The sequence below is a fragment of the Methanohalophilus profundi genome, from assembly GCF_004137855.1.
Taxonomy (GTDB): Archaea; Halobacteriota; Methanosarcinia; order Methanosarcinales; family Methanosarcinaceae; genus Methanohalophilus; species Methanohalophilus profundi.
This window is the reverse complement of sequence record NZ_QBKB01000002.1, coordinates 1,752,385-1,807,588: the sequence shown is the minus strand read 5'-3', so window position 1 is coordinate 1,807,588 and position 55,204 is coordinate 1,752,385. Positions and strand designations below refer to the sequence as shown.

Annotated in this window: 70 protein-coding genes, 3 tRNA genes and 2 pseudogenes (2 of these 75 running past the window's edge); 33 read left to right on the top strand and 42 right to left on the bottom strand. The window is 41.5% G+C overall.

The window, feature by feature from the left end; genetic code table 11:
• The 5 genes from C9889_RS09870 to C9889_RS09850 all read right to left on the bottom strand — a co-directional run.
• Positions 1-4 carry the 5' end (the start) of a DUF460 domain-containing protein gene (locus C9889_RS09870; protein ID WP_318531575.1) on the bottom strand. Its footprint begins 1,829 nt before the window's first position, so the window shows 4 of its 1,833 coding nt (coding positions 1-4); it begins with the start codon at positions 2-4; the stop codon falls past the left edge of the window.
• A gap of 20 nt (positions 5-24) precedes the next feature.
• Positions 25-930, bottom strand: coding sequence for a serine/threonine-protein kinase RIO2 (locus tag C9889_RS09865; RefSeq protein ID WP_129599271.1), 906 nt, complete (start codon positions 928-930; stop codon positions 25-27).
• A gap of 24 nt (positions 931-954) precedes the next feature.
• Positions 955-1,347 (bottom strand): DUF2111 domain-containing protein, encoded by a 393-nt coding sequence (locus C9889_RS09860; protein ID WP_129599268.1) that lies wholly within the window; start codon positions 1,345-1,347, stop codon positions 955-957.
• Between the two features lie 70 nt (positions 1,348-1,417).
• On the bottom strand, positions 1,418-2,320 hold the full coding sequence (trxB, locus tag C9889_RS09855; RefSeq protein ID WP_129599265.1) for a thioredoxin-disulfide reductase: 903 nt from the start codon (positions 2,318-2,320) through the stop codon (positions 1,418-1,420).
• 21 nt (positions 2,321-2,341) lie between these two features.
• The gene (locus C9889_RS09850) at positions 2,342-2,584 is read right to left on the bottom strand and encodes a thioredoxin family protein (RefSeq protein WP_072359782.1); all 243 of its coding nucleotides are present in this window, start codon (positions 2,582-2,584) and stop codon (positions 2,342-2,344) included.
• A gap of 240 nt (positions 2,585-2,824) precedes the next feature.
• Between C9889_RS09850 and C9889_RS09845 the strand changes: the two genes are divergently transcribed.
• From C9889_RS09845 to trpA, 3 genes are read left to right on the top strand one after another with little or no spacing between them, the layout of a single operon-like run.
• Positions 2,825-3,625 carry an indole-3-glycerol-phosphate synthase gene (locus C9889_RS09845; protein WP_129599262.1) on the top strand — a complete coding sequence of 267 codons (801 nt, stop codon included), beginning with the start codon at positions 2,825-2,827 and terminating at the stop codon, positions 3,623-3,625.
• On the top strand, positions 3,622-4,794 hold the full coding sequence (gene trpB / locus C9889_RS09840) for a tryptophan synthase subunit beta (RefSeq protein ID WP_129599259.1): 1,173 nt from the start codon (positions 3,622-3,624) through the stop codon (positions 4,792-4,794). The genes C9889_RS09845 and trpB overlap by 4 nt, the downstream gene beginning before the upstream one ends.
• 2 nt (positions 4,795-4,796) lie before the next feature.
• A complete protein-coding gene (trpA, locus tag C9889_RS09835) occupies positions 4,797-5,570 on the top strand; it encodes a tryptophan synthase subunit alpha (protein WP_129599256.1) in 774 nt (257 codons plus the stop codon).
• Positions 5,571-5,574: 4 nt separating this feature from the next.
• Here the strand turns inward: trpA and ftsY are convergent, their stop codons facing one another.
• The 10 genes from ftsY to C9889_RS09785 form a co-directional block, all read right to left on the bottom strand.
• On the bottom strand, positions 5,575-6,627 hold the full coding sequence (ftsY, locus tag C9889_RS09830; protein ID WP_129599253.1) for a signal recognition particle-docking protein FtsY: 1,053 nt from the start codon (positions 6,625-6,627) through the stop codon (positions 5,575-5,577).
• 18 nt (positions 6,628-6,645) lie between these two features.
• Positions 6,646-7,065: a prefoldin subunit alpha gene (pfdA, locus tag C9889_RS09825; RefSeq protein ID WP_072359798.1), complete on the bottom strand. Its 420-nt coding sequence runs from the start codon at positions 7,063-7,065 to the stop codon at positions 6,646-6,648.
• A 4-nt stretch (positions 7,066-7,069) separates the two neighbouring features.
• On the bottom strand, positions 7,070-7,246 hold the full coding sequence (rpl18a, locus tag C9889_RS09820) for a 50S ribosomal protein L18Ae (RefSeq protein ID WP_013037654.1): 177 nt from the start codon (positions 7,244-7,246) through the stop codon (positions 7,070-7,072).
• 25 nt (positions 7,247-7,271) lie between these two features.
• On the bottom strand, positions 7,272-7,922 hold the full coding sequence (locus C9889_RS09815; RefSeq protein WP_129599251.1) for a translation initiation factor IF-6: 651 nt from the start codon (positions 7,920-7,922) through the stop codon (positions 7,272-7,274).
• Between the two features lie 37 nt (positions 7,923-7,959).
• The gene (locus tag C9889_RS09810; protein WP_072360280.1) at positions 7,960-8,226 is read right to left on the bottom strand and encodes a 50S ribosomal protein L31e; all 267 of its coding nucleotides are present in this window, start codon (positions 8,224-8,226) and stop codon (positions 7,960-7,962) included.
• Positions 8,227-8,236: 10 nt separating this feature from the next.
• Positions 8,237-8,392: a 50S ribosomal protein L39e gene (locus tag C9889_RS09805; RefSeq protein ID WP_048902271.1), complete on the bottom strand. Its 156-nt coding sequence runs from the start codon at positions 8,390-8,392 to the stop codon at positions 8,237-8,239.
• A gap of 64 nt (positions 8,393-8,456) precedes the next feature.
• Entirely contained in the window at positions 8,457-9,068 is a 612-nt protein-coding gene (locus C9889_RS09800) for a DUF7411 family protein (protein WP_129599248.1), read from the bottom strand.
• Between the two features lie 6 nt (positions 9,069-9,074).
• Positions 9,075-9,425 (bottom strand): DNA-binding protein, encoded by a 351-nt coding sequence (locus C9889_RS09795; protein WP_072359804.1) that lies wholly within the window; start codon positions 9,423-9,425, stop codon positions 9,075-9,077.
• A 61-nt stretch (positions 9,426-9,486) separates the two neighbouring features.
• Positions 9,487-9,936 (bottom strand): 30S ribosomal protein S19e, encoded by a 450-nt coding sequence (locus C9889_RS09790; protein WP_129599245.1) that lies wholly within the window; start codon positions 9,934-9,936, stop codon positions 9,487-9,489.
• 147 nt (positions 9,937-10,083) lie between these two features.
• Entirely contained in the window at positions 10,084-11,355 is a 1,272-nt protein-coding gene (locus tag C9889_RS09785; RefSeq protein ID WP_129599558.1) for an adenylosuccinate synthase, read from the bottom strand.
• A 137-nt stretch (positions 11,356-11,492) separates the two neighbouring features.
• Between C9889_RS09785 and C9889_RS09780 the strand changes: the two genes are divergently transcribed.
• The 4 genes from C9889_RS09780 to dapB all read left to right on the top strand — a co-directional run bounded on the left by C9889_RS09780 (position 11,493) and on the right by dapB (position 13,765).
• The gene (locus C9889_RS09780) at positions 11,493-11,786 is read left to right on the top strand and encodes a hypothetical protein (protein WP_129599242.1); all 294 of its coding nucleotides are present in this window, start codon (positions 11,493-11,495) and stop codon (positions 11,784-11,786) included.
• Positions 11,787-11,887: 101 nt separating this feature from the next.
• Complete coding sequence (locus C9889_RS09775) at positions 11,888-12,082, top strand: 30S ribosomal protein S17e (protein ID WP_072561761.1); 195 nt, start codon at positions 11,888-11,890, stop codon at positions 12,080-12,082.
• Between the two features lie 19 nt (positions 12,083-12,101).
• Entirely contained in the window at positions 12,102-12,977 is an 876-nt protein-coding gene (gene dapA, locus C9889_RS09770; protein ID WP_129599239.1) for a 4-hydroxy-tetrahydrodipicolinate synthase, read from the top strand.
• On the top strand, positions 12,974-13,765 hold the full coding sequence (dapB, locus tag C9889_RS09765) for a 4-hydroxy-tetrahydrodipicolinate reductase (protein ID WP_129599237.1): 792 nt from the start codon (positions 12,974-12,976) through the stop codon (positions 13,763-13,765). The genes dapA and dapB overlap by 4 nt, the downstream gene beginning before the upstream one ends.
• Before the next feature lies 1 nt (position 13,766).
• On the opposite strand, the gene pyrI is transcribed toward dapB, so the two are convergent.
• Positions 13,767-14,240, bottom strand: coding sequence for an aspartate carbamoyltransferase regulatory subunit (pyrI, locus tag C9889_RS09760; protein WP_072359814.1), 474 nt, complete (start codon positions 14,238-14,240; stop codon positions 13,767-13,769).
• A pseudogene (gene pyrB, locus C9889_RS09755) lies at positions 14,237-15,164 on the bottom strand (aspartate carbamoyltransferase). Before pyrB ends, pyrI begins: the two are co-directional and overlap by 4 nt.
• A 280-nt stretch (positions 15,165-15,444) precedes the next feature.
• Between pyrB and hxlA the strand changes: the two are divergent.
• Together hxlA and C9889_RS09745 are read left to right on the top strand one after the other, a co-directional pair.
• Complete coding sequence (gene hxlA, locus C9889_RS09750) at positions 15,445-16,782, top strand: 3-hexulose-6-phosphate synthase (RefSeq protein ID WP_129599235.1); 1,338 nt, start codon at positions 15,445-15,447, stop codon at positions 16,780-16,782.
• Positions 16,724-17,491 (top strand): A24 family peptidase C-terminal domain-containing protein, encoded by a 768-nt coding sequence (locus C9889_RS09745; RefSeq protein WP_129599233.1) that lies wholly within the window; start codon positions 16,724-16,726, stop codon positions 17,489-17,491. Before hxlA ends, C9889_RS09745 begins: the two co-directional genes overlap by 59 nt.
• 11 nt (positions 17,492-17,502) lie before the next feature.
• On the opposite strand, the gene recQ is transcribed toward C9889_RS09745, so the two are convergent.
• Positions 17,503-19,302: a DNA helicase RecQ gene (gene recQ, locus C9889_RS09740; protein WP_129599230.1), complete on the bottom strand. Its 1,800-nt coding sequence runs from the start codon at positions 19,300-19,302 to the stop codon at positions 17,503-17,505.
• A gap of 176 nt (positions 19,303-19,478) precedes the next feature.
• On the opposite strand from recQ, the gene guaA reads away from it, so the two are divergent.
• Together guaA and C9889_RS09730 are read left to right on the top strand one after the other, a co-directional pair.
• On the top strand, positions 19,479-20,393 hold the full coding sequence (guaA, locus tag C9889_RS09735; protein WP_129599228.1) for a glutamine-hydrolyzing GMP synthase: 915 nt from the start codon (positions 19,479-19,481) through the stop codon (positions 20,391-20,393).
• Positions 20,390-21,430 carry an archaeosine biosynthesis radical SAM protein RaSEA gene (locus tag C9889_RS09730; RefSeq protein WP_129599225.1) on the top strand — a complete coding sequence of 347 codons (1,041 nt, stop codon included), beginning with the start codon at positions 20,390-20,392 and terminating at the stop codon, positions 21,428-21,430. Before guaA ends, C9889_RS09730 begins: the two co-directional genes overlap by 4 nt.
• Before the next feature lie 3 nt (positions 21,431-21,433).
• Here the strand turns inward: C9889_RS09730 and argB are convergent, their stop codons facing one another.
• Both argB and C9889_RS09720 read right to left on the bottom strand, forming a co-directional pair.
• A complete protein-coding gene (argB, locus tag C9889_RS09725) occupies positions 21,434-22,321 on the bottom strand; it encodes an acetylglutamate kinase (RefSeq protein ID WP_129599223.1) in 888 nt (295 codons plus the stop codon).
• 102 nt (positions 22,322-22,423) lie between these two features.
• On the bottom strand, positions 22,424-22,726 hold the full coding sequence (locus C9889_RS09720) for a non-histone chromosomal MC1 family protein (protein WP_129599221.1): 303 nt from the start codon (positions 22,724-22,726) through the stop codon (positions 22,424-22,426).
• A 245-nt stretch (positions 22,727-22,971) separates the two neighbouring features.
• Between C9889_RS09720 and mptA the strand changes: the two genes are divergently transcribed.
• A complete protein-coding gene (mptA, locus tag C9889_RS09715; RefSeq protein WP_129599218.1) occupies positions 22,972-23,925 on the top strand; it encodes a GTP cyclohydrolase MptA in 954 nt (317 codons plus the stop codon).
• 14 nt (positions 23,926-23,939) lie between these two features.
• Entirely contained in the window at positions 23,940-24,251 is a 312-nt protein-coding gene (locus C9889_RS09710; RefSeq protein ID WP_129599216.1) for a DUF2098 domain-containing protein, read from the top strand.
• Here the strand turns inward: C9889_RS09710 and C9889_RS09705 are convergent, their stop codons facing one another.
• The 6 genes from C9889_RS09705 to C9889_RS11510 form a co-directional block, all read right to left on the bottom strand.
• Entirely contained in the window at positions 24,252-25,193 is a 942-nt protein-coding gene (locus tag C9889_RS09705; RefSeq protein ID WP_129599213.1) for a nucleotidyltransferase domain-containing protein, read from the bottom strand.
• Between the two features lie 47 nt (positions 25,194-25,240).
• Complete coding sequence (locus C9889_RS09700; RefSeq protein WP_318531574.1) at positions 25,241-25,828, bottom strand: N-acetyltransferase; 588 nt, start codon at positions 25,826-25,828, stop codon at positions 25,241-25,243.
• A 36-nt stretch (positions 25,829-25,864) separates the two neighbouring features.
• Complete coding sequence (locus C9889_RS09695) at positions 25,865-26,140, bottom strand: DUF1699 family protein (RefSeq protein ID WP_072359837.1); 276 nt, start codon at positions 26,138-26,140, stop codon at positions 25,865-25,867.
• Positions 26,141-26,310: 170 nt separating this feature from the next.
• Positions 26,311-26,385 (bottom strand) — tRNA-Arg (locus tag C9889_RS09690).
• A gap of 72 nt (positions 26,386-26,457) precedes the next feature.
• Positions 26,458-26,850, bottom strand: coding sequence for a tRNA (N6-threonylcarbamoyladenosine(37)-N6)-methyltransferase TrmO (tsaA, locus tag C9889_RS09685; RefSeq protein ID WP_129599211.1), 393 nt, complete (start codon positions 26,848-26,850; stop codon positions 26,458-26,460).
• Between the two features lie 78 nt (positions 26,851-26,928).
• Positions 26,929-27,111, bottom strand: coding sequence for a 4Fe-4S binding protein (locus C9889_RS11510; protein WP_129599208.1), 183 nt, complete (start codon positions 27,109-27,111; stop codon positions 26,929-26,931).
• Between the two features lie 79 nt (positions 27,112-27,190).
• On the opposite strand from C9889_RS11510, the gene C9889_RS09675 reads away from it, so the two are divergent.
• The 4 genes from C9889_RS09675 to C9889_RS09660 all read left to right on the top strand — a co-directional run bounded on the left by C9889_RS09675 (position 27,191) and on the right by C9889_RS09660 (position 30,977).
• On the top strand, positions 27,191-28,237 hold the full coding sequence (locus C9889_RS09675; RefSeq protein WP_129599206.1) for a radical SAM protein: 1,047 nt from the start codon (positions 27,191-27,193) through the stop codon (positions 28,235-28,237).
• Positions 28,238-28,439: 202 nt separating this feature from the next.
• Positions 28,440-28,751, top strand: coding sequence for a DUF2551 domain-containing protein (locus C9889_RS09670; RefSeq protein ID WP_225420068.1), 312 nt, complete (start codon positions 28,440-28,442; stop codon positions 28,749-28,751).
• Positions 28,752-28,811: 60 nt separating this feature from the next.
• Positions 28,812-29,660 (top strand): polyprenyl diphosphate synthase, encoded by an 849-nt coding sequence (gene uppS / locus C9889_RS09665; RefSeq protein ID WP_225420067.1) that lies wholly within the window; start codon positions 28,812-28,814, stop codon positions 29,658-29,660.
• Positions 29,661-29,963: 303 nt separating this feature from the next.
• A complete protein-coding gene (locus C9889_RS09660; protein ID WP_129599203.1) occupies positions 29,964-30,977 on the top strand; it encodes a DNA-methyltransferase in 1,014 nt (337 codons plus the stop codon).
• A gap of 23 nt (positions 30,978-31,000) precedes the next feature.
• On the opposite strand, the gene C9889_RS09655 is transcribed toward C9889_RS09660, so the two are convergent.
• From C9889_RS09655 to C9889_RS09620, 8 genes are all read right to left on the bottom strand, one after another.
• Positions 31,001-31,432: a hypothetical protein gene (locus C9889_RS09655; RefSeq protein ID WP_129599201.1), complete on the bottom strand. Its 432-nt coding sequence runs from the start codon at positions 31,430-31,432 to the stop codon at positions 31,001-31,003.
• Positions 31,381-31,971: a hypothetical protein gene (locus C9889_RS09650; protein ID WP_164999330.1), complete on the bottom strand. Its 591-nt coding sequence runs from the start codon at positions 31,969-31,971 to the stop codon at positions 31,381-31,383. Before C9889_RS09650 ends, C9889_RS09655 begins: the two co-directional genes overlap by 52 nt.
• 153 nt (positions 31,972-32,124) lie before the next feature.
• Positions 32,125-32,478 carry a hypothetical protein gene (locus C9889_RS09645; protein ID WP_129599196.1) on the bottom strand — a complete coding sequence of 118 codons (354 nt, stop codon included), beginning with the start codon at positions 32,476-32,478 and terminating at the stop codon, positions 32,125-32,127.
• A 527-nt stretch (positions 32,479-33,005) separates the two neighbouring features.
• Positions 33,006-33,093: transfer RNA gene (locus C9889_RS09640), tRNA-Leu, on the bottom strand.
• A gap of 137 nt (positions 33,094-33,230) precedes the next feature.
• Positions 33,231-34,031: a DNA-directed RNA polymerase subunit D gene (locus C9889_RS09635; protein WP_129599193.1), complete on the bottom strand. Its 801-nt coding sequence runs from the start codon at positions 34,029-34,031 to the stop codon at positions 33,231-33,233.
• A gap of 50 nt (positions 34,032-34,081) precedes the next feature.
• Entirely contained in the window at positions 34,082-34,462 is a 381-nt protein-coding gene (locus C9889_RS09630) for a 30S ribosomal protein S11 (RefSeq protein ID WP_129599191.1), read from the bottom strand.
• Between the two features lie 14 nt (positions 34,463-34,476).
• Positions 34,477-35,031 carry a 30S ribosomal protein S4 gene (locus tag C9889_RS09625; protein ID WP_129599188.1) on the bottom strand — a complete coding sequence of 185 codons (555 nt, stop codon included), beginning with the start codon at positions 35,029-35,031 and terminating at the stop codon, positions 34,477-34,479.
• Positions 35,032-35,043: 12 nt separating this feature from the next.
• A complete protein-coding gene (locus tag C9889_RS09620; RefSeq protein ID WP_129599185.1) occupies positions 35,044-35,490 on the bottom strand; it encodes a 30S ribosomal protein S13 in 447 nt (148 codons plus the stop codon).
• Positions 35,491-35,855: 365 nt separating this feature from the next.
• Here C9889_RS09620 and C9889_RS09615 point away from each other — a divergent pair, with 365 nt between their 5' ends.
• A complete protein-coding gene (locus tag C9889_RS09615) occupies positions 35,856-36,134 on the top strand; it encodes a hypothetical protein (RefSeq protein ID WP_129599182.1) in 279 nt (92 codons plus the stop codon).
• A 114-nt stretch (positions 36,135-36,248) separates the two neighbouring features.
• Complete coding sequence (locus C9889_RS09610; RefSeq protein WP_129599179.1) at positions 36,249-36,776, top strand: DJ-1/PfpI family protein; 528 nt, start codon at positions 36,249-36,251, stop codon at positions 36,774-36,776.
• 38 nt (positions 36,777-36,814) lie between these two features.
• Here C9889_RS09610 and C9889_RS09605 read toward each other — a convergent pair.
• Positions 36,815-36,898, bottom strand: a tRNA-Ser gene (locus C9889_RS09605).
• A gap of 62 nt (positions 36,899-36,960) precedes the next feature.
• Positions 36,961-37,686 (bottom strand): peptidylprolyl isomerase, encoded by a 726-nt coding sequence (locus tag C9889_RS09600; RefSeq protein WP_129599176.1) that lies wholly within the window; start codon positions 37,684-37,686, stop codon positions 36,961-36,963.
• Positions 37,687-38,055: 369 nt separating this feature from the next.
• On the opposite strand from C9889_RS09600, the gene C9889_RS09595 reads away from it, so the two are divergent.
• The 4 genes from C9889_RS09595 to C9889_RS09580 are packed head-to-tail and all read left to right on the top strand — an operon-like array spanning position 38,056 to position 39,716.
• Positions 38,056-38,241 carry a hypothetical protein gene (locus C9889_RS09595; RefSeq protein WP_129599173.1) on the top strand — a complete coding sequence of 62 codons (186 nt, stop codon included), beginning with the start codon at positions 38,056-38,058 and terminating at the stop codon, positions 38,239-38,241.
• A gap of 2 nt (positions 38,242-38,243) precedes the next feature.
• Positions 38,244-39,182: a PAS domain-containing protein gene (locus tag C9889_RS09590; protein WP_129599171.1), complete on the top strand. Its 939-nt coding sequence runs from the start codon at positions 38,244-38,246 to the stop codon at positions 39,180-39,182.
• Positions 39,166-39,309, top strand: a complete 144-nt coding sequence (locus C9889_RS09585; RefSeq protein ID WP_129599168.1) for a HAMP domain-containing histidine kinase — start codon at positions 39,166-39,168, stop codon at positions 39,307-39,309. The genes C9889_RS09590 and C9889_RS09585 overlap by 17 nt, the downstream gene beginning before the upstream one ends.
• A complete protein-coding gene (locus C9889_RS09580) occupies positions 39,306-39,716 on the top strand; it encodes a sensor histidine kinase (protein ID WP_129599165.1) in 411 nt (136 codons plus the stop codon). The genes C9889_RS09585 and C9889_RS09580 overlap by 4 nt, the downstream gene beginning before the upstream one ends.
• Here the strand turns inward: C9889_RS09580 and C9889_RS09575 are convergent.
• Positions 39,702-42,533, bottom strand: a complete 2,832-nt coding sequence (locus C9889_RS09575) for a sensor histidine kinase (RefSeq protein ID WP_129599162.1) — start codon at positions 42,531-42,533, stop codon at positions 39,702-39,704. The genes C9889_RS09580 and C9889_RS09575 overlap by 15 nt on opposite strands.
• A gap of 128 nt (positions 42,534-42,661) precedes the next feature.
• Between C9889_RS09575 and C9889_RS09570 the strand changes: the two genes are divergently transcribed.
• The 10 genes from C9889_RS09570 (at position 42,662) to C9889_RS09530 (ending at position 50,994) form a co-directional block, all read left to right on the top strand.
• Positions 42,662-44,164, top strand: coding sequence for a homocysteine biosynthesis protein (locus tag C9889_RS09570; RefSeq protein WP_129599159.1), 1,503 nt, complete (start codon positions 42,662-42,664; stop codon positions 44,162-44,164).
• A gap of 2 nt (positions 44,165-44,166) precedes the next feature.
• Entirely contained in the window at positions 44,167-44,553 is a 387-nt protein-coding gene (locus C9889_RS09565) for a 4Fe-4S binding protein (RefSeq protein ID WP_129599156.1), read from the top strand.
• Between the two features lie 14 nt (positions 44,554-44,567).
• The gene (locus C9889_RS09560) at positions 44,568-45,281 is read left to right on the top strand and encodes a UPF0280 family protein (protein WP_129599153.1); all 714 of its coding nucleotides are present in this window, start codon (positions 44,568-44,570) and stop codon (positions 45,279-45,281) included.
• A 358-nt stretch (positions 45,282-45,639) separates the two neighbouring features.
• Positions 45,640-46,800, top strand: coding sequence for a cell division protein FtsZ (gene ftsZ, locus C9889_RS09555; RefSeq protein WP_129599150.1), 1,161 nt, complete (start codon positions 45,640-45,642; stop codon positions 46,798-46,800).
• 70 nt (positions 46,801-46,870) lie between these two features.
• Positions 46,871-48,349 carry a dihydropteroate synthase-like protein gene (locus C9889_RS09550; RefSeq protein WP_129599147.1) on the top strand — a complete coding sequence of 493 codons (1,479 nt, stop codon included), beginning with the start codon at positions 46,871-46,873 and terminating at the stop codon, positions 48,347-48,349.
• 11 nt (positions 48,350-48,360) lie between these two features.
• Positions 48,361-48,813: a hypothetical protein gene (locus C9889_RS09545; protein ID WP_129599144.1), complete on the top strand. Its 453-nt coding sequence runs from the start codon at positions 48,361-48,363 to the stop codon at positions 48,811-48,813.
• A 46-nt stretch (positions 48,814-48,859) separates the two neighbouring features.
• A complete protein-coding gene (locus C9889_RS11345; protein WP_318531573.1) occupies positions 48,860-49,381 on the top strand; it encodes an NAD(P)/FAD-dependent oxidoreductase in 522 nt (173 codons plus the stop codon).
• On the top strand, positions 49,281-50,048 hold the full coding sequence (locus tag C9889_RS11340; RefSeq protein ID WP_318531572.1) for a geranylgeranyl reductase family protein: 768 nt from the start codon (positions 49,281-49,283) through the stop codon (positions 50,046-50,048). Before C9889_RS11345 ends, C9889_RS11340 begins: the two co-directional genes overlap by 101 nt.
• Before the next feature lie 2 nt (positions 50,049-50,050).
• Positions 50,051-50,338 (top strand): gamma-glutamylcyclotransferase family protein, encoded by a 288-nt coding sequence (locus C9889_RS09535; RefSeq protein WP_129599140.1) that lies wholly within the window; start codon positions 50,051-50,053, stop codon positions 50,336-50,338.
• A 56-nt stretch (positions 50,339-50,394) separates the two neighbouring features.
• Entirely contained in the window at positions 50,395-50,994 is a 600-nt protein-coding gene (locus C9889_RS09530) for a TatD family nuclease-associated radical SAM protein (protein WP_129599137.1), read from the top strand.
• Between the two features lie 13 nt (positions 50,995-51,007).
• On the opposite strand, the pseudogene engB reads toward C9889_RS09530, so the two are convergent.
• The 5 genes and pseudogenes from engB to C9889_RS09505 form a co-directional block, all read right to left on the bottom strand.
• Positions 51,008-51,630 (bottom strand): annotated as a pseudogene (gene engB / locus C9889_RS09525) (GTP-binding protein EngB).
• Positions 51,627-52,604 (bottom strand): DHHA1 domain-containing protein, encoded by a 978-nt coding sequence (locus tag C9889_RS09520; protein ID WP_129599134.1) that lies wholly within the window; start codon positions 52,602-52,604, stop codon positions 51,627-51,629. Before C9889_RS09520 ends, engB begins: the two are co-directional and overlap by 4 nt.
• 29 nt (positions 52,605-52,633) lie before the next feature.
• Positions 52,634-53,545, bottom strand: a complete 912-nt coding sequence (locus tag C9889_RS09515; protein ID WP_129599131.1) for a hypothetical protein — start codon at positions 53,543-53,545, stop codon at positions 52,634-52,636.
• Positions 53,490-53,822, bottom strand: a complete 333-nt coding sequence (locus tag C9889_RS09510) for a hypothetical protein (RefSeq protein WP_129599128.1) — start codon at positions 53,820-53,822, stop codon at positions 53,490-53,492. The genes C9889_RS09515 and C9889_RS09510 overlap by 56 nt, the downstream gene beginning before the upstream one ends.
• A gap of 95 nt (positions 53,823-53,917) precedes the next feature.
• Positions 53,918-55,204 carry the 3' portion of a BatD family protein gene (locus tag C9889_RS09505; RefSeq protein WP_129599125.1) on the bottom strand. The gene runs 324 nt beyond the window's last position, so only the last 1,287 of its 1,611 coding nucleotides appear in the window; its start codon lies beyond the right edge, outside the window — the gene reads right to left on this strand; its stop codon occupies positions 53,918-53,920.

Genomic DNA, 55,204 nt, shown 5'->3' with positions numbered 1-55,204 from the left:
TCATTATCTATATTTTTGTATGTATTAATCTTTAATGTTATCGGTACGGGATACTATCTGCTCATATAATGCGTCGATATCCCTTTTTAGGTTATATTTTTTCTTGAAATGAGCAGCTATGTTCGAAATATCACGCCTGAGGAGCTCCTCTGCATGAGGATGAGACGGAGTTACATACTGAGGCCAATCGATGATCTGCACACCTTCGGGATTGACAAAAACATTGTACTCACTCAGATCAGCATGAATTACATTATGGCAATAGATTTTTTCGACCTGCTCCATTATCATATCAAAAAAGATTTCGGGATCTTCCAACCTGACCTTGAACAAAAGTTCTCCTTTTGCAGGTTCCATTACTATAGCATGCCTGTTACTATCAATAGGTTTGGGAATGTTGATATTAGGATACAAACGGGACATTACTTCGTACTCACGACCAGCTGCAAGCCGGGCAGCATATATCCAGGAAAAGTGTTCTCTATTACCCAGGTGCCCACGCACCCTTTTAACAGCCCTGAAACTGGTGCGCCCTTCCCTGTGGAATTTGACTATCACTGTTTCAGGATCGCCTATGGGCAATTCAGGTTCTTTCATACCCTCATGAACAACCGATTCCTTACCCACACCGATTTCATCCCCAAGAGCGGAGATACTACCCCTTTTTACCAGTGCATTGATAGCCAGAGCATCATAACCATTGAAATACAGCCTGTAGCCTTCATAAGGTCTTGTTGTTGCCACGACAAGCTCTTTTTCGATCAATTCACCTAACAGATAGGCCAGATTCTGATGGTCGATACGTGTATATTTCACAAGTTCATCAAAAGGCACCCATTCATGGTCTTGCATGCCTACTTCAATACCTGTTAGAATACGAAAATCCCTGGAGGTTATACCAGGAAATAGCTTGAGTACATCGGCAATCATTGTATCACAAAATAAAAAAGATAATTAAGAGTGCCTTTTTTTGGCCTCTTCCACTTCATCTATTATATCGGGGTATTCCCGGAAAACAGAAAGTATATCCAGAGCGGCCACAAGGTCCACAACCCCTATTGAACCAATTAATTCTCCGTCAGGGGTCATTATCGGGGTCACTGCAACCGCCTTTCCTTTATACACACCTTCTTTGGGGACTGTGCGGATGGTAGTCTTGTCCTCCAGGACCTTTTCAAGTATAGGACCTGTATAATCCCAATCTACAACTTCTCCCCTTTCCATTCGGATACCCTTACAGTTTACACTGCGTATGGTAGTCGGAATGCCCAGAAGAGAGTGAACAGCAGATGCAATTGGCTCCAGGTCCTCTGCAGTAGAGTCTTTACATATTTTCAAGCATATCATGATTCCACCTTACATACTAATAGACTTCAAAAAATATAATACTTATCGAAAAGCAAAGAAAAACATCTCTTTAAATGCCTTCGATGTACTTAAAAGCAGAATAAGCCGCAATGGCCCCGTCTGAGGCTGCAGTGATTACCTGGTAAAGGGGAGATTGCCTGCAATCACCGGCGGCAAATATGCCCCTGACAGATGTTGCCATCGATTCATCAGTGATTATGAAATCTTTATCGTCCTTTTTAACATTAATAAAACCGGTGTTGGGATTCAGGCCTATATAGATAAAAACACCGTTTACAGGAAGTTTTTTTGTTTCTTCAGTAATTACATTATGTACCTGCAGGGATTCAACAATATCTTTTCCTTCTATTGCATCCACAACATTATCCCAAATAAATTCAATATTTGGACGGTCAAATGCCCTGTCCTGAAGGATTTGGGATGCTCTCAATTTATCGCGGCGATGGACTACGTACACTTTTGAAGCAATATCTGAAAGGAATATAGCATCTGTAACAGCCGATTCCCCGCCACCGATCACTGCTACTTCTTTGCCTGAGAAAAAGGGACCGTCACAGGTGGCACAGTAAGAAACACCCCTGCCCAGGAAATCCTTTTCACCCGGTACATCCAGTTCCCGGGGAGAAGAACCCGTTGCAACAATGAGGGATTTACTTTTTAGTTCTTCCTCACTGGAAGAAACAATAAAGTGATCACCTTCTTCAGTCACGGAGTTGAGTTCCATGACTTTAAAGGTGACCCCGGCCTGTTCTGCATGGTCAAGGAACTTTTCCATCAGTTCCATTCCACCGATCGAGGGAAAACCTGTATAGTTCTCGACCGTTTTTGCAGTGCTTATCAGGCCACTCATGCTGTCCTTATCAACAAGCAGAGTATTTAATCCATACCTGACTGCATAGATTGCAGCAGTGACTCCTGCGGGCCCAGCACCCAGAATTATTAAATCATACATCAATATCCCGACGTTTAAAGATTACTTGATGCTTTCAAGAGCTTCATCTTTGGAAGGAATACCTATAAAAGCCACCTCTCCATCGATCACAGTCGTTGGCACAGCCATCACGGAATATTCCTGAGCTATTTTTTGCCCCTCTTCAGATTCCACGTCAACCTCTTCATATTCAAAATCATGTTCCTCTTTGAGGTCTCTCCAGATCTTTTCAGCCTTTGGACAATTGTGACACCAGCTTGCATATAATAGAATTACTTTTGGCATATAATCCCCCTTAATTTATTCACTAATTAAGGTTGGTTTCAGAATATATCAATTTAATTGAGAATTGAATTTTCAGATATCAAGGAAGAGTTATAAGAGCTGACTATCTCCATAATAGCACGGAATTCTATTTCAAATCAAAGAAGACACTGGCAATGATAGATCGTATGCCCTGACAATAAATTTAAATGTGATGACACTAATGCACATACAAATACATTAAAGTACATAGGTGTCCAGATGCATCCGAAGATCGAACAAATAATCCAGAAATCAAAAGAAAGGGCAGACGCACTTTCTGAAAGTAACACATACACCAGACATAATGATAGGAGGGATATTTTCGAATCCATCGGATTTGCCTGTAACAGAGGACACATACCAATAATTGCCGAAGTAAAACCTGCCTCACCAACAGGAAAATTTGCTGATGTAAACCCGGAAATTGCCTCACAAATTGCCTGTGACATGGAAAATGCAGGAGCTGTGGCCTTATCTGTCCTTACGGAACCCTGTTACTTTGAGGGAAGTATAGAAAACCTTGAAAGTGTAAGGAAACATACTTCCATACCCGTTTTGCGCAAAGATTTTATTGTGGACAAAAATCAGATGCATGAAGCCAACAGTGATGTTATATTGCTGATTGCAGGGGTACTGGGTAAAAGGCTACCGGAATTCATAGAAATCGCTCGAAGAAGGAACATCGAGCCTCTTGTAGAAGTACACAATAAAAATGAGCTTGAATATGCACTTGAATGTGACACAATCCTCATAGGGATAAATAACCGCAGTTTTGAAACCCTTGAAATCGATCTGGAAACAGCTGAAAAGCTCATCCCTCTTGTGAAAGAACATGATCGTAAATACAACCAGAAACACCTGATAATAGGGGAAAGTGGAGTCAAGAGCACAGATGATGCGGTAAGGATGATCAAGGCAGGTGCTGACGCTTTACTTGTTGGAACCTACCTTATGGAAGGCAATCTTAAAGAAAAAATGGAAAAACTTATTGAAGCAAATAAGAAGCAGGAGATAGTATGAACCATTATTATGGAGACTACGGTGGACAATACGTACCGGAAATATTGATGCCGCCACTTCAAGAACTTGAAGAAGCGTATGAACAATACAAGGCAGACCCGGAGTTTACCTCCCAGCTTAATGACTACCTTGAAAATTATGCCGGAAGAAGTACGCCTCTATATTATGCAAAAAACATGAGTGCTAAATACGGCATAAAAATCTACCTCAAGCGGGAAGATCTCGTACATGGGGGAGCACACAAACTCAACAATACCCTGGGGCAGGCTCTTCTTGCAAAATTCATGGGCAAAAAAAGGTTAATCGCAGAGACAGGAGCCGGCCAGCACGGCACCGCAACTGCCATGGTGGGAGCAAAACTGGGATTTGAAACCATGGTATACATGGGATCAAAAGATGTAAAGAGACAGCTCCCAAATGTCTACCGTATGAAACTGATGGGTACCGAGGTAGTATCAGTTGATACCGGTTCAAAGACAATGAAAGATGCAATAAATGAAGCATTGAGGGACTGGGTAACAAATGTCAGTGATACACACTACCTCATTGGATCGGTAGTCGGCCCATACCCCTTCCCGAAGATTGTGAGGGATTTCCAGAGTGTTATCGGCAGGGAAGTAAAGGAACAGGTAATGAAAATTGAGGGAAGATACCCGGATTCTATCGTGGCCTGTGCAGGTGGCGGAAGTAATGCAATGGGTATTTTTTACCCCTTCCTGGATGATGAAGTGAATCTCTTTGCAGTAGAAGCAGGCGGTGAAAAACTCAGGGAAGACGATAAAATCGCCTATCATTCAGCATCCCTAGCAACAGGGGAGGAAGGTATCCTGCATGGTGCCAGAACTAAGGTCCTGCAGAACAGGGACGGGCAGATACTGGAATCCACATCAGTAGCAGCCGGCCTTGATTATGCCGGCGTGGGACCCGAACTTGCCCGGCTCTCAGAAACAGGCCGTGTTAAACCCTGTTACATAACCGATATGGAAGCCCTTGAGGCATTCCATGAGCTTAGCAGACTGGAAGGAATAATCCCTGCACTGGAATCTTCACATGCCATTGCATATGTAATGAAAATGGCAGATAGTGGCATACTGGGTGATACAGTCGTCATCAATCTCTCCGGGAGAGGCGATAAAGATCTCCAGACTATTATGGATATGGAGGATTGAATATGCGCATCAGCCAAAAATTTGAAGAACTTAAGGACAAAAATGAAAAAGCACTGATCGCCTATGTCTGTGCAGGGGACCCCGATCCGGAAACCACACCTTCTATTGTAAATGCACTTGTTGAAGCCGGCGCGGATATAATAGAACTGGGCCTGCCTTTCTCCGATCCTGTAGCAGACGGGCCAACCATACAGGCCGCAACCTGCCGTGCCATTGAGGCGGGCATGAACACAGAGCGCTATTTTGAGATGATAAAAGACCTGAAAGTAAATGTGCCCCTCATCTGTATGACCTATTACAACCTCATATATCGCCAGGGTAGCAAGAATTTCGTGAAGAAGTGTGCTGAGGCGGGAATTTCGGGGTTGATAATACCCGATCTGCCATTGCATGAAGCAGATGAACTGATAGAGATCTGCAAAGAGGAAGGAATAGATAATATATTCCTTGTCGCACCAAATACAAGCGATCAGAGACTGGATGCAATTAGCAGCAAAAGTTCGGGTTTTATTTATGTAGTATCCAAACTCGGGGTTACCGGAGAAGGAAAAAATATCTCTTCCAATGTAGCAGGCCTTCTGGATAAAATCAATTCAAACCTCCCAAAAGCCGTAGGTTTTGGAATATCAAACAGAAAACATGTAGAAGAAATGGTCGCTGCAGGAGCTGATGCTGTAATCGTGGGTTCTGCCTTTGTAAATATAATAGCCAGCAAAGACAATGTAATATCCCGCTTAAAAGAAATAACAAAGGATTTGAAAGAAGGGTGCAGATAAGATTTTAACTGAAAATCTGGTCAACAAACCAGCGAGGATCGAATTTTTTCAGGTCCTCATATTCCTGCCCCAGACCGAGGAAAACAATGGGTTTACCTGTTATGTATGCAATGGAAATTGCAGCCCCGCCTTTTGAATCGGCATCTGTTTTATTAAGAATGGAACCGTCAACTGGCACTGCCTCATTGAACTGTTCGGCCCTTTCGACAGCATCATTTCCTGCAACCGCCTCGTCTACAAAAAACACAAGATCCGGAGCACTTACACGGCATATCTTCTGGAGCTGTGCCATCAGATTTACATTGGTATGCATCCTGCCGGCAGTATCAGACAAAACCACATCACTATCATGGGCTTTTGCATACTGTACGGCATCATAAACAACAGCTGCAGGATCGCCTCCTTCCTGATGTTTAATCAGTTTTACACCGATACGCTCAGCATGTACAGCGATCTGGTCAATCGCCCCTGCACGGAATGTATCCCCTGCTGCAATTACGACAGACTTATTCATGGCTTTAAGGCGATGAGCAATCTTGGCAATAGAAGTCGTCTTCCCTGTTCCGTTAATACCAACAAAAACAATATTTACAGGTTTCTCATGACTATCAATGAATTCATCAAAATCGAATACATTAGCAGACATGACATCATTGATCGACTTTTTCAATGCATCTTCTACGATCTTGCTGGTGTTGCTACCTATCTTCTTACGGCTGCCTACAAGTTCTTGTTTTACATCATTAACAATCTTTTCAGAAACCGAAATTGCAATATCACTTTCCAGAAGAGACATCTCCAATTCCCAGAGGATATCTTCGACGTCAGCTTCATCCAGGATAAACTCCCGTTCGAAAACCAAAGCTTTGGCTTTATGTGTAAACCCTGTTTTATTTTCAGCCTTAGTTCCAACATCCTCTTTTTCCTGAAACCTAATACTTTCTGCAGTTTCAGGCTCAGTAGCGGATGATTCTTCCACAGGTGTGGCTTTATCTTCAATTTTGGAACTGAAATTTTGCTTAAATCCTGAAAGTTTGTTCTTAAGCTTATTAAACAAGGTTATGCCCCATAAAAATTATTGCTGTGGCTGCTGTTGTTTTGCCATAGACTCTATGGACTGGATGCGCTGATTGATCTGTTCAAGGTTCTGGTTCATCTGTTCCAGTACCTTCTGCAAATCTTCTTTGCGCTTATTAAGAGTGACTATGGCTCCATCAACATCCTTTTCGACACTAATCCCTGCACCGACCTCAACAACAACTTTGTTGTCATTGGCTATATGTGCATTTACAAAAGAACCTGCACCTATAGGAACAAGAGTATCGGGATTTTTGGAAAATGATTGGAGATCCTCAAGAGTCGTTATTGCCCGCCCACAGTCATCAATGGACATCTGCAACATATTTGTCTGCTGCTGTATGGTCTGGGCACGTTTCTGGAGCTCCCTGTGCTGAAGGGCCAGGTTCTGGATATTCTGCTGACCTTCTTCTGCCATATAATCATGCCTCTTCGACACTGTCTATCTTAATCAAGTAGCGTTTGATACCGTTCTTGCTTCCAAAAAGGGAATAAACTTTCTCAACTGCGTTCTTTTCATTCTGGCTTTCCACATTTTTTGTGAATTTTTCCCAGATATGACCCGCTTTGAATGTGCCTTTTACAACAAAGTCGCTCATAAAATCACCCGCATAATATGTTAAATCAATCAAACATCAATGCATCTTCAATTCTTCCAAGTTCATGACCTGTGGTTTCCGAACCTGCAACATATCCAGAAGAATTAGCAAGCACACCGGAACCTACTACCTGGGATCCATAATTTACAGTACCTATTTCCACATTAAGTCCAAAAAGGTCCTCAAGAATGGAAACTTCTTCCTGTTTTATCATTGGATGGGCAAGCAATCCATGATTGGTAACCACACCCGCCATTCCCACAGTTTTGATACCGGCAATCGTGCCTCTTCTGACATCAACTGAAAGAGTCTTTCCAATTATTTCAATTGCTTTGTCAGAGATATCCGGATGGACAAGAGCTGCTGAATCATTGGCAAGCACTATGTTTCCTATTGCCGATAGATTATCTGGAACCTCTGCTACCGGAAGGTCTATTTTTTTAGGGAGGGGGCTTGAGCCTCTCGGCACAAGGAATCCTGAGGAATTCCCTTTTGAAAGGGAACCCACGACTACACTCCCATTTACAAGAGTGGAAACTACTTCCACATCAAGTATCTCTTCCAGCATGCCAGATGTCTTATCGTTCGTACCCGGAGGCACAAGGGCGAAATCCTCTGTACAGGTTGCAAATACCCCTATTACGGGATTTTCATATATGTTTAGGGTTCGGATCATAAATTATTTCGAACTTGGAATTGTATCGGCATTCAAATTATGCCAATTCTGCCTGAACCTCACCATCATCGAACATTGCTGCCCGTACCCGGATTGAGGAAGGTGGCTTCTCGGCTCCGCGATTCCAGACCAATTCATTGATACTGCTATCAATTTTGACCTGTTCAGGAGACGCCCTCATGTGCCTGACCAGATATTTCTTTACCAGGGTCATCGCACGAGTTGTACGTTTCCATTTAGGAGCCAGTTTTGCATCCCTGAGCGGGATGGTATAAACCTGTTCTTTTACTATATCATCTGCCATTGCCATCACCTCATTTCACTTTAAGGCTGTTCCTTCTCCAGTGCCTTCTCTTGGGATGACTGACAACCTTTCTGTTTGACTTGATAATTGCCCATGTAGGAACCCTCTGGTTCTGGACGTGGGCCTTTGCCAATCTCATTTTCTGTCCTTTCGTGTTATGGCTCACTTGTCTCACCTGATCCACGTTGCTCTCAAATTTACATTTATAAATCAATTAATGATATAAAATTTTAATTGGTAGTCTTTTCCTTAATTTTCCTCAGCACTCTCGATTGAACATGTTCGGGAAATATGGAAAGGACCTTTTTATCATCGTATTCCTGTCGAATCAGATACCTTAATTCGGTTTCATAATCCGCCTTGGAAATTCTGTCGCTCAATCCTTCTTCAACTTCAAGATGCTCACAAACCATTAAATCAACCGCAGCACGGCCAAACCCTTGCAGAGGGGACGCACAATGCACCCCATATCGATCCTCAATGCTGCGTAGTCTGGATATATCCATCCTGGGCACCCGGTCATCACGTCTTATCCCATCAACGATCATATCAACACTACCACATGCCGCTATTTTTTCGAGGGCATGTGAGTGAATGTGATTAATCGCATTTTTTGGGAAATTGTCTTCAACTGCCATTTCAAGGGCTTCATCCAAAACTGAACGCTCAAGTTCTACAACCGAATGAGCAAAACCCAATTCATCAGCCACTTTACGTGCAATATTTCCCACATCGACGAGGGAAAAAGTGCACGTTACAAGTTCAACGTCAAAATATGGATCCAGTAAAATGGCGGACAGGGCACTGTCCTTCCCGCCACTGAACATCACCCTTGCTTTCATATCCGATTACAGTCTTGTGATCTTGGGGTCATGTTTTTTGGGTTGCATCCGGGTAAGCAAGGCTTTCATTTTCTCATCATCAATGGTGGATTGCAACCGCCCGCTCTGAGCTAGTCCCACAATCTGCGATTCGACCTGTTCTGCCAGTTCTTTGCGAGACATTTTCAACCTTGTAAGGCGCTCCCTTGCTTCGGGTGTCGTGACCTGGCGAAGGACAGCATGGATCTTTGCTTCCCTTTCTGCCTGTGCTTGTTCCTGCTGGTATGCAGCCTGTGGATTGTTTTCTTGCTGGGAGGCTTGCTGCCTCTGCATTTCTTCAAGCCTTTTCCTGCGGATTGCTTCGAGATCATCTGCCATGGTATAAAACCCCTTTTAAGGAAGAATTGGATTTATTAGCCAACCCGGATTATAATTACATTTAATACTTTTGCATCTCGGGAATTTCAGAAACCAGTTCTTTCTTGATTTCATTAGCTGTATTGTCAAGCAAAGACTTTCCTGCTGGAGATGCAACCCTACCTGCCTTCTGTTTCTTTACAAAACCGGCATCTTCAAGCTGCTGGGCTATTGTACGGGCAACTGCACCGCTACCCTTTGCCTTCTTAGCAGGAGTAACACGCTTTGCTTTCTTTCCTCCGTATATGGAACGAAGCCTCTGTACACCTACCGGACCGTCAGTATATATCCTTCTGAGGACCGCAGCACAGCGAGTATACCACCAGTCGTCTTCCACTGGAGGAAGTTGTCTGTGTGCACCGGTCTTCACATAGGCTGCCCATTCCGGAGGTTGGATTTTCTCATTTTCTTTAAGTTTCTCTGCTGTCTTTTTGATAATATCATTAGCAGGGACATCATATGCTGTAGTCATTCTATCCTCCTTCAAATAAAGATAGCATCAGGCATAACGTTTACGACTGACATTCAATGTGAAACGCGTCTGTATATGCACTGGAATAAGACTCTTAAATCTATCGGTTCATATATATGGTTTTTGGATCGAAAACGTTGCAAACCTTCATTTCATGAACGTTTGTTCCCTTCCTGGCCCCACAGAGATATATTTGACAGGAATTCCCATCAATTTTTCAAGCCGTTCGACATATTCCCGGGCTTTGGGGGGCAGGTCCTCGTAACCAGATACAGAAGTCAAATCTGTATCCCAGCCTTCCATATCTTCATAAACAGGCACACATCTTGCAAGTTGCGAAGTATCTTCCGGCGGATAATTAATCACTTTTCCATCCAATTCATAACCCACACATATTTTAATGGGGTCCAGACCTGTCAGTACATCTAATTTTGTAAGAGCTACGCAAGTATAACCATTAAGGTAGACTGACTTTTTGGCAAGAGGCATGTCAAACCACCCACAACGCCTTGACCTGCCTGTAGTGGTACCAAATTCACGGCCTACGTCATGCAGGTGCTGGCCTGCGTCACCTTCCTGTTCAGTAGGTAGTGGACCTGCCCCCACACGCGTAATATAAGATTTAACGATGGCAAGTACTTCATTCACACGAGTCGGGCCGACACCAAGATTGGCACATGCTGAACCCGCAATGGTACTTGAAGAAGTTACAAATTTCTGAGTGCCATGAATTACATCCAGATGACTGCCCTGTGCCCCTTCAGCAAGTACACTTTTGCCTTCATCAAGAGCATTATTTATCTCATAGGAAACATCGGCAATATAAGGAGCAAGTTCCCTACCCAGGGATAAATACCTGTCCACAAGAGAACTTTCAGTTACAATGGAAGGGTCTCCACCCATTGCCTTAATTTCCTCTTCCTTCTGGGGAGCCAGATCAGAAAGACGTTGCATAAGGCGTTCCTCATTGATCAGGTCGGAAAAATGAACTTCATCCCTTGCAATCTTATCAATATAGGCAAATCCAATACCCCTTTTCGTAGTACCGATCTTTTCCGAGCGAGAAGCTTCCCTGAGACCATCGAGTTCTATATGATAGGGCATAATTATGCTTGTCTTGCCATCAATACCCAGTTTTTCAGCAGATACTTTTACACCGGCTTCTTCCAGCATACGTATCTCTTCTACCATAACTTCCGGATTCAGGACCGTACCCGGTCCAATGAGCACCCGGCTGTCAAGAAGAAAACCAGAGGGGATTAGATGTAATTTATAGATCTCATCCTTAACCTTGACTGTGTGACCTGCATTATCGCCGCCTTGAAACCTGGCAACAATGTCATAGTCACCTGCCATCAGGTCTACTACCTTGCCTTTGCCCTCATCACCGAATTGGGCACCGGTAATAATCGTGAACATGGTTGACAGGATTGTATTATATCCATAATAATGTTTTGTCTGGGAAGCCATGCCGTAGAAAGTATATAAATGCAGAACAAAAGCAAATCAATCCTTTTAAGAAGATTTATAATCAAAAAATTCAATCTAGGTACCACATGTATGTATATATTGCAATTGCAGCATATTTCGTGGTATTATTCCTGACATTGCGAGATATAAGAATCTATCGCCGCACTAGTTTCGAATCATATCGAAAAGGAGCTATGAAAGGAATTGCCGCATCCACAATCGTGCTTATAGGAGCTGTTATCACACCCCTAAATCCAAATATAGGGCTATTATTCGTGCTGATTGGCATGTTCCTGAATAAAAAAGGTGCGAGGGAAAAAGTGTTCAATGATGCAAATGCAACCGAAAGAATGCTGGGTGAAACCGACCTGCAGCAGTGAACTTATAACACACTACAATATCCAAAAGTTATAAATACCTAAAGCTGGTTCAAAAAAGAAGAATTAACAATACCCTATCCAACTATATGGAGTTATCAATTATGGGAAATATTAGACAAAACAATATTAAGAACATAACCTCACGTCTGCTTACCAACCATGGAAATGTATTCACATCTAATTTTGATGATAACAAGAGCCTTGTTACAAAATACACCACAATCGAAAGTAAAGTAATCAGAAACCGTGTTGCAGGCTACGTGACAAGAAAGATCAATCACAAGAGACACGAGTGAAACCGGAGCTGGTTTTTTTATGTTTGAAGGAGTTCTACCGGCTCTTATAACCCCATTCACAAAAGACAATACCATTGACATCAGTGGTCTTAAACAAAACATAAGATATGCTGAAGAAGGAGGTGTCAGCGGAGTTGTGGCTTGTGGAACAACAGGTGAATCCGCCACTCTTTCTACGGTTGAACACAAAAAAGTGATCAATACCGCGGTGGAATGTGCCAATGTGCCGGTGATTGCAGGTACCGGATCAAACAATACAGTTGAAGCCGTAGAACTTACAAAACATGCTGCTGATGCAGGGGCAGGGGGAGCACTCATCATATCCCCATACTACAATAAGCCCAATAATGCAGGACTGATCCGTCACTTCACTGCAGTAGCAGAAGCAGCAGACATTCCCATCATATTATACAATGTGCCTTCCAGAACAGGACAGGATATCCCACTGGAAGTAATTGTCGAGCTTGCCAAGATTGACAATATCGTTGCGATCAAAGAAGCAAGTGGAAGTATTCCCAAAATCTCAGAGATAATCGAAAACACAGTGGATGAAGATTTCAGCGTTATTTCCGGAGAGGATGGACTGACCTATCCTATTGTCGCCCTGGGCGGAGTAGGAGTAATTTCCGTTGTCGCAAATGTAGTTCCAAACATAATGTCCGAAATGGTAGAAGCCGCCCTTAAAGGCGACATGGCAGCTGCCAGGAAAAAGCATTATGAACTTGCACCCCTCACACGTGCCCTGTTCACTGAAACCAATCCTATACCTGTCAAACGTGCAATGGAAATGATAGGTATGCCAGCGGGTCCGCTGAGAGCACCACTGGCGCCTATCCTGCCAGAAAATGAAAAGATACTGGAAGAAGCATTAAGAGGAATCGGGTGTCTCAAATGATACGGGCAGGAGTAATCGGAGCATCCGGTAAAATGGGTGGCCTGATAATACAGAACATCGCCAGAAGCGAAGGTATTGAATTGTCCTCTGCATTTGACCTGAATAAGATCGGCGAAGATGCAGGAGATGTGGCAGGTGCAGGCAGCCTCGGCGTTTATATTGCCAGCGTAGAAGACCTTGGAGAAGTCCTCAAGGAAAGTAAAACCGATGTCTTGATTGATTTTACCATTGCAGCAGCAACTTCTTCCAACGCACCAATAGTCGCCGCAAGTGGTGTAAACCTTATTATCGGGACTACTGGTTTTAGCGAAGAACAAAAAGAAGCAATCGACGAGAGTATCCTTAAAAATGGTGTATCAGCCGTTATTGCTCCAAATTATGCGGTTGGCGTCAATGTATTTTTCAAGATTATCGAGGAAGCGGCCAAATATCTTACCGATTATGACATTGAAGTCATTGAAGCACACCATAACCGGAAACAGGATGCACCCAGTGGAACTGCAATGAGGGCTGCAGAGGTTATCGGTAAAGCTGTTGGGCGTGAAGAGTACATCTTTGGCCGCCAAGGCAACGCACCTCGTAAAAAAGAGATAGGTATTCATGCAATCCGTGGAGGAGATATTGCCGGTGACCACACGATCCTTTTTGCCGGAGAAGGTGAAAGGATTGAAATAAAACACCAGGCGCATTCTCGCGATGCATTCGCCGCAGGTGCTGTAAAAGCCGCAATTTGGTTAAAAGATAAAAAATCCGGCATCTATTCCATGGAAGATATTCTGGGACTATAAATTAAAGGAGATGATCTGCAATATTTTCACAGATCACCCTTTCACAATAGCCACAACGTAATTCGATTTTACCTTCCCCCGCATCCACATCAAATTTAGATTCTATGGGTTCATTACTGTTGGAAATGCAATTTGGATTGATACATTTTACAACACCTTCCACATGCGAGGGTATACCTACCTGATTCTTTTCCTGCACATCATAATCCCGGATTATATTGATAGTAGCACCAGGAGAAATGAGAGATATTTTATCCACCTCACTACTCACAAGTTCACGCCCTTCTATCTTGACCACATCCTTCTTTCCATATGAACTGGGGGCATTAATCAGGATACTGACAATTCCCCAGGAAGTGCCGGTTATACCCAGAATCTTGAGAACATTGAGAGCCTGACCGGCTGTAATATGGTCAATTACTGTGCCTGAACATATGGGTTGTACACGAATTTCTTTTTTCACTATCTCACTCATTCAAACACCCCCATAACAAGACAAAGCAAAGCCATTCTTATTGGAACACCATAAAAAGATTGATCGAAGTAGGAAGCATGGGGTGTTTCATCAACTTGGGGTGTGATTTCGTTTGTTCGGGGGAGAGGATGCATGATCCGCAGATTTTTCTTCGCATTTTTCAATACTTCAGGTGTAATCTGGAGGCGATTAGCGACTTTCTGATATTCTGCCGGATCAGGAAAACGTTCTTTCTGTATCCGTGTCATATAAAGCACCTCCACATCCTGTATGGCATCTTCAATGGAACTCTCCTCTATTACCTTGATATTTTTCTTTTTTCAGATCCTCGATGATCTCTGAAGGCATTGAAAGTTCTGGTGGGGACACAAGGGTTATCTCGGCACCATAAAGAGAAAGGGCATAACAAAGCGAATGTACAGTTCTGCCATATTTGAGATCTCCCACAAGAGCTACTTTTAAGCCTTCAAGATGGCTTTCACGCTTGATGGTATAAAGATCGAGAAACGTCTGTGTGGGATGATGACCAGCACCATCGCCTGCATTGAGTATAGGCACTGCAGAAAACTCAGAAGCCAGTCGTGCAGCACCTTCCATAGGGTGACGAAGGACAATGGCATTACTGTAACCGGCTACAATTCTTATGGTATCAGCAAGGGTTTCACCCTTTGCAACAGAACTTGCATCAACCGAGCCGAGACTTAACACTTCCCCCCCAAGTCGCATCATGGCGGCCTCAAAAGACATCCTTGTACGGGTACTGGGCTCAAAAAACAGAACACCAAGCACTTTGCCTTTTAAGAGGTCGGAACTTGACTTTGACCTGGCAATTGGTTCCATTTCTTCGGCGACCTCCAGAACATGGTCAATCATATCACGGGTGAATTCTTTCATAGAAATGATATGCATATGCTCAAATGACATCAAAATACAGCTCCTTCCAAATTAAAGAGTTAGGGATTATTTTCATAGTAATCAACCGCAGGCGTTTTTTTATTCCTATGCGATTATTTGCGGATAGCGTATAAACTTATTGCCAATTATCATGTTCTTTTCTAATTGACTCTTTCCGCGGACCTAATGATAGAGGGCCCAGGGCAGCATCAAAGACTAATCTGGAAAACTTTATAGTGATTCACTTCTATTCTCCAGCCTGGAGAAATCATTATCAATAATTCCAAATAAAAGTTAACAAGGTGATCCTATTAAAACTATAATCCAGCTTGCTCTTGATATACTGGAGATAGATAGAGCTGTGCAGATTGCTAAGGAAGCAGTCAAGGGAGATATCGACTGGATAGAAATCGGAACCCCCCTTATAAAAAGCGAGGGCATGGATGCTATTCGTACTCTCAGGAAAAACTTTCCCGGACACACCATCGTGGCAGATATGAAAATTGCAGATACCGGAAGCCTTGAAGTTGAAATGGCTGCAAAAGCCGGTGCAGATATTGTTATGGTTATGGCAACCGCCGATGACTCAACGATAAAAGATGCACTCCTAGCCGCACGAAAATATGGAGTTCGGCTCATGGCAGATCTAATTAGCACCCCAAAACCAGTTCAGAGGGCCCAAGAATTGGACAGGATAGGTGTGGACATCATCAATATCCACATGGGAATAGATCAGCAGATGACCGGGAAGACACCGGTAGATCTTGTGTTTGAGATTGCCTCCAAAATCAGGGCTGATATTGCTGTAGCAGGTGGACTGGATGAGCAAACTGCAGCCCGGTCTGTAGAAGCAGGTGCTGATATTGTCATTGTGGGTGGTAATATAATTCGCTCGGATAATGTAACAGAAGCTTCCAAAAAGATTCGCCGTAGTGTAGATAATCCACAATTAAATCAGGCAAAAAAACTCGATATGGACGAAGAAATACGCAAGTTGTTCATGGAAATTTCCACTCCTAATATTTCAGATGCCATGCACCGACAGGGTGCCATGAAAAACATCAAACCCATGCTAAATGATACCAAAATGGTAGGACCGGCTGTAACGGTGCAGACATTCGAGGGCGATTGGGCCAAAACAGTGGAAGCGATAGATGAAGCAAAAGAAGGTAATGTAATAGTAATTTATAACGGAAGTTCTCATATCGCACCCTGGGGCGGACTGGCAACACAAAGCAGTCTGAACCGTGGTATCGCAGGCATTGTGGTTGATGGAGCGGTAAGAGATATAGAAGAGATACGCAAAATCGGACTTCCGGTATTTGCCACTTCAAATGTACCAAATGCAGGTGATCCCAAAGGGTTTGGGGAAGTTAATGCGCTGATTAACTGTGGAGGGCAAAAGGTCAAACCCGGCGATTACATCATAGGTGATGATAACGGAGTTGTTGTAGTACCTGCAGAGAGAGCATACGAGATTGCAAGGCGAGCAAAGGAAGTACAAAAAACTGAAGAAAGATTATTTGATGAAATCCGTAGGGGAGGGACACTTTCTGAAATTCTTAAACTCAAAAAGTGGGAGAAGCAAAATGATAGTTATTGCCAAGATACTTCTATGCCTGGCATTTCTCTCCTATGCCTCCTATAGGGACATAAAGGAGCGCAGGGTAGGCAACAGGGTATGGGTAATTATGCTGGCAGCCTTTTCCCCATTTATAATTTATGAGCTTGCAACTTCATCCAGCCCGGTTACATATCTTATACAAATGGCCATCTCCTTTGGACTAATTTTTGTTTTTTCCTACGTCCTGTTCTATCTGGGAGCATTCGGAGGTGCAGACGCCAAATTGTTGATGGTAATGTCCATTGTGTTTCCTTTCTATCCGGCGTTTACTATGGGAGGAACCTATTTCCCGGTAGAAGGCGTTCCGATTATGAACTTTTTTACTTTTACAGTATTTGGTAATTCAATACTCCTGACAATAATCGTGCCCCTGGGGCTTTTTATCTATAACCTGAGCCAGCCTGATGTTAAAACTACCCTCAGAAAACCCTATTTTATGTTTATAGGCTACAGGGCACCAATAGGAAAACTTGAAAACAGGCATGTAAAACTTATGCAGCAGTACGAAAAAGATGAAAATGGCAACATTCGGACCTATTTCAGGAGAAGTGGCAAAGAAATAGACAGGGAAACCCTTGAGGAATTAAAAGCATATTCAAAGAAAGGAATTATCGACAATAAGGTATGGGTTACCCCTGGTTTGCCTTTTATAGTCCCGATCACCGCCGGATTTTTAACAGCTGTATTTTACGGTGACCTGATCTTTAAACTCACTTTATACTTCATGGCCTGAAAAACAAATATTCAACAAAAACTTTTGATCTCTGATAAAAATGCGTCACCATATTTTTCCATTTTACATTTCCCGACTCCTGTTATGGTGAGCATCTGGTTTGCAGTTTGGGGTTTGCTGGAGGCCATCTGCTTCAAACTGGTATCCGCAAAGACAAAGTAGGGTGGCACATTATCCCTTTTTGCAAATTGCAACCGGAGTCTGCGCAATTTTTCAAATAACTTCGAATATTCACAATCAACAGGAGATGACTTCGAAGAAACTTTGTTTTCTCCGGATGGTTTTTTCTTCGAATTTGTTGCAGCAGATAATTGAGGTATAATTATATTAGCACCATCATTGAGAGCCGCACGACTTTTCTTATTTAACTTTAATACCGGATATCTTCCACCTTTCACTTCCAGATATCCCAGGGAAGAAAGCCGATGAGAAAGGTCTTTCCAGTAATCTTGCGGATTGTGGGAACCAATTCCATGGCAATGGAGTCGATGGTGACCACACGACACAATTTTTTTAGCCTTTGAACCTGCAATTACCGATGCAACATGTGTTGCCCCGAATTTCTGGTTCAACTCCTTTATGCACTTAAAAATAATTAACGCATCTTCTGTAATATCCATCTGCTGTGGCGGGTTAAGGCAAACGTCACAATGGCCACAGTCTTTTTCGGTGGATTCTCCGAAGTATTCGAGTAAAATTTTCCTTCTACAGGTGACTGTTTCACAGTAATCCATCATGTGGCGTAACTTGGAAAAAGCAATTTCACGTTCTTTTTTAGAAGACATCTGTTCAATGAAATACTGCTGTTTATACCAATCTCCTCTTTTGAAAAAGAGGATACAATCACATGGTTTCCCGTCTCTGCCACCCCTGCCGGTTTGCTGATAGTAACTTTCCAGATCCGCAGGCAGGTCATAATGCATGACAAAACGTACATTGGACTTATCGATACCCATCCCAAATGCGACTGTTGCCACAACTACCTTTATAGTACCATTCAGGAACTTTTCCTGAGCACGGTGTCTCAGTTCATCTGACATCCCGGCATGATAGAATGACGCATTGATTCCTATTTTTTTCAGTCTGCCAGCAAGTCCTTCTACGGATTTTCGTGTCTGACAATAAATAATTCCACATGAATCGGGATGAGAGCGCAGGTATGATGTGATTTGTTGATCTACATTCTCCCCGGATTTAACCTCATAATAAAGGTTGGTCCGATTGAAACTTGCTACATACTTCTCAGAACTGACCATATTGAGTTGTTTTGTTATATCACGGGCAACTGCAGGGGTAGCAGTAGCTGTAAGTGCTATTAGAGGAACACCTGAAAAACCGGAGCGCAGGGCACCCAATTTCCTGTATTCGGGTCTGAAATCATGTCCCCACTGGGATATACAATGTGCTTCATCAACGGCAAAAAGGTTGACATTTGCTTTTGCAAGCAATTTAAGAGTAGACGGCATAGCCAGCCTTTCGGGGGCCACATAGAGAAGATCGAGTTGCCCCCTTATCAGAGAATCCTTAACATGGTTCATTTCGGAATTATCAAGTGTACTGTTCATATAGGCAGCGGCAATGCCACGTGAAAGCAACCTGTCAACCTGATCTTTCATAAGGGATATCAAGGGGGACACAACGACAGTAACACCCTCCATAAGCAGGGAAGGCAACTGGTAGCACAAAGATTTCCCACCCCCGGTTGGCATCAATACAAATACATCTTTTTTATCCAGCACATCCTGAATAATATTTTCCTGAAGGGGTCGAAATTTTTCATAACCGAAATAGTCATAGAGGGTTTGCCGCATGCTACATAGATGGTGCTGAATGCATATAAAGCTGTAAATAGTGGATTGAAAGTATTATCTTAAAAGTTACCGACCGGAAAACATATCTATATAAATTAAAAATTGCATCGGTACGATTAAGTCATACAAATCCCTAGTAAGCACAAATCATCATAAACCATATGGAGTTTCCTTTCATGGTAAAAACCGAAAAATTCATTCCAAAAGCAATCGAGAAAATAAAAGCCAAAGCGCAGGGCAAAACCATCATCGCCCTCTCGGGAGGTGTTGACAGTTCCGTATGTGCAGTACTTGCACACCGTGCAATTGGTGATAATCTGATACCGATCTATATAGATACGGGTCTTATGAGAAAAGGGGAAACAGAACGAATAAAGGAAATATTCGGTGACATGAATCTCCAAATCATCGATGCAAAAGATCGTTTCCTTGATAATCTGGTGGGAATCAAGGACCCTGAAGAAAAAAGAAAAGCTGTCGGTGAGACTTTCATTCGTGTCTTTGAAGAAGAAGCACTCGATGTTGAGGCAGAGTGTCTGATCCAGGGAACCATATACCCGGATAAGATTGAATCAGATGGTGGCATCAAGTCCCACCACAATGTAGGCGGCCTGCCCGAACACATCAATTTCAAACACATTATAGAACCTATTGATGACCTCTACAAAGACGAGGTAAGGGAAGTAGCCCATGCACTCGGTCTGCCAGAAGAGATATGCGAAAGAATGCCTTTCCCTGGACCGGGTCTTTCAGTAAGGATAATCGGGGAAGTTACAAGAGAAAAGGTCGATGTTGTAAGGGAAGCAAATGCGATTGTGGAAGAAGAACTGCTTGAACAGTTCTGCCCCTGGCAGACATTCGCGGCGGTCCTGGGCAAAGGGACCGGCGTAAAAGGCGACCTCAGAGTACACGGCTGGATAGTTGCCGTGCGAGCAGTCGGTTCGAGGGATGGTATGACCGCAGAGGCCCTGGAATTGCCCTGGGAGACCCTCAGGAAAATCAGCTCACGCATAACCGGGGAAATCCCCACTGCAGCAAGAGTTGTCTATGACATAACACCAAAACCACCTGCTACAATCGAGTTCGAATGAATCTTAATGATAGAATACTGGAAATTAGACAGCACCAACGCATTAAAAAGGCTCCAAACAATGAGCCTGCTGCTGTCTGGACAGGCAGAGACCTTCTTCAAGGAGAAGTAACAGATACCCTCACCCTTATTTTTAAGACCAGTGGATGCTGGTGGGGGATAAAGGGAGGGTGTACTATGTGTGGTTTTGTTTATGACAGAGCCTCCACGCCTCCGTCAGCTGAAGACCTCTTGCAGCAGTACGAAAAAGCACTTGAGCGTTCTTCCGGGTTGCAGGAATTCATAGTCAAAATATTCACATCCGGCAGTTTCCTGGATGAAAAGGAAATTGATGCACAAGTCAGAGAAAACCTACTGAATAAACTGGAAGCGGACGAAAGGATCAAGAAAGTAATTGTAGAAACCCGGCCTGAATTTGTAACAGAAGATACCCTTACTTCCTGCACAGAAGTGCTAAAAAACACCGGTTTTGAAGTCGCTATTGGTCTTGAGACAAGCAGTGATGTGATACGCAAACGTTCCATAAACAAGGGTTTTACCTATGCAGGTTTTTCCCGTGCGGCACACCTTGCTCATGAGAAAGATGTTACTGTTAAGGCATACTTGCTTCTCAAACCACCCTTTTTGTCAGAAACCGAAGGAATGGATGACATTATAGATACGGTAGATGATATTGCCGATCTGGTTGACACAGTCTCCATAAACCTGTGCAATGTCCAGAGAGGAACTTTTGTGGAACGGCTATGGGAAAGAAACCAATACAGACCACCCTGGCTATGGAGTATTGTCAGGATACTCACTGAGTCCAAAAAGAAGCACCCCGATCTTGTGATCACATCCGATCCCGTCGGAGCCGGTTCAAAGCGTGGACCTCATAACTGCAGGGAATGCAGCCACATGGTTGCCGATGCGATCAGGGATTATTCCCTAACACAAAATACCGCGATACTGAAAAACCTCAATTGTGATTGCAAGGAAGAATGGGAAAAAGTACTGGAACTTGATGGGTTAACCTTTGGTTGCCCCATCAAATCCTGAAACTTAGAATACCATAGTGCCTATCCCGCCATCTGTAAACAGTTCCAGAAGGATGGAATGGGGCACACTTCCATTTATTATATGGACCCTTTCTACACCGTTTTCCACACTTGTGGATGCACTGCGCATTTTGGGAATCATACCGCCACCAATAATTCCCTCAGCAATCAAATCCTCCACCTGCGGTGCAAGTACCCGTGAAATCCTTGTAGTCGTGTCTGAAGGGTCCCTCATAAGTCCTGCCACATCAGTCATTAGAACGAGTTTCTTGGCCTGCAGGGATTTGGCAATATCTCCGGCAACCGTATCCGCATTGAGATTTAGGGCATTGCCCTCATTATCCACAGCTATCGGAGAGATCACAGGTATGTAGCCCTGTTCTGTCACTATATGGATCAATTCCGGATTGATTATCTCGGTTTCTCCAACCCATCCCAGGTCCACGCTATGCTCGATATCCTCTATCATAACCTTCTGGGCAGGTTTTTTACGTGCCATTATCATTTTCCCATCTTTACCTGAAAGACCCACACCTTTTGCACCGTGCTGGCCAATCAGGGACACAATTTTCGTATTGATGCTGCCTACAAGAACCATACGGGCGATTTCCACGGTCTCGTCATCAGTAATACGCAAGCCGCCTACGAATTCGGGTTTCTTGCCCATCTGCTCCATTTTTTCAGTAATTTCAGGTCCACCGCCATGTACGATGACCGGATGTATACCCACAAATCTGAGAAGCACAATGTCCTCAACAATTGCACTCATTATTTCGGGATCTACCATTGCGTGCCCTCCAACCTTTATCACCATAAAAGAATCATAAAATTCACGAATGTAGGGAAGGGCTTCAATCAATATATTTTCCTTCTTATACTGGCCTTCTGACATAAAGGCTACATAGGAAAACAATGCTTTAAACTTTTTGTAAAGAAAAATAGGTAAACAAGGGGATATCCCCCTATATGAGCATTAAAAAAGTAATAGAAATAATCAGACTTGCTCAAGTTTGATTATGCCTGGTTTTTCTTTTCTTACAAAAGGCTTGTTGATTTTGTCAGGCATCCAGTCTGGTTTGTTCTTGGGAGCATCGACTTCCTGTTTCCAACCATAGAAAATATGGACTTTCTTAGTTCCCCTTTCACGGAGCATGATTTTTTCAGGGTTTTTCTTGGTGCCTTTACCACGGTTTGCAACTTTAAGAGCTGCCTGCCTTGGTTGCTTTCCTGTAAATACCCCATGTTCGTTTCCTTTCTCATCCCTTAATACAAAATTTCTCGGTTCTGACTTAGACATTTAATCACCTTGTCCACCGTTACCGGTTATTGATTAGTTGTAATGTTGTTATATATATAATTAACTTTTAATGTTGCCTTTTGACAATGATTTGAACGAAAAGCGACCAAAAGGGTTAATGCACAGTAGTAAACACATACAATAAATTCGTCAACAAAACATTTACATGCGATGAATAAGTTTCAATTATAGTTTTAGATTCCCCCACCAATTTATTTTACTTAACCCGTTTTGAGGTCATTTATATGGAACTCCCAGTATTAGAATTACCAGATGTTCAGGCAAATAAACCAAAAATACCGATAAACCTCACCAGAGTCGGTGTAACCGACGTGAAAAAACTGGTCGAGATCAAGAGAAAAGATAAAAGACCAATCGTCCTTATATCTACTTTTGATATTTTTGTTGATCTGCCCTCAGACAGGAAAGGAGCAAACCTTTCACGTAATTTTGAAGCTATAGACGAGGTTCTCGAAAAGGCAGTCAATATGCCCGTTTATGAGATAGAAGAACTTTGCGGAGATGTTGCACAGAACCTTCTCACAAGACATGAATATGCCACCCAGGCAGAAGTGATCATGAAAAGTGAGTACGTGATCAAACGTGAAGCACCTGTGAATAAAATGCAATGTCAGGAAGTTGTCGATATATTCGCAGAATCCATTGCAACCCGTGATGAAGAAAACAACATCGAAGTCAAGAAACTTATTGGTTCAGAAGTTGTAGGAATGACCGCATGCCCCTGTGCGCAGGAAATTATGCAGGACAAGGCCATGAAGGAGCTTACAGAACTTGGAGTGAATGAGAAGACCATATCCCTTTTCCTCAAAAGGATGCCAATGCCCACCCACAACCAGCGAGGCAGGGGTATAATTTCTATCCAGACAAAGGGTGATGTCAAAGTTTCCCTGGAAGAAATAATAAAGATTATCGAAAACTCCATGAGTTCAAATGTCTTCGAATTATTGAAACGCCAGGATGAGGCCTTTGTGGTAGAAACCGCCCACAGGAATCCAAAATTCGTGGAAGACTGTGTGAGAACAATGGCACAGAAAGTGGTAGAAAAGTTCCCCCACCTGCCCGATGATGCTGTAGTAACTATTAAACAGATAAATGAGGAAAGCATACACAGGCATAATGCATTTGCAGAAAGGGTTGCGGATTTCAGTGATCTCAAAGATGAGATTGCAAATAGTTAAAGAAGGCAATACAAATGGAACATGTAGAAACATCTGACATCGACGGACACCCCCTTGAAAAAGGCATGGTGGTGAGATATCTCAATACAGGAACCCTGGGAGAGATTGTCGATATAAAGGAAGATGATGAAGGCACATGGGCCCTGATGAATACCACAGACCTTTACTACAGGGTCGATACGTTGAAAGTATCAGACGAAAAAGTACGAATAAGGGGAGAAAAAGAATACAGCTCCAGCGATGTCAAGGATTACCTGCTCAGCCAGGAGGAGGAAACCTCTTCAGGAAATCTGGAGAATGTATATCAGTCCACTGGAGGGGGCTGATTACAATAAACCTTCTTTCTCAAGCAACGAAAGGGAGCGCATCCATTCACCCCGTGGCTCCCTTGAAGTACCTACTACAAGCCTTTTTTTATGCCCCATATCCTCAACCACCCCCCTTGCTTCTATTCTTTCTCCTGCTAATGCCTGACCCGAATAGGTGTGCGTATATGAAAGGATATGATCGATCTCCTCATGATCAATTTCATACAATGCAGGATTGTCAAAAGCAAATGTTGCATCTGTAACAGTAGCTTTTATTTGTATATGCTCGGTATCTGAACCCCTTTCCAGGGGCTGATGTATCTGATCCCAATCTCTTGTGAAAAGGAGATCAAAATAGGTACCATTTACCATTCCACGATTTCCTTTTCTCAATTCATGCAAAAGAAACTCATCATATGAAATTTCAGGAGAGCGTTTTCTATAAATACGTTGCCACATATTTTCATCGATTGCCTCAATGCGGGAACCGGATAGTTTTGCTCTGTTTATGGCATCACGTGCCTTAAACCAGACCGGCCCGTAAACCACAAAATCAATATCAGACATCTCATTTTGCAAACCAGGAAGGACTGAACCGGTAACTCCCTGTTTGCTCATAGGTATGCCGGCCTTAGAAAGAACCCTGGCAATTGTTTTGATTCGTTCATCCGAGTCAACTACTTCAGGTAGTCGGTCTACAGGGCTGAGAATTTCTGAAACTCTTTCCTGTGGGATTATATGCACATCAGATATCCAGTCCGGGTGATGCTGGCGCATGTAATCAAAAGAATCGGCGAAATCGTATTTCCTGTACTTCATTCCGTTTGCAAAACGATTCCCCGTCTCATCCGGAGCATACCTTAATATTCCCCTGACACCAGTCGGGTGAAAATAATCGACTACAGAAAAAAAACATTCATCATCTGTGCGTACAAAATCCCTTAACCTGGTCCTGATCATCCATAGCCTTCCTTTATTAAATGCAAGCGAGAATCACGATAAATAAATTATAAGTATCTGAGCAAGGCAACTTCATTACAATCCGGGAATTTTGGACATTTTATGCAACCTACCCATACCTTATGTGGCAGTGATGCCTTTTCAACTTTTGAAAAATCCTGTCTTTCAAAAAATTCTGGCACGTAAGTAAGAGTAAATGCTCTTTTCACCCCAATGTTTTTGCCTTCTTCGATACTGGCATCCAGTAGCATCGAGCCAATGCCCATTCCAGTGCGGTCGGGTTTAACAGCAAAAGACAGGATTTCGGCCAGATCTTCCCATACAACCTGAAGAGCACAGCAACCAACCACTTCACCATTTTCCTCATAAACATAAAAGTTCCTTATGTTTTCATACAGTTCCCCCACAGAGCGGGGTAACATCATCTCTTTTTTCGCATAGCTGTTTATGAGGTCTTTCATGGGAGTTACATCCTCAATTACAGCCTTACGAATTTGACCCGGTAACTGCTTATGGATATTAGATTCCTCCGAAATAATAGCATGGTTGGTACGAATGAACAAAAAGATAAATAAAAATATCGAGTCAAAATTGTAATAACCCTGTCTGGAAGATGCAAGTGACAGGGATAACAAATATAAAAATTACAAAAATATTCAAAATAACTAAAGTCATTCTTCAGAATCTATTTCTTTATACATTGAGATACCAGTACTTTTCAGGTCGCCTTCAAGTAACTCAACATCTTCCATTTCAAGGAATTTAATTGCCACATCTGACAATGTTTTCCTGTAGGATGAAGGCAATTGCAGAGCCTTTAAGCCCTTACACCTGGTGATAATCTGCATAATATCCGTATTGCTCGGCCTGAAAGAAAGATGTACAACTTCTTCATCTTCTTTAAGCGTTTCAATCTCATATTTGGAATTCAACATCCTTATTCTCATCAACTCACCTCTATGAATTAATCGATATTGCACAAATACATATAGTATTCTTTGTATAACAATATATAATTCGTACTTCATAGTATTTAATTACAATAGAGAATAGAAGAATTTACAAACTTGAGTATAAAAAGAAATACACAATAATGAGTTACATAATAAGAAAAGAACGGGCGTGAAGGGAGTTGAACCCCTGACTTACAGCTTAGGAGGCTGCCGCCATATCCTGGCTAGGCCACACGCCCGCTTCCGACACATCCTGAATGTAAAAACAATCATTTATACTTATTGGTAAAATCGAATCCCGGAAAATTATTTCAGTCAAATTTGCTGGTATATGGTTTAATATCAAGTACAGGGGTACCATCTATAGCATCAAGACCTTCTACTTCCAGGGTTAATCCATCGACTGAAAGCAGGTTTACGGTTGTTATCCCTATACCATTTGGACGATGGGGGCTTCGGGTAGCAAATAGTCCCACCAATTTACCATCTGTTCGACGCTTTTGCTTTAATTTATAGCCCTGACTTTTGTCAAACTGAAACAATATCTGGATTTTCTTAAATTCATCAACTCCTTCCAGGGCTTCTGCAAAATCAGGATAGATTTCAATAAAGGAAATTGATGAATACATTTTTTCATCAAATACAGGTTCCTTAAAGGTACTTTTCACATAACCAACAGATTCCGGATAGCATGTGTTTTTCATGTATCAATCATTCCTACTATCAAATAAAAACATGATGGGAAAAACTTATAGTAACTTGCCTATAGGATTAACGGCTGCTTAATCCATCAACAAAAGAGCATTATTTGGACAATGAGAAACACATTGCCCACAAACATTACACTTTTGTATGTCTATTTGAACGCGGCCGCCACTATAGAAAATTGCACTCTCACCACAAATCGATATACATTTTCTACAGCCTTTGCAGCCAAATACGGCCACATGTGACGCATAAAACATGAAATGTTTTCTGATTTCATATTAGTTAACCCTGATGGGTAAAGAAAAAGTTATATACTGATATATTCATGCAAAAGCAATGGCAAATATTCAGCAAGCAGAAGCAGGCTCTTTTTACAGTTATCTTTCAACCGGCTGCAAAATGTGCCGCCATGGTGCAAAAATGGTATTATACATAACCGGTCGTTGCGGTAAGAATTGTTTCTATTGTCCGCTATCAGAAGAGAGAAAAGGCGATGCCGTATATGCCAATGAAAGGAAAGTGCAATGCGACGATGAAGTAATAGAGGAAAGCATGCGTATGCAGGCCCTGGGAGCAGGAATTACAGGTGGTGAACCCCTCCTTGAAATCGAAAAGGTCCTGCATTACATCCATCTACTGAAAAGCACTTTCGGACAAAAGTATCATATTCATCTCTATACTGCCTTAACTGTAGATGAAAAAACAATTGATGAACTTGTTGAAGCAGGACTGGATGAGATACGTTTTCACCCTCCTCTGCAGGAATGGGAAAATATTGAAAAAAGTAAATTTAAAAAGGCAATTCTCAATTGTAAACAAGCAGGGCTGGAAACAGGAATCGAAGTGCCTGCCATAGAAGGTATTGGAAAGTTTGTTGATTTGTGTGATAACGTTGATTGTTACATCAATTTCAATGAACTGGAATTTACAGATACAAATTACGAGGAATTGCATCGCAGAGGGTACCGATTAAAGGATGATATTTCAAATGCTGTAGCGGGTTCACGAGATAGTGCATTAAAAGTCATAAAACTTTTTAGAAGGGGGCATTTCTGCTCATCTGCATATAAAGACGCTATACAGCTAAGGAAACGTCTTATCAGGATTGCAGAAAATACCTCTCGCCCATTTGACGAAATAACCGATGATGGTACTATCATATTTGGAATAATACATACTAAAAATACTGCTAAAATACTTGAACAATTGCAGGAATTTGAAGTTCCTGAAGAAATGTATGAAATAAAGGAAAATATTGTTGAGATCGCATCCTGGATACTTGAAGATATTGCAGATGAGATCCGGGACATTAGTGATAAAATTGAAATTATTGAAAGGTATCCTACCTCAGACGGCCTGATTGTGGAAAGCATGCCTGTTTAAAGTCCAAAAATACCCTTGAACATAAAATAAACAATATGTTTTTATGTTAAAATGAAGTATAAGGGGCAGTTCAAGCCTTAAAAGTCAGGCAAATAGGTATCCTGCATCAGAAAATAGAAGGTCTTTCGATTGTTTCTTTTAAAGGATACATATTACAAGTTAGCATAAATATATATGCAAAAATAACATAGTTTAGATAGAGGTGTTCGTGCTGGAAACCATTGAAAACCGGGTAAGATCAAGACTGATAAAATATCTTGGCCGGGATGACACAGGGATACGCAAAGTGGTCCTTAAACTGTTCCTTGACGGCGGGAAATATACCACCAATGATATCTATAAATTCCTTCACGAAAAGGATTTTGATATAAGTTACAGGGGAGTTTCAGCTATGGTTGGGCTTATGAACACTCGCTTGGGAATCCTGAGTATTGATGTAACCGGCGATCACAATATCTATTTATTAAAAAATGATTACAGGGATATCGTACGTTCAGTACTTGACAATTATTAACATCACCTGTAGCTCTGATAATGATGTGGCGGATATTACCTGAAATGTTGTATAAAGGATATGAATTTTCCTGGAAAAAATATCCGTAATTCTAAATTACCGCAGCATATCGCCATTATAATGGATGGAAACCGCAGATACGCCAAAAAACTTGGTAAGTTTACCTCATACGGCCATACGCGGGGAGCCGATATGACTGAAAAAGTCATTGAATGGTCCTATGAAAGCGGCATCAAGGAATTGACAATATATGCTTTTTCTACTGAAAATTTCAACAGGAAAAAAGATGAGAAGAAAGGCATACTAAAACTTATAGGAACCAGACTCGAAGAGATGTGTGTTGATGAAAGGACACACAAAAGACGCCTAAAAATACGTGTAATTGGAGACAGAACCCTTTTACCCGGGGACCTCCTGCAGAGTATCGATAAAGTAGAGATGGCAACAAAGGACTATGACAGGCTAAAACTTAACATTGCAATTGCTTATGGCGGGAGACAGGATATCATACAGGCAATACGTGAAGTTGCCAGGAAAGTAAAAACAGGGAATATCGAAATGGATGAAATAACTGAAAAAACCATATCCAGACACCTATATCCAGAAGAAAATTCGGCCGTATCAAACGTTGATCTCATAATCCGTACAGGAGGAAATGAAAGGGTTTCGAATTTCCTTCCCTGGCAAGCATGTGGAAATGAATGTGCAGCCTATTTCTGCGCCCCCTACTGGCCGGATTTCAGGAAAATCGATTTCCTTCGTTCCATCCGTACATACCAGCAAAGACAGGAGGAAAGAAGCAGGACCCTTTCAAACAGGACACTGCATTTTATCCATAATATAGAGAGAAAACTGGATGTAAGAGATATTGATTCTCAACCAAAAAAATTACCTGAAAAAAATAGTTAAAATTCATAAAAGGCCGGTATCATCAGAAACCATGACGGGAGGGTGATGAAGACCGGCCAGCCTTTTTATTGTTAATTGTTCCTAAAGTGGTCCAGTTTTTCATAGCGTTTGGTTCTCTCTATAAGTCCTTTGAAGAATTCATCCATACTGATCACCTCAATAAGAAATAAGAATATAAACTATTTCAAGGACCTCCAAGCAAGGTGAAAGTAATCTAACCGATTCAGAACCAGCCACTTATCAGACAATATTTATTTATTCTTCCAGATAGGTTATGAAAATACCTGGCGTCAGGAGTTGAAAATGAAGCCCGTTGACATTTATGGTAATGTATTTTACAATGAGGATTGTATTACAGGAGCTGCAACTCATATCCCCAATGGATCGGTAGATCTGATTATTACCGACCCTCCATATGGGATAAAAGGGGACAAGTTACACCAGCATTACAACAGGAATGAAAAATTTGTAGTTGATGGATATGTAGAAATCCCGGAAGATAAATATGCAGATTTCAGCCAGGCCTGGATTAAAGAAGCAGAAAGAATTCTCAAACCTGGTGGCTCCATCTACATTGTTTCGGGATACACAAATCTTTACCATATCCTCCATGCCCTGCACCAGACAAATCTGGAAGAGATCAATCATATAATATGGAAATACAATTTTGGTGTTTACACAAAAGCAAAATATGTATCCTCCCATTATCATATTTTATACTACGAAAAACCCGGCAAAAAGCGCACATTCAATCTTGAATCAAGATACGGAACCTGTGAAAAAACAGAAGATGGCAGATCGCTGAACTACAGGGACAGGGAAGATGTCTGGGTAATTAACAGGGAGTATAAACCCGGCAAAATTAAAAATAAAAATGAATTGCCCCACAAACTCCTGAAGAAAATTATACAATACAGTAGCAATGAAGGCGACCTTGTTTGTGACATGTTCCTGGGCGGATTTTCAACTGCAACCGTTGCAATCGGCCTTAATAGACGCTGCATTGGTTTTGAAGTATCAGAAACGATGTTTAAAACAAAAACCCGTGAAATTAGCCAGAGCAATGTTATCAAACCGGGATTTATGATACCGGAATTACGCAAACCTGTCATCAAGAACCTGGAAAACCAGGGAAACCCCTGGACTTCACAGGAGGAAGACTACCTATTTACAAGATACAGGGAATTGCGCCAAAGTGGACAAAACAAAAAAGATATTATCGAGATAATTGGCGAAGAATTGGGCAGAGGTAGATGGAGTATCGAGAAAGCAATTAAGAAAATGGGAATAAAGGATGAAAACAGGCATCCACAATAAAACCAATCCGGACTCAACCCGGATCACAATTTAATTCCTGTTGTATAATTAATTGATTTTGACGTAGGAAATACAAAAGAAAATACATTATTTTTTAGCAGAAAAGAGTCCAGGTTACTAATATCTTTAAAAATATCGCTTAGAACAATACTCCTGCGTACACCTTTTATTTCGATGAATTTACTTGGGAAGGTAGGAGCATGCCAACCTGTAACATGTTCTATCAGCTCAAGCATCGCAATGATACAATCTCTTTCATTTTCAGTAGATGTCCACTGGCATTGATAACCGGAAAGACCCAGATGATAAGACCTAACCTGACCCCTTGAGATATTCAAACCGGTTCCCTTAAGGAGAGGGAATAGCCAGTCGGATAATAAATATTCAAACTTATATGTATCAATTAATTCGAAAGAATCCAGAAATGCCTGTGATCTGAAAAATTCATCACCCATTCATGAACATTCGATCTGAATCTGTGACGCTGTCCATTTACATAAGAAGAATCTGCAAGCCATACAAGGCTTCTGGTCCTTATATCCAGGCCAGCTTCAGATTCAAACAACCAGAGAAGAAAATGAATGGTACTTAAGGGATATTTCCTCTTGTAACTTTGGAGATAGATACCCCTTAGAAGGTTCGGATTCAGCGAATTTGAATGACCTTCAAGGCAGTCCTGACAGCTGGATCCTATTATATGATGCCCAATAGAGAAGATGCATGGATGATATATGTCCAGATCCACAGCAATATATTTTCCTTCAAGCAACTTATTGTGGAAATCTCCCACAGTAGCTGAAAAACTTAATGTTTTGTAGTCATAAACACCAACTATGTCCCATCCAAATTTTGTTTTAAGGAAAGAGGCACTCAGGAGAGAGTCTAAATCGTTGCCAATAATCATACCCTCAATGTTCTGCGGATTATAGAAGGGATAAAAATTTCTAACAATAGTAGAAGGAACATTGCACCCCCTATCCCTCAAAACAGACATATAAATCTCCTTTTACATCATATAAATCTAAAACTTATGCCCATAAATAAATCAATTCTCGATTATTGAATATATAAAGTGAGTTCAAGCATTAATACTTTACCAATTTATTGTCGATTATTGGGAGTTGTGTATAAAAAAGATGGATCAGAGTTAAAAATTACAAACTTCAGCTGGTTCGCAATATCCCATATTTGTACAAAAATCCGGTTTTAAATCCAGACCTAACAGGAAAGTTCCCATAGAGTTGTTCGATTCAATACCCATCCTGGATTTGATATAGGAATCACTTAACCTTGAGGGTAATGCAACCATAGCTTCTGAAACACAGGAGATATTCTCAACTTCAGGGAAAGGTTTTGCCTGAATTAACATTTCAAGTCCTAAATCCGGTGATTTCAGGCGTTTGAAACGGTCATTATAAAACACTATGTTACCCATCACACAGCAATCCTTGCATTTTTCAAGTCGTGCAAGCTCCTGCAGATCACTGATATCTTCACCCACAATTTCATCTCCGTATATAAGTTTCAGATTATTTTCTGGCCAGTCATATTCCTGGTTTGTCAGGAAAGAGACGAGAATCTGTGAGCCAAGTGTTTTTTTTACCCCGGTATTATTTTTTATTCCAAGGCTTCCGGAGGATTTCTTTTCATCAGAAACCTCAAGCCCAAAAATATAATGCCTGTCAGCCTGATTCAGTAAAAGAGTTTCTTCGATGCCTTTTATTGACTTTAGTTTATTCTCTATTTTACTCCAGATATTCTTTATTGAAATGAATAAATCCCCCTTTGACTATGGAGCGACATTTAATCAACTAAGTTTGTAATAACTCAATTATATTTAACTATTGTGCAAAACGCAAACCTATCAAATTCACACCAAAAAGATAAAGGAGAGTTTAAATTGACCTGCAGTAAATCCTAAACTTATCGTTAAAATAACACAGTTAAGGAATACCTATGTAATATTATGAGAAGAGAAAACCAAGAAACACAATTATACAGATGTTTTTAGTTATTTAAAAAAGTATTTGGTGCGAGGGAAGGGATTCGAACCCTCGAACTCCTACGAGACTAGGCCCTCAACCTAGCGCCTTTGGCCTGGCTGGGCAACCCTCGCACGCTGTTGTTTTTCGCCATAAATGAGCTAATGGTATATATACTTTGCCCATATGGATGGCCACAAAAATTCCAATTATGGATTTTTGCTTCTGCTATTAGATCCTATAAAAGGATAATAGGAAAGGGTATCTCCTATTACAATTCACTCAGGATAGCATCAAGGGTTGAAGCTTTCGTCCTGATAGTATTAACTGCATTTATAATTAACTCTTCTGCACTATATGAACCATCGGATTCAAGAGTGAAAATAAAAGATGTGTCATTCTCACGAACCGAGATTGCATCAATCCCACAGACTTCTACACACTGCTTGCAGAGAGAGCAATTCAATAGTCTATCATTCACAACTTCTGCAGATTCCTCACCAAGGGCCAATATATCGCGAGGACATGCCTCAACGCACTTTTCGCAGAGGTCACAGCCTTCAATTGTGATCACTGGCACATTTTTGTAACCACAGGCAACTCCTGCCTGCCATTTAGCGTGGTCGTGACCGTAACCCATTTTTGCAATCGCTTCAAGGACAAGTTGCTGCCCGCCTTTAAGCTTAACAACAGGGATATTAGAATCAGCAGCTTTTACTTTGGGATCTGCGGATACAAGATCCCCTGAATAAACAGTTTTTTCCTCATCCATTGGTGCTTCCACACTCAACGTGAGGGAAACCGTACATGCCGGACACCCCTCTTCACAGGAACACTCTTCATGAGGAGTAAACTCATCGAAACTTGTCACAAGAGGCACCAGGGCCAGTCTCAAAGCTACCTGTTCATCATAAAGGACTGAAGTATTGTTGTAAATATTGACTTCATCGATTGCGAGAGTGGGGACATCGGCAAGCATAGCCCGCCTCAATCCGTTCGCAAAAGCTGCATCCACATCTGACAAAATAAATCTGGCAGATCTATCAGACAGCTCAAGTATATCGATTTCCATTTTCGGGAACCTCGTGAAATTACAAACCTGTCATATGTGTTACACTGCAATTAGACGCGCCTGCCGCCTATTGGACGGGTACCGTCATGTGGCACAGGAGTTACATCCTCGATACGTCCAATCCTGATACCTGCACGTGCGAAAGCCCTAATGGCTGCCTGTGAACCTGGACCAGGACTTCTCTGCTTGTTACCACCGGGAGCACGGACACGAATGTGTACACCTTCGACACCTTTATCCCTGAGAGTATCTGCAAGCTGGCCTGCCATCTGCATAGCAGTATAAGGAGAACTCTCGTCCCTTGCAGCTTTGACTACCATCCCACCGGATGATTTCGCTATTGTTTCAGCACCGGTTATATCGGTAACTGTGATTATAGTATTGTTAAATGAACATTTGATGTGAGCAACAGCCCATATTCCATTTGCCATAATTCAAACCTCCTTCATTCCTCCACAAGGGAAGATGCAACCTGAGCGGGTCTCTCCGGGTGTGACTCGGTAGTCATAGGTGATGTTCCATAGTAATCTATCATCATCTCATCCTGTTTTGACACCAGCATACCAGGAACTGTCAACTTCTTACCACCAATTGCAATATGACCATGGGTAATAAACTGTCTTGCCTGCCTGGGAGTTCTGGCCAAACCAAGTCTGTGGACAAGGGTCTGAAGCCTTCTTTCAAGGATTGTTTCTGTATTTAATACCAGAATGTCATCGATATCGGCATCGCCTTTGATCATGGAATAACGAATTAATTTGGATAGAATCTGGTCTGCTTCAGTCTTTGAGTGACCGGTAAGTTCAGCTTCTGCAGAATCAGCAAGTAATCTACGGGCATCTGCCCTGTAACGTCTGAGGATACTGTGTGCTTTCCAGAGTTCTTTTTTATTCCTGAGGCCATATTTTTTAATCAGATCAACCTCATTTGCCATACGGGAAGCTTGCCAGGGGTGCTTCGGGGTGTCATAACTTTTTCTTTTCTTTCCGGGATAAGCCATATTAAATCACCTTCATCTTGTTTTGCTGACACCTATTGTGGATCCACCGCGTCCTGCGGATTTGGTTCTCTGCCCACGTACCTTCAAACCTCTTTCATGGCGTATACCACGATAGGCACGAACCTTTTTGAGATCGTTCAAATCTTCCCTTATGGTCAAATCAATATCCGGTCCGAGAAGATGTTTATTTTCACCTGTCAACAAGTCCTTTTGCCTATTAAGCATCCACAAAGGAAGGTGGCTTTCAAATGTTCCTATAGCTTCATTAAGCCTGGCAATACCCTCATCAGAAAGATAACCAATGGTTTCTGATGGATCTACTTCTGCACTTTCTGCAATGAGTCTCGCAGTCCTTCTACCAATCCCCTTGATACCGGTTAGTGCATAAAGGACCTTCTGCTTACCCTGCAAGTCAGTGTTCATTATACGTACAAGATGTCTTATTTCTTCGTCTGCCATTATAAACCTCCTTAAGGACACATTCTTGCATCCCGTAGCCCTGGAACTAAGGTCCAGCACTGCCCTTTTACAGGCCGTGTAAAAACCTATGATACAGACTTACTCGGCCCACTATGACTTTCTCTTATATAATGTTAATGTCTGAAATAATATCAGGATAAAGACCAGGTCGATGCTAGACATCATATATGCCAATACCTTTCATATAAAAATAAGTTGTGATCAAAAATAGTAGATGCCCGTTTATTATAAGTGACAATCATAGATAAAAACCAAATAGGCTATTTGAATATACAAAAGGAAACGATAGCCATGACCTCCAGAAAAATACTGACACTAAACCTGAAAAATTTTGTGGCCTACATATGTTGGAATATATTGACCGTTTTTGCAATGTTCTGGCATATTCAGAGAATACGGATAAGCTGATAATGCCAGATTTCAGTAGTCGTGCTGTTATTGAATATATCCAAAACCAGGATACGACTTCGAAGCTATCCATTATTGTCTGTATGGTACAGGAACTTACCGAGGAAAACAGAAAAATACTTGATGATAATGTTGCCTACATTATACATAAAGGAAGGTGCCGGCGCCAGGGGCTCGTACAATTAACTAATAATCTCAAACCTACAGAAAATTAATTTGCCAGATTTCCAGAAAACATAAAACTGAGAAATCCAGAATATTTTTTGCATTGGTATTGTAATCGGTAATACCAAATAGGATACACAAGATACCATAATAAGGTGATCGGTATGGATAACAAAAAGAAAATACTAATGGTAATCGCCCAGGAAAATTTCCGTGACGAAGAATTCCTTCAACCCAGAGAAATCTTTGAAAATGCAGGATTTGACATAACCGTTGCAACAAACCAAAAGAAAATTGCCAGAGGGATGCTTGGAGGTAAAGTCAAACCCGACACAGCCATTTCCTCTGAAAAGGCCGATAGTTATGATGCCATTGTTATTTCAGGAGGCGGAGGTGCAAAGCAGTATCTCTGGGATAACAAAGAACTACACAAAATTGTCCAGGATGCCTACAAACAGGACAAATTGATCGCTGCTATCTGTATATCACCGGTAGTGCTGGCAAAAGCAGGAATACTAAAAGGTAAAAAGAGCACCGTATTCAGCGATCCGGAAAGTGTAAAACAAATCAAAAAGGGAGGAGCTGAATATAAAGACAAAGATGTTATCAGAGATGGCCATATAATCACTGCCAGAGACCCGAAGGCTGCTCGCTCATTCGGCAAAACTGTCCAGGAATTCCTGAAAGAATAACCTACTTTCTTTTTTTGATGTTAAAAAAAATAGAAAGACGCTGAGGGGGAGATTCGAACTCCCGGGGCGCAGAGCACCACCGGTTTTCAAGACCGCGCCGTAGTCCGCTTGGCTACCTCAGCATGATGAAAACAATCACAAGTAACTGGTGAACAGCGCTTATGATATAAAAAATTGGCGAAGATTACTCTTCACCTGATTCATTAGCTTCGCTTTCTGCTTCTGCCTCTTCTGCAGGTGCAGGGGATTCTACCGGATAAGTCTCGACAAATTTGACTTTTTCCATTCCGATATTTTCGATTATCTCAGAAGCAATCCTGTTCTTTGACATGAGCCAGCGCTGGTTGAAACTCAGTGCAACAGGGATATTGATAATGGCGGTCTTATCCTCAACCTCAACTTCGATTTCTGGTACTCCTGTGTAAAGGGAAAGCAGACCGTTGATTTTGTCAACATCTCCTTCGAGTTTCTCGTCGATGGTATATTCATAGGTTACTTCCTTACCTGCAAGAGGATGATTGAAGTCAACGCGTGCACGTCTTCCGATGACCTTGGTGACCACACCACGTTTTCCTTCTATTTCTACACCCATTCCAGGAGTTGCTTTATTGTCCTCAAACTTATTCAGGGAAATGGTCTCAACCTGCTTGGGGTCATGTTCTCCAAAACCTTTTTCAGGAGGAATGACAAGTTCTCCCTTATATCCAACATCCTTGCCAACAAAATCCTCGTCAAGTCCTTTAATGGTATGACCGGCACCTACAACTACCACATCACCGCCATAAACTCCACGTGGATTGAATATCTGGTTTTCCTTGGCCAGTTCCTCATCGGTAGTGTCAAAAATCAGACCGCCTTCGAATTTACCAGTATATGATACTTTTATGAAATCTCCGTTCTCGATTGCCAATATAATCAACTCTGAATTTAGCTTTTAATATGATATGTTAAAGGTCTGTCTCGTATAGCCTTCTGCCTTTATATAACTTTTTGGAAACTAGACTACAGGATGATCGGGTAAACCGGCTATATGAGTCATTTATACCAAGAATAGTGCAACAAAACATGCTATATATATTTTTCTCATAATGATGACGAAAATGAAATACATTTAAAATAAAAATAACATATCAATTATAATATGTATGGACTTGATTCTATACATTAAAAACAATATTATATATTCTCCCAAACATATATAAGTTTATATATCTTTAAAAAAGAGCAATCAATTGCAATATAATTTTGCTAATTAAGGATGGAGAAGGGATGAATATTAATGGTTACAGAAAAGCCCGTACCGGGGAACAATTTGAAGTACCTTAAGCCCAGGGAAAAATATAAAGGTACTGATATATTCACAGTTGCAACAAACTTCGAAGAAATAATCGATAAAAGCCCCATGATTGTTTTTTTTGGAAGGGGGATCAGCGTGCCAGGACAAATTATGTATCTGAAAGAGTAACAATTTTTGGATACAAACCTGAAGATTTCCTGGAAGGGAGGATGACATATAATGAATTCATCCATCCCGAAGATCGCAGCTTTGTCCAGAATGAGTTTGACAGGTTCCGGAAAAATTCGTCAAACCAGTTTACCTGCGAATATCGTGTCGTAGATTCTTCAGGCAGTATAAAATGGATTTCAGAGATTACATTCCCCTGCAGATGTGATGATAATCTGGAATACCATGGAATTTTGCTTGATGTAACAGACCGTAAAATGTCCGAACGGACCATTCTGGAAAAGGAACGTGATATATCCATCCTATATTCAGCATCTGCTCTTGCATCAGAATCTCTTGATGTGGATGACCTCCTTGATGAAATGCTAATGGAAATGGAAGACCTTCTTGACATTACTGCAGGTGGAGTATACATAATAAACCCAGAAGAAAAAGAGGCAGTATTGCGTGCCTATATAGGCCCGAGGGGAGAATATCCTGAAAACATTCACTATTCTACAGTAGAAAACATGTTTGATAATTCTGCAGGTACTCCATCAGGCCCCCTTGTTGCAGAAGATACTTTCCATTACCAGGGCCAAATGCAGCACAAAAAGTATCTTTTATTCCGCCTCTATTCCAGGGAAAAAATAATGGGTTTTATCCAGCTTTCTATCCCCCTCAATCATGAAGTCAGTGAAAAAAGCCTGCAAGTATTGGAACATGTAGGCAAACACATCGGGATTGCAATTGAAAATGCCCAACTTTTCGAAATGACCCAGCGAGCCTATGAAGATCTTAAACATCTGGATAAGCTAAAGAGTGAATTCCTCGCAAACCTGACCCATGAACTGAAAACACCCCTGATATCTATCAAGGGATTCAGTGACCTGCTTGATAAAGGACGACTGGGTGAATTAAACGAAGACCAGAAAAAAAGCAAATTTGGCAGTTGTACGTAATGCAGACCGGCTCAAAAGGCTAATTGACTCCCTGCTTTATATGAGTATGGAAAAAGAGGGCAAATACCAGTATCACTTCGAAGAGGTGGATGTTGGTGAAATCATAACTGATTCCATGGAAAAATGAAAGTCCACACAGAAGGAAAAGATGTCGATATAAGTATTGATATCCAAAATAAATCTTCCCTTATCTATGGTGACAGAGACAGGTTAACAAACGTTTTCCTTAATATACTGGACAATGCATCAAAATTCACACAGGGATCCGGGAAAATAAAAATTACCCTGAAAGAGGAAGAAGAATATATACACATAAAGATAAAAGATAATGGTATAGGAATACCAAAAGAAAAACTTCCGCGTATTTTTGACATGTTTTACCAAATAGATGGATCCACAACCCGCATCTATAATGGTGTTGGCCTGGGACTCCATATATGCAAAAAGGTAATAGATATTCATAACGGAAGTATATGGGCAAGGAGTATGGAAGGATTGGGTACTACAGTTCATGTGAAGTTACCCAAAACCTGAATTTGTATTGTTTTCAGGGTCTTTTTCTATATATACCCAGAAAACACTACCCTGCCCTTCCGGGTTATCTTCCACTCCAACACTGCCACCATGCAAATCTACAATTCTTTTTACTATTGCAAGGCCAAGACCTGTGCCCTTTATGCTTCCTTTTTGTGCCCTGTTAAACCTGTTAAATATGTATGGTTTATCATCATCAGCAATCCCAGAACCCCTATCCTTTATCATTATTTTAAATGAAGAGTCGTTTTCCTGCACCCCTACATGAATTGAACTTTCCGAAGGGCTATATTTGATTGCATTTGAAAGCAGATTGATAAAAACCTCCTTGATTATAGGATTGGCCTTTAGAGGATATGGCTGTTGCAGATCGTGTATTATATCCATATTTTCATTTTCGGCCAGAGGAGACATCTCTGAAATACAGGAAGTTAATATTTGACCCAGATCCATCTTTTGCAGCTCAAGGGTTTCAGTAGATTCAAGTTTGGACAGGTAAGCTGTGTTTTCGATCATATCGATCAAGCGTTCTGTGTTATCCCTGATCCTTGATAGGAAATGAATCTTTTTTTCTTCCTTTTCTTTCTTTATGAGTATGTCTATGAAACCTTTTACGATATTTGCAGGATTTAGAAGATCATGGCGCATTATATCGGTAAAAAGGTCCTTCATTTCGTTAGATTTCTCCAATTGACCTGCATAATTTTTAAGGGCGATTTCAGCCTGTTTTCTTCGTGTAATGTCCTGTGCAGTAAAGATTACCTTTTGAGGAGAATCTTTCAAACCCAGTGGCTGAGAATTGAACTGTATACAGATGTGTTTTTTATTGCATACCCAGTGAAATTCTGTGGAAAATTGTTTTTCAAGAATGTCTGGCCCTAGGTCATTATCAAGATACTTCGAAGACCCTTCGGTGCACATAGAAAATAGAGATTTACCTACAATATTTTCTCTAGAAATGCCAGTAATTTCGGCCATTCCTTTATTAAGATCAATCAATTTCAGATCTTTATTAAGCACACCGATACCTATAGGAGCATTGTCATAGAGGGCAGAGACCCAAGAATTGGCAGTTTGGAGTTCAGAGGTACGTTGATCCACAATTTCTTCCAGATGTTTGCGATAACTTTCCAGTTCCAGTTCTGATCTTTTACGTTCAGTAATATCTCTTACTATACTGAGCATGATACTATTTTCTTTATCAAGTACAGAAGAACTGATCTCAACATCAATAACTGAATCATTCATATGTTTCATTTTCGATTCGAAACGTGTAGATCCTTCATTCAATGTTTTCTGGATTGCTGATTTTGACTGTGCCATATATTTAGATTCGTGAGGATAAAGATCAGCAATTTTCATAGATAACATATCAGAATGGGAACAGCCAATTATTTTGCAGGCACTTCTATTAGCATCTATTATGGTACCCCCTGAAGAGTGGATAAAGATAGCATCGTTTGACCTGTCAAAAAGAGAACGGTAAAGATGCATTGTATTATCAAGCATCATATAGGTTTTACCTCGTTCCTTTGCATTGAATATAGAATCAAACAATATCCTGAGGAGATCATCACTATAGGATGGCCAATGTTTGTTTTTTGTGGCCGAAACTACACCGATAAATCCTACCAACTGATTTTCGACATGTACAGGCATAATCTGAGCTGATTCAAGATCCAATATTGTCAAGAGTCCCTTCAGATTTTTTTCAGAATCTGGGAGTTCCTCTATAGAATTTACGTAATAGGGCTCATTTTTCTGGAATTTCTCAATTATAGTCGAGAATTGTGCAGTTGACAGTGAGTTTAATTTATCCATTGCCATTTCGCATCTTCCTTTTAAATATGGTACGCAAGTGTAATGTGTTAGATGCATATTATTTTCGCTATGGTTTAGTTCATATATAAAAATTGAATCTGCATCAAGAATTCCCATAATCTTTTCCAGTATTGGTTCTATGAGCAAATCAATATCTTCAAAAAAGGGGTCGACGAACTGATTGCATGCTTTTGCAAGAAAACGAAACGCATCGGACTGTTCCTGAGAATGGATTTCTGCCTCTTTTCTCATGTTTATTTCACTGAGTACACCATTACTTCCCAAAAAATTCCCCATTTCATCATATGTTGGATCTATATGATTCTGGAACCAATGCAACTCTTTATTGTAATTCTGAATACGCATCTGTGCTTTAATAGGTAAGATATCCACTAATTTTATTTTTTTAAATATATTCAACCACTCGTCCCTATCATCCAGACATACATAATCTGTAAATGGTCGGGAAATCATTTGTTCAGGACGCAAACCGTATTCTTGAATCTTGGGTGAAATATAGACAATTTTTCCGTCACTGTTGAGGGAATATGGAATTTCATTTGTACTGCCCAGAAGGAAGTCGTAATCATGCCGGGCTTTTTTCACTTCGACCTCCTTATCAATAAATATAGACAAAATCTTTGCAATAAAATCAAGTTTTTGTTTTTCATCAGAATTGAAAGGTGTGTAATTATTTTTCAATGAAAGGTTATTATAAAATAACTCAAGACATAACACATGGCCTTTCTCTTCATTTGTGGATATATGTGAAGAGGAGATTTGATATTTACCCTGCTTAAAGCCAGGAGACTTATAAGGACCAAACAATATTCTTGCAGATGCCTTATCCGGATAGCGAAGTATTTGAGGAAGGATTTTTGCAATTTCTTCCATCTTTTGGTCAAATGATATATCCTCTGTCAGGATTTCATAGAACATATTGTCAAATAATGAATTATGTACGCTAGTACCCATTAACACCATACCAACTCCCATTTGCCATATATTTCACCAAATATAATAACTCTTTGATTCACAAAAACAAAAAAGAATTACATCCAATAACCAGAAGTAATATATAGATACACTAATATTACCAATTGATATTAACAGAGGTAGATTTCATGGTAGAAAAATCCATAGAGGAGATAAACAGGAGAATAAAAGAAGGTGATGTCAATGTTGTGACGGCTGAAGAAATGGTAGGTATAGTGGGAGAACTGGGTGCAAAAGAGGCTGCGAAGGAAGTTGATGTAGTTACCACAGGTACATTTGGGGCAATGTGTTCCTCAGGAGTCTGGCTCAATTTCGGACATCCAGAGCCACCAATGAAAATGAATAAGGTTTTTTTAAATGGTGTGGAAGCCTACTCAGGCGTAGCTGCAGTAGATGCCTTTATCGGAGCAGGACAACTTTCCGAAACTGAAGGTTTCGATTATGGCGGGGCCCATGTAATTGAGGACCTGATACGCGGTAAATCCATTGATCTTCATGCCACATCTTACGGTACTGATTGTTATCCCAGAAAAACACTTGACACTACACTCAACATATATGACCTGAACCAGGCAATCATGATCAACCCCCGTAACGGATATCAGAAATACAATGTTGCTACTAACGGGATGAACAGAACGATTTACACATATATGGGTTCGTTACTTCCCAACTATGGAAATGTAACCTATTCCGGCGCTGGCGTACTGTCACCATTATCCAATGATCCTGATTACCAGACAATAGGAGTTGGAACCCCTATTTTCCTTGGCGGGACAAAAGGACATATTATTGGAGAAGGAACACAACACAGCCCGGAAACTAATTTTGGTACATTGATGCTTAGAGGTGACCTGAAAGATATGAGTGCCGATTACATTCGTGCAGCGAATTTCCATGAATACGGCACATCTCTCTACGTTGGGATGGGCATACCTATCCCCATCCTGAATGAACAACTTGCACAATCAACCGCAGTTACAGATAAAGATGTGGTGACAAACGTACTGGATTATGGGGTCCCAAGTAGGGACAGACCTGTTCTCAGAAAAGTCAATTATGAAGAACTACGCTCCGGTAGCATCGAAATAAACGGCAAAGATACACCCACCTCCTCTATGTCAAGTTTCAAAAAATCACGTGAGATTGCAGAGGAACTGAAAACGTGGGTCACAGCAGGAGAATTTTTTGTAAACAGCCCCTCCCAGAGACTTCCTGCAAAAGCCACATGCAAACCGATGAGACAGACAACCAGAAACCCACTGGTACAGGATATTATGGCCAGGGATGTAGTGGTCATCGATGAAAACGCAACCTTCCATGAAGCAGCTAAAATGATCATGGAAAATACCTTTAGCCATTTGCCTGTAGTTTCAGAGGATGGAAAACTGGCAGGTATTGTGACTGCATGGGATATATCCAAAGCTGTTGCTGAAACGGGATGTAATTATGTGAAGGATATCATGACAAAAAAGGTTCTCACCTCCAATGCCACTGATCCCATAGATATTGCAGCACGTAATCTTGACATGAAGGAAGTATCAGCAATGCCTGTGATAGATGATGACAGATATGTAATCGGTATAATCTCGAGTAATGATATCAGCAAACTGTTTGCAAGGAGGCGGTGAAAATGATGATAAAAATCAATATTTCGTCCAATGTCATAGGAGAGCCCATACTTGCAGAATCAATGATTGAAACCAGAACCGCCCTGAATATCTCGCAGGCACATTTCGATTCCACCTACGGAGAGATTATTGCCGAGGTCGAAAGTGGTGATTTCAAGGCTATAAGGGAAGCACTGGAATCAAAGGGTGCTAAAGTAACAGTTCTAGACCACCCGATCGTCAGGGATGAGGAAGAATGTGTAGAATGTGGAGCCTGTATCTCGGTTTGTCCCGGACATGTGTTCTCCTTTGATGATGACTGGGGTATTGCCCAGGACATAGAAAAATGTATACAGTGTGGCACCTGTATCAAAATGTGTCCGCATCATGCCCTGAGCCTTGAGAAATAATTATCTTGCAAAGCATGAAAGAACATTACCGTCTCAAGGAAACTATAGTTAGCATCCATGCAGATGATGCCAGCCATGTGGAAGCAGCCAAAGAAGCTATTGGCTTCCACAGGTCACTGCTTGAGAATTATATTCGAAGGGACCCTTATTTTCAGATTACACTGGAACCTCATTCATGCCCCAAAGATGCTCCTGAAGTAGTCAGAAGAATGACAGATGCTTCAGCTACAATGGGACTTGGTCCGATGAGTGCCGTGGCCGGTACGATTGCGTCACTTGCTGTTGAAGCAATGGTAGATGCAGGAGCAAGTTTTGCACTGGTTGACAATGGAGGAGACATAGCCTATGTAACAAATCGACAGATTGTGGTAGGTATATATGCAGGAGAATCCGCCGTAAAGGATGTTGGTTTTGTGCTTGAACCTATTGACAATGTGGCCGGGATATGTACTTCATCAGGTACTGTCGGCCCATCGATCAGTTTTGGAATGGCAGATGCTGCAGTTGTTTTTTCCGAAAATGTATCCCTTGCTGATGCTGCTGCAACCGCTCTTTCAAATGCAACCGATCCTGGCAAGGAAGCTGTGGAAAAAGCATTTAAAGTTTTAGAAGGGATTGGGGGTATAAATGGTGCCCTTGTTGTTCAGGGTGAATATATTGGCATGTGGGGAAATCTACCCAGGCTTAACAAAACCCGTGTAGATTACGATTGTATCACAAAAGGATGATATAAATGGATACCCTTATATACAACTATTTATAAATAATAAGTCAGACGAATGTAAGAATACAGTCAGATCAAAGGCGGGTGCTTGGCCGCTGAAAGTCAGACTTAATTCGAACGAATGTCGAATGCCTGAGGGCTACAATAATTAAAAGATAAATTTCAGGTTTCCAAACAACAATTGGTCCTGATTGATTTACATGTAGTTCCGGCGGGATTCCCGTCCGTAAGTGAAGTATGCGGGCGGCTATGAGAGAATTAATTGGAGATAGGGTAAGAGTTTCTTCGTATATCGGGAATGCTGGATACCTTGTCATTACCTAGAAGGCCGTAACGTCACGAATCATCAAGAGGGGATGAATGTGCAGTCCATAGTGCAAGATGCATTAAAACTATCAGAACAAGAAAGAGAGTATCGAAAGAATTTTGAAGAGGAAGAAGATTTTGAATTCGGGCTTCCCAGGATAACCATAGTTGGTTGCGGAGGCGCCGGAAACAACACCGTTAACCGTCTGTATAATATCGGTATCGAAGGTGCCGAAACTATTGCAATAAATACGGACAAACAACATCTTGATCACATCCGTGCTGACAAGAAGATCTTGGTGGGTAAAACCTTAACTCGTGGACTTGGTGCGGGTGGTTTCCCGGAAGTCGGTGCCAAAGCAGCAGACCTTGCCCGTGGAACCCTTGAAGAAGTATTCAAGGAAAGTGACCTTGTTTTTGTAACTGCAGGTATGGGAGGAGGTACCGGTACCGGTGTAGGCCCCGTTGTGGCTGACATAGCAAAAGAACAAGGAGCAATTGTAGTAGGTATGGTCTCCAGTCCTTTCAGGGTAGAAAGGGCCCGTGCTGTGAAAGCTGAAGAGGGAATAGAGGATTTGCGCCGTGCAGCAGATACTGTTATTGTACTTGACAACAACAGGCTTCTCAACTATGTACCAAACCTCCCTATAGAGCAGGCATTTTCAGTAATGGACCAGCTAATCGCTGAAACCGTAAAGGGTATTACTGAAACTATTACACAGCCGTCTCTTATCAATCTGGACTATGCAGACATCCGTGCCATTATGGGATGTGGTGGCGTGGCCGTAATGCTTGTCGGGGAAAGTAAGAATCAGGACAAGAGCGAAGATGTAGTAAGGGCAGCTTTGAATCACCCACTTCTCGATGTCGATTACCGCGGTGCCACAGGTAGCCTTGTGCATATTACCGGCGGACCGGACCTGAGCCTAAAGGAAGCTGAAGAAGTTGCAGCGTCCCTGACATATGAATTGTCATCAAATGCAAATATAATCTGGGGAGCCAGAATTCGCGATGACTATGAAGGAAAGATTCGTGTAATGGCCATTATGACCGGAGTGCAGTCAGCACAGGTACTCGGACCTCAATATCAGGCCGATATTGTAGAAAAGAATACTGAATCACGTTATACAAAGGTCCCAAACGGAAGCCGTCAGGTAGTCGAACCAATGAATCGATCTTCTGACAATGGCGGTTCTATCATAGACATAATTAATTAAAATCTGGAAAGATGCCTCAAAAGCATCTTTCACAGATACTTATTTTTAATATCCAACCGATTATTCTCCCATGAAAATTCTTGTAGCTACAGGTCACCTGGCGGAAAGCACAGTTCGTCATGCGGTTGGTTCTGATACAAGTGTACTTACTGTTGATACTGACGTAGCTGCTTTCATCACCCCACAAAGGTTAATTCATTCCTATGAAGACGATAATTTTAAACCCGGGCAATTTGATATGATTCTTGTTCCCGGTCTTGTCCCGGGTGATTTCACAGAAGTTGCAAACAAAATAGGTTGCCCTGTCTACTTAGGCCCTAAACATGCCTATGATCTGGATTACGCAATACGGTTTGCAGGAGATGTGCAATTTTCAAATAAAATCCCTGCATGTGAATTACTCAAAGATATACGTCAACAGGAAGCATACAAGAAATTGGGCCAGATGGAAAAGAGTGCTTTTGCTCCTTTAATACTCAATGACACGAAAATTGGGGGCAATTCCCAAATGAAAGTCATGGGCGAAATCGTTGATGCAGGAAATATGGATCGTGGCCATCTTCAGAGTAAAGTGGCAGAATTCACCCGTAAAGGTGCTGACATCATCGATCTGGGCATGGCCATAGATACACCCGCTGAAAACGTCCATGAGGCCATTCTCAATACAAAAGAAGTGACCGGACTACCCCTAAGTGTGGATACACTGGACCCTGCCCATATTCGTAGTGCAATTGATGCGGGTATTGATATGGTCCTCAGCCTCAATGATACAAATATTGATGAGCTGGGAGACAAGATTGCTGCAAAGGGGTGTGCTGTTGTGATTATCCCGGGCAGTGGCAATAAATATGATACATTGATACAGAATATCAAACAAGCAAAGGATTTAGGAATTGAAAATATAATTGCAGACCCTGTGCTTGATCCAATTGGTCATGGATTTACATCTTCTGTAGAAAGATACAGAAAATTCCGTGATGCTTACCCGGATATACCTCTATTCTTTGGGGCTGGTAATGTTACTGAACTCATGGATGCTGATTCTATAGGTATAAATGCAACCCTGTGCGGAATAGCACATGAGGTAGGAGCAGCCATTCTTTTCACACCCGAATACAGTGATAAGACCCGGGGTTCCATTGCCGAACTAAAAACTGCCTCTTCAATGATGAAACTGGCAGAGGAAAGGCACAGTTCCCCAAAGGACCTGGGAATTGACATGTTCATGATCAAGGAAAAACGAAAGCGGCCGGATATTGATATCCCCGATAATGCAACCAATGCAAAGAGTAGCCCCAACTGGCAACTGGATCCAGCCGGAGCATTCCATATAGGAGTTGCTCATGTAAATGATGGAAAAAGGTACATAGTCGCAGAACATGCACAGGAAACTATCATCGGTGAAAATGCTGCAGAAATCCTGGACATGATAATAGATAAAGGACTTGTCACAAGTCTTGAACATGCCGGTTATCTTGGAAGGGAACTGGAAAAAGCTGAAATTGCGATTGAATTTGACAGGAGTTATGTACAGGATGATGATTTTTAACAGGTGATCTCATGAAACTCGATGCAAAAGATAAAAAGGAAATTGCTGATATATTGGCCGGGAAATACTTTTCGCAGAATGAATGGAAATGGGTAAACCTTGCAAAAGATATGCCCAGAATCCAGAAAGCCTATGAAGAAATTAAGGAACAGTATGATTCCTACCCCTACATGAGCAAGGATTGGTATGTAGAAAATTCTTCTACGAAAAGCCTGCACATGTGCAGTCGCTGGGATGAGCTCAGGGATATGGTTGATTTTTTGAATGCTTATTCAGAGCAGTTTGATTTTTTGGTTGGAGCAAACCGCAAGATGCTGTGCATAAGTTCTACTGAAGAATTAAGCGACAGACAAAAGACAGCTATCTCCGAAGCCAGGAAACTCAGGTATACTGTTTTTGTATTCACTGCAAGAGTTCCCGATGACATGGAATTCGAGCTGTCTCAGATTGGGGGCGGCATGTGATTGACGAAATAGGTTTATAAGTAATACCAAAGTAGCAATTATTCCCATGCATCCCGATGAAATATATGATGTGGTAGTTGTCGGAGCCGGTCCGGCGGGTACCACAGCCGCAATGTATGCCGCACAGAGCGGTGCATCCGTGTTACTTGTAGACAGGAAAAGAGACATCGGTGTGCCCCTTCAATGTGGCGGGTTTATGCCCCATGCAGATACCCTGCAGGAACTTGTTCCCAATGCACACCTTCCCCACACCCTGCTTGATTATCCGAAGAGCTGTGTGCATGCTACCAGCACCTATCAGCGTTTTATTGCACCCGATGGCTACTCAAAGGGTTTTGAAGTAGCGGCTGATTCTCTTGACAGGAGAAGGTTTGACAGACACCTGGCATCCCGGGCAGCTGAGGAAGGCGCCGAGTTGATGGTGGGGACCAATGTAACAGATGTTAACGGAAATACAATTGAAGTGGATGGGGTCTGGACCATCAACAATCAGGGGCAAAGTCCTGATAGGTGCAGACGGTCCAAATTCTATTGTTGCAAAAGCCCACGGTATGAAACGGGAACATGATCCAATGGGAATCGGAACCGCTTTTGAATATGAACTTGCAAACACCGCAGCGGACAGGGATGCCGTAGAGATGTATTTCGGAAAAGACTATGTTCCCGGCGGATATGCCTGGATTATTTCACAGGGAGGAAACACCGCAAACATCGGTGTGGGGATCCGGGAAGTGCTTTTCGAGAAGAATATGTGTGCCCGGGATTATCTGGAAAAGTTCATGTACAAACACCCCATTGCCAGCGAGAAACTGCAGGATGCAAGGATACTTTCCGTGGTTTCCGGAGTGGTGCCGGTAGGGGGCACTCCCGAGAAAACGGTCTCAAACAATGTAATGCTTGCCGGTGATGCTGCAGGTCAGTTGATCGCTACCAACGGAGGGGGAATTCCCACGGCTATGATAGGGGGAAAACTGGCAGGAGAAACGGCTGGAGAATATATTGCAGGTAAATGTGAACTCTCCATTTATGAAAAGAGATGGAGAGAGCAAATGGGACTGGAGATAAAAACTGCTGTTTATATCCGTAAAATGATGGACAATCTGATGAGATCTGACAGATTGATGTCAAAAGCCATACGGACGATCTCACCACAATACATGAAAGCAATCCAGTGTGGCAAGCTTCCCGATCCTGTGAAAAAAACACTCACAAAGCTGAATTTCGGATTGGGTTAATCATGGATGTTTTTGTTTATGGAACTCTTAAAAATGGATTCTCCAATCATCATATAATCAGGGATTCTGTATTTATTGAAAAAGATACTACCGCGGATCAATATTGTATGTTCGACCTGGGTAGTTTTCCAGCTGTTGTGGACACTGGTAATTGTTGTAATATCAATGGAGAAGTATATTGTATTGACAGGAATATGCTGAATAGCCTTGATATACTTGAAGGCAAGTTCTTTAAAAGAAAAAAAAGTAAAACTGGAAAGCAACAGAGAAGCCTGGATGTATTTTCTTGATACTTCTGCATGTAACACTTCTAACTTTCCTCTTATTCCCGATGGAGATTGGAATAATGAAAACTGACAAACCCTCAATATGCTATGAGGCCCATGGTAACCTGTACCTGAACATAACCAACCAATGCAGTGCAGACTGTTATTTTTGTATCCGCAATCAGGGAGAAGGATTATACGGACATAATCTGTGGCTTAAAAAAGACCCTTCCAAAAATGAGATGATTGCAGAACTGGAAAAGCACGATCTGAAAAAGTATAAAGAGATAGTTTTCACCGGATTCGGGGAACCGACAACCCGTTTTGACATGCTGCTTGCTGTCACACGCTGGTTGAAAGCGAAGGGGGCATATGTAAGACTGGATACCAATGGACACGGCCAACTTATAAATCCCGAGACTAATGTGGTTGATTGTCTTGTGGATGCCGGGTTGGATGCAGTTTCAGTAAGCCTTAATGCAGAATCCACAGAAGTTTATGACAGGATTTGTAAACCATTCTATCAAAACGCTTATGGTGCCCTGCTGGAATTTGCGGAAAAATCAAAAGAAGCAGGCCTTTATGTACGTTTCAGTGTGGTAAATGTTCCTGAAATTGATACTGAAAAATGCAACCAGATAGCCAGGGACATGGGCGTGGATTTCCGTATAAGGGGCTAACAATACCCTATTTTCAGATATATTTTAGCAAAGAATCTTTTTTAGCCGAATGGATGCGCTTCCTTATAATAGAATTTAAGGCCTGCAGATCTCCTTTTTTAGCACTTATCGGTGCTACCCTGTCAATCCACTGCCTCCAGGGTGGAAAAAGCCCCAATCTTTCAATAATAGCATCAAGGACCCTATCTTTATCCTCTTCCTTGACCTTATCCATTTTATTTACAACTATCAGGGGTTCAAGATCCATTTCTGTAAAAAAATCGAATATTTCTATATCAATGGGAAGCTCGCCCCGTTGATCCCAGCGATCCACAACCTCAATAAAAGAACCTGCATCAACTACTATAGCAGCGATGTTAATCCGCTGATTTCCCTCTTCTATATAACGTACGATCTTATCCTTCACGATATCCTGTTTGCGCTCTTTTATACCATTCATAAATCCAAAGCCGGGAAGGTCGGTAATCACTAATTCCCCTTTCTTCACATGAGTGAGTTTCAGGGTGACACCAGGTCTTTTGCCGACCTTCACTTTGCGTCCGGAAAGAGCTCTTACAATAGAGGATTGCCTACATTGGAGCGACCGGCAAATACAATTTCAAAATCATTGTTTTTGGGGACTGCAGCAGGCTTCATAAATCCTCCTGTTTTGTTTCAGCCAGATTCACCCTTCGGTCAAATTCCTGAAGGAATGCATCAAGTTTTCCTTCCGGAATACGGGCCCCTGCAGCCACTGGATGCCCGCCGCCACTACCTCCGTACTGGGGTGCAAGATCTCGCAAAAGGAGGTTAATATCCACACTGCTGTTACGGGAGCGCAAGCTCAGGTCATAAGCAGCTTTATTGTTCCTGTGTTCGGCTGCAATCCCTATTCCTTTTCTTCCATAAGAGGCTGCATAGATTGCGGATTTGGAAAGGTAACCTTCAGGATCAAGGACATAAGCTATCGAATGAAGCGGATGGACCAACTCCTTTACACGTATTCTCAACTCTTCTTCAATTCTTGATGCTTTTTTTGCATAGGGAATGAGATTGGGTATTTCAGAAGGAATCAGATCATTGGAAAGAGGGGCAATAATTTCTCTTTTAAAATCATAGTTTCTACCAACATATTGCAATGCCTGGATCAATGTTCCTGCCTGGAAATAGAGACTTCTTTTGTCCCAATCTCTTGTCCATTTTTTAATTGCAGGTGTATTATCCTTATAGTCACCTATGGCACCATACACAGCAATCCTGCGGATATCCCTTTCCAGACGGGATTTAAAGACCTTGTATGTAAGTTCTGCGGCACATGTGTTCAGGTCATGGTAAAACCAGGGTTCATCCCAGCACATCCTTGGAAGAGGATGGTGATCAATGTAGGTAACATCCGCACGACTGGCAATATCATTAATCTTATTGTAGAGATTTACACATGAGCGTTCATCCACGGCTATATCACAGATAATGATATTATCATAATCTTCAGCTATATCAAGTCTATTATGCAGACTCACCGGACTGGTAAAATAGACCCTGGCATCCGGGTATGCACTTTTGGCTATGGCTCCCGAGCATACTCCATCCGAATCACCATGTGTGAATATAATTGTATCAGTTTTTTTCATGTCTGTTCATATCAATATAGCTACAATTATTAAAAATTGAGGGAATCATATATGATTCCCATTGTTACATTCACAAAATCTTTTACTGATCTCACCGAACCAAAGAGAAAAGTATTATTTGTTCCATTGATGGATCCGTTATCTGTTTTTATCGATGCATTTATATCAAGAGGCTTTTTTGATTTTGCTTTTTCGCCAGCTTCATTAAAGGTGGCAAGGGAAATGAGAATATTTCCCGATGATACAGAGCCACTGTAACCAGAAGAATCTGAAAACGATGCAAAACTGGCAGGGAGTACAAAGTTTCCTTTTTCCTCCACCTTTAAAGAGCTATTTATAGTAAACGACTGATCAGGGTATAAAACACCCGATTTATCTTTATCTTTCCCGATTATTTTGGCTTCAGCTGGCATTCGGTCATCAAATTTGACATATGCAGCACGATCCCCTTCATTTGTAGCTATTGTGCTGATATTTATAAAGTAATTGCCATCCTCTGCTTTTAACGAATATTCTTTACTGACATTGATGAAAGGACCATGGACTACCAGATTACTATCATTTGTCTTGAGATGATAATCAATACCCAGATAAGTAAGGTTCAAATTTACAGGATTCAGGGTATAATTTCCTGGCTTGATTGCCCGTACAGAATAATGAAATGTCTTATCTTTGCGAGGGGGTAGTGATCCATTAAAATCAAGATCCTGATCAGGATCAACTATGAGACCATCAGGAAGAGAAGTATTTATGGATAATTTTTCAAAATGAATGCCTTTGAGATTTGAGACCTTAACGGTAACATGTGCTTTTTGGTCAATATATATTTTATTAACAGTAATTCTGGAAAATGAAACAGAGTCATTTATCCAGGAAGGAGAGGTTTTAGTTTCGTTTGAAATTGATACATTTATTACAGTATAAAGGAATCGGGATATCACTGGCGGTTACAATTTTAGAAGCATTTATTTTTACAAGGTCATCGAAAACCTTTGTCGGAGAATAAAATGATTGGTTCGTACCCAAAACAGCAGTCCAGCTATCGGACTTATTTGATTTCACAGATAACATAACAAAATCGTCCTCGACATCAGTTGGGGAAGATTTCGAAAAATCAACTGCTTTTATTGTATAACCACTAACATTAACCTCTTCACCCCAATCGAGAGTATATTCTTCCGGGTCTTTCCAATCTATATCTGCTGCAGAAACTGCCATTACAGTTATATTTGCTGCAAAAAAGATTACCAGAAAAAAAAAGAAAAATCCTGAAAGGCAATAATGTGAGGTTGTACTTCATACTATTCCTTCACTTACCGTTTTTTCCCAAATACATATATTCCTGCCAATATAAAAATTGCCATCAATGCACCAAATCCGGGTTCAACTTTGTTGTTTTCATTATTTTCACCTGAACCGGATCCACCATTTGATTCATCATCACTGAAAATACTATTATCGTCTCCATCATCATCAGATGTTTGTGAATCATCCTTGTTTGATGTGCCAGTTGCTGTTTCCTGAGTTGAAGTGTTGGTGACATTAACTTGCAGGATGTTGGAGACCCTTTCCCCTTTGTAATTTTCCATGTCAATAAAAGAAACTCTAACAGCGGGTACTGTGAAATTACCATCATTTCCTGCACGAATAATGTAATTATAACTTTTTGATTCATCATTTGGAATAACCTGATCCAGACCGGTTTCTCCACTTACAAAGGTAACATCCTCTGGTATTTCAGATATTGCGTTCACACTCGCATCCCTGTTTCCTTTGTTGCTCACTTTTACAGAAACCTTTACTTCATCTGATGGCCGAACTGTTAAACTTTCCGTGCTCTGCGTAACTGATATTACCGGGCCGTTTATTTCAATTTCTGGTTCATTCGAGTCATATTCATAGGTTTTCCCGTTAGGTGCTTTGAAAGAAGCAACTGTAGCAGGTGCTGTGAATTCTCCTGATCTGGTGGGTTTCAGTGAATATTCAAAAAGTTTAATGGTTTCTCCGGCTTCAAGAGAAATTTTCTTATTAAGAGCTATATCATCAAGCAGTTCCATATGATCGAAGATTTCATCTTCTACAGTAATATCACCCACATGATAAAGACCATTATTACGTATTGAAACTGAAACCCGGGCTGTTTCATCCATATATATTTCTTCAGGTATGGATTTGGTTATCATTAACTCAACCTTAGGAGCGATGGTTACGGTCTCACTTTCCTCATTTTCATGCAATTCCCCGTTGATATCATATCCACCTGCTGTACCAACAATGTCTAAATCAGTCTCTTCCCATAGGTGAGGTACCTTTAAAGTTAATTTATATTCCTCTGTTGTCACATCGATCTCAAGCGAAGATATGGTTTCTTTAAGATCACCTCCAACAACATCCATTCCTGCCGGATCAACAGTAAGCTGAACATCTTCAGCTTTGGCTGAACCATCATTTTTGATTTTCAATGTGACTTCCATTTCGGTTTCGGAAGTTATACGAGGATCGTATTCATCCCTGTCTGTTTCGATACTAATGTCAAACTCAGGTTCCCCTCGATTATCAATCTGAATTTCAGCGGTAGGATCCTCCATATTGCCAGTCCA

What these genes read in the sequence shown, in the direction of transcription:
- C9889_RS09570 (WP_129599159.1), top strand. Translation starts at nt 42,662, where the DNA reads ATGGTAGAAAAATCCATAGAGGAGATAAACAGGAGAATAAAAGAAGGT.
- C9889_RS09535 (WP_129599140.1), top strand. Translation starts at nt 50,051, where the DNA reads ATGGATGTTTTTGTTTATGGAACTCTTAAAAATGGATTCTCCAATCAT.
- C9889_RS09650 (WP_164999330.1), bottom strand. Translation starts at nt 31,971, where the DNA reads ATGTCTGTTTTGAGGGATAGGGGGTGCAATGTTCCTTCTACTATTGTT.
- C9889_RS09785 (WP_129599558.1), bottom strand. Translation starts at nt 11,355, where the DNA reads ATGTTCACGATTATTACCGGTGCCCAATTCGGTGATGAGGGCAAAGGC.
- C9889_RS09595 (WP_129599173.1), top strand. Translation starts at nt 38,056, where the DNA reads ATGGTTACAGAAAAGCCCGTACCGGGGAACAATTTGAAGTACCTTAAG.
- C9889_RS09575 (WP_129599162.1), bottom strand. Translation starts at nt 42,533, where the DNA reads ATGGGAGTTGGTATGGTGTTAATGGGTACTAGCGTACATAATTCATTA.
- dapB (WP_129599237.1), top strand. Translation starts at nt 12,974, where the DNA reads ATGATACGGGCAGGAGTAATCGGAGCATCCGGTAAAATGGGTGGCCTG.
- C9889_RS09815 (WP_129599251.1), bottom strand. Translation starts at nt 7,922, where the DNA reads ATGATCCGAACCCTAAACATATATGAAAATCCCGTAATAGGGGTATTT.
- trpA (WP_129599256.1), top strand. Translation starts at nt 4,797, where the DNA reads ATGCGCATCAGCCAAAAATTTGAAGAACTTAAGGACAAAAATGAAAAA.
- C9889_RS09730 (WP_129599225.1), top strand. Translation starts at nt 20,390, where the DNA reads ATGAATCTTAATGATAGAATACTGGAAATTAGACAGCACCAACGCATT.
- dapA (WP_129599239.1), top strand. Translation starts at nt 12,102, where the DNA reads ATGTTTGAAGGAGTTCTACCGGCTCTTATAACCCCATTCACAAAAGAC.
- C9889_RS09625 (WP_129599188.1), bottom strand. Translation starts at nt 35,031, where the DNA reads ATGGCTTATCCCGGAAAGAAAAGAAAAAGTTATGACACCCCGAAGCAC.
- C9889_RS09845 (WP_129599262.1), top strand. Translation starts at nt 2,825, where the DNA reads ATGCATCCGAAGATCGAACAAATAATCCAGAAATCAAAAGAAAGGGCA.
- C9889_RS11510 (WP_129599208.1), bottom strand. Translation starts at nt 27,111, where the DNA reads ATGTTTTATGCGTCACATGTGGCCGTATTTGGCTGCAAAGGCTGTAGA.
- C9889_RS11345 (WP_318531573.1), top strand. Translation starts at nt 48,860, where the DNA reads ATGCATCCCGATGAAATATATGATGTGGTAGTTGTCGGAGCCGGTCCG.
- C9889_RS09850 (WP_072359782.1), bottom strand. Translation starts at nt 2,584, where the DNA reads ATGCCAAAAGTAATTCTATTATATGCAAGCTGGTGTCACAATTGTCCA.
- C9889_RS09635 (WP_129599193.1), bottom strand. Translation starts at nt 34,031, where the DNA reads ATGGAAATCGATATACTTGAGCTGTCTGATAGATCTGCCAGATTTATT.
- pfdA (WP_072359798.1), bottom strand. Translation starts at nt 7,065, where the DNA reads ATGGCAGAAGAAGGTCAGCAGAATATCCAGAACCTGGCCCTTCAGCAC.
- C9889_RS09565 (WP_129599156.1), top strand. Translation starts at nt 44,167, where the DNA reads ATGATGATAAAAATCAATATTTCGTCCAATGTCATAGGAGAGCCCATA.
- C9889_RS09790 (WP_129599245.1), bottom strand. Translation starts at nt 9,936, where the DNA reads ATGACTACAGCATATGATGTCCCTGCTAATGATATTATCAAAAAGACA.
- C9889_RS09865 (WP_129599271.1), bottom strand. Translation starts at nt 930, where the DNA reads ATGATTGCCGATGTACTCAAGCTATTTCCTGGTATAACCTCCAGGGAT.
- C9889_RS09710 (WP_129599216.1), top strand. Translation starts at nt 23,940, where the DNA reads ATGGAACATGTAGAAACATCTGACATCGACGGACACCCCCTTGAAAAA.
- C9889_RS09780 (WP_129599242.1), top strand. Translation starts at nt 11,493, where the DNA reads ATGTATGTATATATTGCAATTGCAGCATATTTCGTGGTATTATTCCTG.
- C9889_RS09545 (WP_129599144.1), top strand. Translation starts at nt 48,361, where the DNA reads ATGAAACTCGATGCAAAAGATAAAAAGGAAATTGCTGATATATTGGCC.
- C9889_RS09720 (WP_129599221.1), bottom strand. Translation starts at nt 22,726, where the DNA reads ATGTCTAAGTCAGAACCGAGAAATTTTGTATTAAGGGATGAGAAAGGA.
- recQ (WP_129599230.1), bottom strand. Translation starts at nt 19,302, where the DNA reads ATGCGGCAAACCCTCTATGACTATTTCGGTTATGAAAAATTTCGACCC.
- C9889_RS09675 (WP_129599206.1), top strand. Translation starts at nt 27,191, where the DNA reads ATGGCAAATATTCAGCAAGCAGAAGCAGGCTCTTTTTACAGTTATCTT.
- pyrI (WP_072359814.1), bottom strand. Translation starts at nt 14,240, where the DNA reads ATGAGTGAGATAGTGAAAAAAGAAATTCGTGTACAACCCATATGTTCA.
- trpB (WP_129599259.1), top strand. Translation starts at nt 3,622, where the DNA reads ATGAACCATTATTATGGAGACTACGGTGGACAATACGTACCGGAAATA.
- C9889_RS09655 (WP_129599201.1), bottom strand. Translation starts at nt 31,432, where the DNA reads ATGGGTGATGAATTTTTCAGATCACAGGCATTTCTGGATTCTTTCGAA.
- guaA (WP_129599228.1), top strand. Translation starts at nt 19,479, where the DNA reads ATGGTAAAAACCGAAAAATTCATTCCAAAAGCAATCGAGAAAATAAAA.
- C9889_RS09580 (WP_129599165.1), top strand. Translation starts at nt 39,306, where the DNA reads ATGAAAGTCCACACAGAAGGAAAAGATGTCGATATAAGTATTGATATC.
- C9889_RS09660 (WP_129599203.1), top strand. Translation starts at nt 29,964, where the DNA reads ATGAAGCCCGTTGACATTTATGGTAATGTATTTTACAATGAGGATTGT.
- rpl18a (WP_013037654.1), bottom strand. Translation starts at nt 7,246, where the DNA reads ATGAGCGACTTTGTTGTAAAAGGCACATTCAAAGCGGGTCATATCTGG.
- C9889_RS09775 (WP_072561761.1), top strand. Translation starts at nt 11,888, where the DNA reads ATGGGAAATATTAGACAAAACAATATTAAGAACATAACCTCACGTCTG.
- C9889_RS09620 (WP_129599185.1), bottom strand. Translation starts at nt 35,490, where the DNA reads ATGGCAGACGAAGAAATAAGACATCTTGTACGTATAATGAACACTGAC.
- C9889_RS09550 (WP_129599147.1), top strand. Translation starts at nt 46,871, where the DNA reads ATGAAAATTCTTGTAGCTACAGGTCACCTGGCGGAAAGCACAGTTCGT.
- C9889_RS09745 (WP_129599233.1), top strand. Translation starts at nt 16,724, where the DNA reads ATGATAGTTATTGCCAAGATACTTCTATGCCTGGCATTTCTCTCCTAT.
- C9889_RS09800 (WP_129599248.1), bottom strand. Translation starts at nt 9,068, where the DNA reads ATGAAAGCAAGGGTGATGTTCAGTGGCGGGAAGGACAGTGCCCTGTCC.
- argB (WP_129599223.1), bottom strand. Translation starts at nt 22,321, where the DNA reads ATGTCAGAAGGCCAGTATAAGAAGGAAAATATATTGATTGAAGCCCTT.
- mptA (WP_129599218.1), top strand. Translation starts at nt 22,972, where the DNA reads ATGGAACTCCCAGTATTAGAATTACCAGATGTTCAGGCAAATAAACCA.
- trxB (WP_129599265.1), bottom strand. Translation starts at nt 2,320, where the DNA reads ATGTATGATTTAATAATTCTGGGTGCTGGGCCCGCAGGAGTCACTGCT.
- C9889_RS11340 (WP_318531572.1), top strand. Translation starts at nt 49,281, where the DNA reads ATGGGGTCTGGACCATCAACAATCAGGGGCAAAGTCCTGATAGGTGCA.
- C9889_RS09795 (WP_072359804.1), bottom strand. Translation starts at nt 9,425, where the DNA reads ATGGCAGATGATCTCGAAGCAATCCGCAGGAAAAGGCTTGAAGAAATG.
- C9889_RS09860 (WP_129599268.1), bottom strand. Translation starts at nt 1,347, where the DNA reads ATGATATGCTTGAAAATATGTAAAGACTCTACTGCAGAGGACCTGGAG.
- C9889_RS09695 (WP_072359837.1), bottom strand. Translation starts at nt 26,140, where the DNA reads ATGAGAATAAGGATGTTGAATTCCAAATATGAGATTGAAACGCTTAAA.
- tsaA (WP_129599211.1), bottom strand. Translation starts at nt 26,850, where the DNA reads ATGAAAAACACATGCTATCCGGAATCTGTTGGTTATGTGAAAAGTACC.
- C9889_RS09630 (WP_129599191.1), bottom strand. Translation starts at nt 34,462, where the DNA reads ATGGCAAATGGAATATGGGCTGTTGCTCACATCAAATGTTCATTTAAC.
- C9889_RS09810 (WP_072360280.1), bottom strand. Translation starts at nt 8,226, where the DNA reads ATGGCAGATGATATAGTAAAAGAACAGGTTTATACCATCCCGCTCAGG.
- C9889_RS09560 (WP_129599153.1), top strand. Translation starts at nt 44,568, where the DNA reads ATGAAAGAACATTACCGTCTCAAGGAAACTATAGTTAGCATCCATGCA.
- uppS (WP_225420067.1), top strand. Translation starts at nt 28,812, where the DNA reads ATGAATTTTCCTGGAAAAAATATCCGTAATTCTAAATTACCGCAGCAT.
- C9889_RS09705 (WP_129599213.1), bottom strand. Translation starts at nt 25,193, where the DNA reads ATGATCAGGACCAGGTTAAGGGATTTTGTACGCACAGATGATGAATGT.
- C9889_RS09610 (WP_129599179.1), top strand. Translation starts at nt 36,249, where the DNA reads ATGGATAACAAAAAGAAAATACTAATGGTAATCGCCCAGGAAAATTTC.
- C9889_RS09615 (WP_129599182.1), top strand. Translation starts at nt 35,856, where the DNA reads ATGTTGGAATATATTGACCGTTTTTGCAATGTTCTGGCATATTCAGAG.
- C9889_RS09520 (WP_129599134.1), bottom strand. Translation starts at nt 52,604, where the DNA reads ATGAAAAAAACTGATACAATTATATTCACACATGGTGATTCGGATGGA.
- C9889_RS09530 (WP_129599137.1), top strand. Translation starts at nt 50,395, where the DNA reads ATGAAAACTGACAAACCCTCAATATGCTATGAGGCCCATGGTAACCTG.
- C9889_RS09510 (WP_129599128.1), bottom strand. Translation starts at nt 53,822, where the DNA reads ATGGCAGTTTCTGCAGCAGATATAGATTGGAAAGACCCGGAAGAATAT.